Here is a 56,160-nt window from a genome sequence, read left to right on the forward strand (position 1 = left end):
GATCACCAACACCTCGGCCAGCAGCGGCTGACGCCCCGCGGCCGCCCCGTCCCGGACCCGGTGGGCCCGGGACGGGGCGGATGGTGGCAGTCTTGGCCCCATCGCAACAACCGACGTACACCGAAGCCGAGGAGCGCGACGTGGAATGGCGTGAGTTCGCCCTGAACATGGCGTCCATGGCGCGCGAACTGCTGGCACAGGAGTCCGTGGACGCGACGCTGCACAAGATCACCACCTGGTCCGTCGACCAGGTCGAGGGCTGCGACGCGGCGGGCATCCTCGTCCTGCGCAAGGGGCAGGTCGAGACACTGGCCGCCACGAGCAAGCTCGTCGAGGACAGCGACCGGCTCCAGGGGGAGGTCCGTGAGGGGCCGTGCTTCGACGCGGCGCGCACCGGGCACCCCGTGTTCCGCATCAAGGACCTCTCGACCGAGACGACGCGCTGGCGCTCGTACGCCCCGCGCGCCCACGAGCTCGGCATCGGCAGCATGATGGGCTTCCTGCTCTACACCGAGGAGGAGGGCGACCTCGGCGCCCTCAACCTCTACTCCGCCCAGCCCGGCGCGTTCACGGAGGCCAGCGAGACCGCCGGCTGGCTCCTCGCCTCCCATGCCGCCGTCGCCTTCTCCAGCGCCCGCGACCACGCGTCCCTGCACCGCGCCGTGGAGACCCGCCATGTCATCGGCGAGGCGATGGGCATCCTGATGGCCGGGCACGATCTGAGCGAGGCGGACGCGTTCGCCGTGCTGCGCCGCTACTCCCAGGAGCACAACATCAAGCTCCGGGAGGTGGCCCGCCTGGTGAGCGAACGGGGCGGCCTGTGAGTCTCCAGCGTCCGCCCCGTCGCACCCTCGCTCTCAGTGCTGGATCGCCTTGACCTCCAGGAACTCCTCCAGGCCGAGGCTGCCGTACTCGCGGCCGATGCCGGACTGCTTGTAGCCGCCGAACGGCGCGTTCGGGTTGAACGAGCCGTCGTTGACCTGGACCTGGCCCGACCGGATGCGGCGTGCGAACGCGCGGGCGCGCTCGGGGTCCGCCGACCAGACGCCGCCGGCGAGGCCGTAGGGCGTGTCGTTGGCGATACGGGCGGCGTCGTCCTCGTCCTCGTACGGCTCGATGGACAGGACCGGGCCGAAGATCTCCTCCTTGTGGATCACCATGTCGGTGGTGACGTCGGAGAAGACCGTGGGCTGCACGTAGTACCCGGTGGCCAGGCCCGGCACCGGGTCGCTTCCGCCGGTCACCAGGCGGGCGCCCTCGGCGACGCCCCGGTCGATGTAGCCGCGCACGCGCTCCAGCTGGGTCGCTGAGACGAGCGGGCCGAGGACGGTCTTCTCGTCGCCGGGAGCGCCGACCGTGATCGATTCGACGATCGTACGGGCCAGCTCCTCGGCCTCCGTGAGGCGCTCGCGCGGCACCAGGAGGCGGGTGAGGGCGGAGCACGTCTGACCGGAGTTGATCATCGCGGCCTGGACGGCCTGGGGGAGCGCGGCCCCGAAGTCCGTGTCCGGCAGCAGCACATTGGGGCTCTTGCCGCCCAGCTCCAGGGCCACCTTCTTGACCGTGTCGGCGGCGAGCTGCGCCACGCGCTTGCCCGCGCGCGTCGAGCCGGTGAAGGAGACGACGTCGATGCCGGGATGCGCGGCGATGGCCTCGCCGACGACCGGGCCTGTGCCGCTGACCAGGTTGAAGACACCGGGCGGCAGCCCCGCTGAGTCGATGATCTCGGCGAGCACCCAGGCGTTGAGCGGCGCGACCTCGCTGGGCTTGACGACGACGGTGTTGCCGGCGGCGAGCGCGTAGGCGACCTTCGCGGCGATCTGGTGCAGCGGATAGTTCCACGGGGTGATCGCGCCGACGACGCCGTACGGCTCGCGCACGATCGTCGTGGAGCCCTCCTCGCGCTCGAACGCGAAGGTGCGGGCGACCGCCGCGGCCTGCGTGAAACTGTTCACCGGCAGCGGCACCTGGATCGCCTTGGCGAAGGACAGCGGCGCGCCCATCTCCGAGGAGATCAGCGCGGCCAGCTCGTCGGCGCGCGCCAGCAGTCCGCCCGCGATCTCCTCCAGATACTTCGCCCGCTGCTCGACCGGCGTGTCCCACCAGCCGGGGAACGCCTCGCGGGCCGCCTCGACCGCCCGGTCCACGTCGGCGGGCACGCCGTCAGGGACGGCGCCGACGACCTCCTCGGTGCTGGAGCTGATGACGTCGATGCTTCCCGGTCCTGCCGAGGCGACCCAACGGCCGCCGATGTAGAGCTTGCTGGTGTCGGGCATCTGCGGGTTCCTCAGGGGTGAGCGGTACGCGGATGGGGAGCGGGCGGGCCGAGAGCGGCCCGCCCGCATCGGTGATGTGGCGGCTCAGTAGTCGGCGTCGGTGTAGCGGACCACGCCGCGCAGGTTCTTGCCGTCCCGCATGTCCTGGTAGCCCTGGTTGATCTCCTCCAGGCGGTAGGTGCGCGTGGTGAGCTCGTCCAGCTTGAGCCGCCCTGCGCGGTACTGCTCGAGCAGGCGCGGGATCTGGGTGCGCGGGCTGATGCCGCCGAAGATGGCGCCCTGGATCCGCTTCTGCATCAGCGTCAGGTCGAACAGGCTGACCTTGGCGTCGATCTGCTGCATGTCCGCGAGGGCCGTCGCGATGACCTGGCCGCCCTTGGCGGTCATCGCGAGCGCCGGGGCCAGCTGGTCGCCCTGGAGTTCACCGACGGTCAGGATGACGGTGTGTGCCTTCGCACCCCAGGTCAGCTCCGTGACCGGCCCCTCGGCCTCCTCCATGGAGGCGAAGGTGTGCGTGGCGCCGAACTCCCGTGCCTTGTCCCGCTTGAACTCGACCGGGTCCACCGCGATCACGAAGCGCGCGCCGGCCGCCGCCGCGCCCTGCACCGCGTTGATGCCGATGCCGCCGACACCGACGACCACGACGGTGTCTCCCGGCCGTGTGTCGCCGATGGAGACGGCGGAGCCCCAGCCCGTGGAGACGCCGCAGCCGAGCAGTGCGGCCGTCTCCAGCGGCACATCCTTCTCGATCTTGATGACGGAGGACTGGTTCACGGTCACGTACGGAGCGAACGTGCCCAGCAGACACATCGGTGTGACCGGGTCGCCGCCGGCGGTGAGCGTGCGGTAGGTGTTGTCGGCGATGGACTGCCCGGTCAGCAGGTTGGCACCCTGGTCGCACAGGTTCTGCAGGCCCTGCGAACAGGGGCGGCACACACCGCAGGCCGGGATGAAGCCGAGGATCGCGTGGTCGCCCTCCTCGACGCCGGTGACGCCGGGGCCGACCTTCGTCACCACGCCCGCCCCCTCGTGCCCGCCGAGCAGCGGGTAGGTGGCGGCGAGGCTGGCGCCGACGCGGAAGTGTTCGTCCGAGTGGCACAGGCCCGAAGCGGCCAGGCGCAGCTGCACCTCGCCCGCGACCGGGTCGCCGACCTCGATCGGCTCGACCGTCCAGTCCTCGCCGGGCTTGTGGAGCAGGGCTCCCTTGGTCTGCATGCGCGTCCTCCCAGCTTCGGCAACACGGCCGCGCCCGACCGCGCCCTCGTCACCGAACCGGACGGCCGGACGGGGCCGGACACACTTGCCTCAAGCTAGGGCGGCCCACCGGCGTGCCTCCATGACCAAAGCGGACAACGCCGGGACAGATTCGGACACGCAGCCGGGTTGTGGCCGCCGGGAGCCCGTGCTGTCATGAACTCCCCTGACGGATGCGGGCGTTGGCAGCGTGACGGCCGGAACGTGACGGCGGGAAACGGAGGGCCGGTCATGACCGTGTCGATGGACACGGCTGCCGCGCAGCCGGAGGTCATCGCCGAGGGCTTCACCGACTGGGACTTCCCGCGTGCCGCATCGGGCGTCGTCCTGCTGCTCGACTTCGCCGCGGAACGCGGGCTCGGCGCGGCGGACTGCCTCGCGGGCTCGGGCATCGACGCCGCGGCGCTCGGTGACCCGCACCACCTCGTCGAGGCCTCGCAGGAGATCGCCGTCGTCCGCAATCTGTTGCGCGGGCTCGGCGACCGCCCGGGGCTCGGCATCGAGGTCGGGGCGCGCTACCACGTCACCACGTTCGGCCTGTTCGGCTACGCGCTGCTCAGCGCGCCGACGATGCGCGAGGTGTTCCGGTGCGGGCTTCGGTACTCGGCGCTCACCTTCGGCTTCGCCCGGCACAGCGCGGTGGTCGACGCGGCGGGGGACGTCCTGCACCGCATGGACGGCGGCCGGATCCCCGCCGACGTACGGCGCTTCCTCGTCGAACGGGACTGCGCGGCCAATATCGTCCTCGGCCGCCAGGTGTTCGCGGGTGGGCCCGCCGTCCCGCTGCGCCGCGTCGACCTCGCCCTCCCCGAGCCGCCGGGCGCCCCGCCGGCCACCGTCCTGGGTGCTCCGGTGCGCTACGGCGCCGGGACTACGGCCCTCGTCTACGACCACGACTTCCTGGACAGCCCGCTGCCGCACGGCAATCCGCACACCGCGCAGATCTGCCAGGAGCTGTGCGAGCGCCTCGTGGCGCAGCGGGCGAGCGGCAGCGGCGCGGCCCGCACGGTGCGCCGGCACCTGCTGGCGGGCGGCGGCCCCGACCCCGGCATCGAGCACATCGCGCGCCGCATGAACATCACCTCGCGGACCCTGCGCCGCAAGCTCGCCGCCGAGGGCACCACCTACCGCCGCCTGCTCGACGACGTACGGCTCACCCTCGTCCAGGACGGTCTGCGGCACGAGCGGCTGTCCGCCGCGGAGCTGGCGCACCGGCTCGGTTACTCGGAGCCGTCGAGCTTCATGCGGGCCTTCCGCCGCTGGACTGCGGCTGATTCCCAGCGCGCCGACGGGAGTTGAACCGGCAGTTGAATCGGCACACCCGCCCTGAACGAACGATCAATTCATCGCGTCGTACGTCTTGCTGCCGCCGCGCGGGGTGACTTAGAAAGAGTCCACGGCCACCGGCGTCCACGTCCATGCGAAAGGCGTCCCGTGTATCCAGGTGCCCATGCCCAGAACGATCCGCAGCGGCCCGCCGTCGTCATGGCGTCGACCGGCGAACGGCTGACGTACGGGGAGCTGGACGAACGCTCCGTCCGGCTCGCCCACGTGTTCCGGGAGGCGGGCCTGCGCCGCGGCGACGTGGTCGCCCTCCTCACCGACAACTCGATCCACACCTACGAGGTCTACTGGGCGGCGGTCCGCTCCGGCTTCTACATCACCCTCGTCAACCACCATCTGTCCGCGGCCGAGATCGCGTACATCGTGAGCGACTCCGGCGCCGCCGCGCTGGTCGTCTCTGCCGCCCTCGCCGACCTGGCGCGGGACGTCGCCGCGCAGATCCCCGCGACCGCGCGCGTCCGGCTCGCCTACGGCGGCAGCGTCGACGGCTTCGACGACTACGCGGCCGCGCTCGCCGGGGCGTCCGCCGAGCCGCCCGCCGACCAGCCGCGCGGCGCCGACCTGCTCTACTCCTCCGGCACCACGGGCCGCCCCAAGGGCATCCGCCCCGAGCTGCCCGACCGCCAGGTCGGCGAGCCCGGCGACACACTCGTCGAACTCCTGCGCCTGTTCTACGGCTTCGACGAGCACGCCGTGTACCTGTCGCCCGCGCCCGTCTACCACGCGGCGCCGCTGCGCTACGGCGCCTCCGTGCACGCGCTCGGCGGCACCGTCGTCATGATGGAGCGCTTCGACCCCGAGGACGCGCTGCGCGCCATCGAGCGCTACCGCATCACGCACAGCCAGTGGGTGCCGACGCACTTCATCCGCCTGCTGCGGCTGCCGGAGAAGGTCCGTACCGCCTACGACCTCTCCAGCCACAAGGTCGTCGTGCACGCCGCCGCGCCCTGCCCGCCGGACGTCAAGCGCGCGATGATCGACTGGTGGGGGCCGAAGCTGTACGAGTACTACTCCGCGACCGAGGGCATCGGCATGACGCTGATCACCTCGGAGGAGTGGCTCACGAAACCGGGCTCGGTCGGCCGGCCCATCCTCGGGCAGCCGAGGATCTGCGACGACGAGGGGCGCGTGCTGCCCGCGGGGGAGACCGGCACGGTCTACTTCGCGCGGGAGGGCGACGGCAGCTTCGAGTACCTCGGCGACCCCGACAAGACCAAGGGCGCGCAGCACCCGGAGCACGCGGACTGGGTGACGCTCGGCGACGTCGGCCACCTCGACGAGGACGGCTACCTGTTCCTCACCGACCGCCGCACCTTCATGATCATCTCTGGTGGGGTGAACATCTACCCGCAGGAGATCGAGAACATCCTCGCCCTCCACCCCGACATCACCGACGTCGCGGTGATCGGCGTCCCCGACCCGGAGATGGGCGAGGCCGTCAAGGCGGTGGCGCAGCCCGCGCCGGGCGTGACACCGGGCCCCGACCTGGAGGAGCGCCTGATCGCCTACGTACGCGAGCGCATCGCCCACTACAAGGCGCCCCGCAGCGTCGACTTCGTGGACGAACTGCCGCGCACGCCAACCGGCAAGCTGGTCAAGGGAAAGCTCAAGGCCCGCTACGCCCAGCCGGGACCGGCATGACGACCGGCGTCGGACCCGCGGTCGACGCCTGGCTCGCCGCACACGTGCCCGGCATCGCCCCACCGCTCACCTTCGACCTGGTCTCCGGCGGCCGCTCGAACCTCACCTACCGGGTGACCGACGCGAGCGGCACCGTCCGGGCGCTGCGCAGGCCGCCCACCGGCGGAGTCCTCAGCACGGCACACGACATGAGCCGCGAATGGCGCTTCCTGACGGCCCTCGCGCCCACCGAGGTACCGGTGCCCGAACCGCTCGCCTACTGCGCCGACACCACGGTGAGCGGGGCGGAGTTCTACGTCATGGACTTCGTCGAGGGCACCGTGGGCGCGGACCGGGACGCCGTAGCGGACTGGCCGCAGGACGCCCGGCGCCGGGCGGGCACGAGCCTGGTGGAGGTCCTCGCCGCCCTGCACCGCCTCGACCCGGTGGAGGTCGGACTCGGCGACATGGCGCGCCCCCGCGGCTACGTCGAACGCCAACTGCACCGCTGGCAGCGCCAGGTGCACCGCTCCGGCGCCCCCGACCTGGCGCTCCTCGACACGGTCCACGACGCGCTGCTCGACCGCGTACCCCCGCAGTCGACGGGCATCGTCCACGGCGACTTCCGCCCGGGCAACCTCTCCTTCGCCCCCGACGGCACGGTGGTCGCCGTCTTCGACTGGGAACTGGCCACCCTGGGCGACCCCTTGGCGGACCTCGGCTGGCTCGTCTCCACCTGGGAACAACCGGGCGACACGGTCCCACCCACGACGGCGGGCCCGAGCGCGGCCCCCGGCTTCTGCACCCGCACCGAACTGATCGACGCCTACGCGAAGGCCTCCGGCCTCGACGTCTCGCGCCTGCCGTACTACGTGGCGTTCTCCCGCTGGCGATCGGCGTGCATCGGCGCCGGCGTCGCGGCCCGCTTCGCGGCCGGCGTGATGGGCGAGAACGAACTCCCGGTCGAGGAACTGCGGCGGCAGGTGCTGCGGCAGAGCGAGGCCGCGCACGAAGCGGTGCGCGACCTCGACACGATCTGACTCCCGACGGCCTCGACACGGCTGATACCGGGACGACGACCTCGACACGATCTGACCCCGACGACCTCTAGAAGATCGAGTACCCGCCGTCCACGACGATCGTGTCTCCGGTCTGGAAGCCGCCGGCCCCGCCCGCCAGATACACGGCGAGGCGGGCGAAGTCGGACGGGTCGCCCCAGCGGCGTTGCGGCATCCGCTTCATGACGTTGCGCTCGAACGTCTCGTTGTGGAGCGTGGCCGAGGCCAACGGCGTCTCCGTCCAGCCCACTTGCAGGGAATGGGCGTTGATGCCGTGGCGGGCGAACTCCACGGCGCAGCCCTGCAGGAGCGAGGTGAGCGCCGCCTTGCTCGCCGCGTACGCCTCGTTGCGCGGGCTGCCCTGCACCGACGACAGGCTGGAGGTGCCGACGAGGACGCCGCCGCCCCCGCGCTCCACCATGTGCGCGGCGGCGGCCCGCAGCGTGAGGAACGCGCCCTCCAGGTTCACCCGCATCACCCGCCGGAAGTCCGCGAGGCTCAGCTCCGTGAACGGGGTGATCGTGCCGTTGATCCCCGCGTTGGCGAAGCACGAGTCGACCCGGCCGAACCGCTCCAGGGTCTCGGCGAAGGCGGCGGTGACCGCGTCCTCGTCGCCCACGTCGCAGCGGATCGCGGCCACCCGCGTCCCGTGCTTGCCGAGTTCGTCCGCGGCGGCCGCGTTGCGCTCGGCGTTCGTGCCCCAGACGCACACGTCCGCGCCCGCCTCGGCGAGGCCGTGGGCCATGCCGAGGCCGATGCCGGAGTTTCCGCCGGTGACGAGGGCGACATGTCCGGTGAGGTCGAACATGCCGCGCGCCGCGCTCATCGGACGTCCTGCGGCGGCTCGGGCCACGACGGGAGGGTGTCCTCGTGATCGGCGAGGGTCGCCGGGAACTTCGCCGGGCGCTTCTCCAGGAAGGACATGACGCCCTCGGCGGCGTCCGGGCCCTGGCCGAGCTTGTAGATGGCTGCAGAGTCGAGGCGGTGGGCGTCCCACGGCGAGGCGGCGCCGAGCATCGACCACATCAGGCGGCGCGAGTGCGCGACCGAGACGGCCGAGGTGTTCTCCGCGATCTCGGAAGCCAGCGCGTACGCGGTCGGCAGGAGGTCCTCGTCCGGGACCACGCGGGTGACCAGGCGTCCGGCGAGGGCCTCCGCCGCGTCGAAGACCCGGCCGGTCGCCACCCACTCCATCGCCTGCGAGATCCCCACGACCCGCGGCAGGAACCAGCTCGACGCCGCTTCCGGCACCAGGCCGCGGCGCGCGAAGACGAACCCGAAGCGGGCCGACTCGGCCGCGATCCGGATGTCGGCGGGCAGCGTCATCGTCGAACCGACGCCCACCGCCGGGCCGTTGACCGCCACGATGACCGGCTTGACGCTGGCGGCGATGCGCAGCGCCACGCACCCGCCGCCGTCGCGCGGCACCCCGTCGATGGTGCCGAAGTCCGTGCGCCCGCCGGCCCGGCCGACGGCCTCGTGGTCGAAGGTGGCGGCGCCGCCCGCCAGGTCCGCGCCCGCGCAGAAGCCGCGCCCCGAGCCGGTCAGGACCACGGCCCGCACGTCGTCGTCCGCGTCGGTCAGGTCGAACGCGGCGATGAGTTCGGCGGCCATGGTGTGCGTGAAGGCGTTCAGGCGCTCGGGCCGGTGCAGGGTGATGGTGGCGATGTGGTCGGCGACCCCGAAGCGGATCTCCGTGAAGTCGGTGTCCGTGGCGGCCTGTTGGGCGTCGGTCATGCGTGGGTCCTCAAGCTCTCTGTAGCTCTCTGTGCCGTACGGGAGTTGTCAGATGTCGGTGAAGCGCGGCGCCCGTTTCCCGAAGCGGGCCGCCACCGCCTCGACCTGGTTCGGGCTGCCGATCAGCGCGCCGATCTCCTTCTGCTCCTCGGCGAAGCCGGTCGCGAGATCGGTGCGGCCCGCGAGGTCGAGGAGCCGCTTGGACGCGCGGACGGCGTGCGGGCTCTGCGCCGCGATCCGGGCGGCCGTCTCCAGGGCGGCGGCCAGCGGATCGTCCGCCGTGTACGTGGCGAGGCCGATGCGCGCGGCCTCCTCGCCGCCCACGATCCGGGCGGTGAAGGTCAGTTCCTTCGCCACGTCGCGGCCCACGAGCTCGGGCAGCAGCTGCGTGCCGGTCATGTCGGGGACGAGCCCCCACGCCACCTCGAACACGCTGAGGCGGGCATCCGGAGCCACGATGCGGATGTCGGCGCCGAGCGCGACCTGGAGCCCGCCGCCGAGCGCGTTGCCGCGCAGCGCCGCGATCACCGGCACCGGCAGCTCGGCCCAGACGTACGCGGCGCGCTGCCCGGCCGCCTGCGCGGGCCCGTCCGACGGCGGCAGCGCGGCGAGCCCGGACAGCCGCTGCCCGTCCCGCATCGCCTGGAAGGAGGTGAAGTCGAGCCCGGCGCAGAAGTCGGGTCCCTCGCCGGACAGTACGACGGCCCGTACGCCCTCCTCGGTCTTCAACCGCTCGCCCGTCGCGACGAGCGCCTCGAACATGGCCGGGTCCAGCGCGTTGCGCTTGTCGGGCCGGTTGAGCCGGACGTCGGCGACGCCGTCGGTCACGGTGACCGTCACCCGCTGCTGCGTCTCGTCGGCGGCCTCTGTGCTGGTCATGCCTGTGCTCCCTCGGTTCTCGTTCCTACGGGTTCGGGGTGGCGGTCACCGTGCCGGCTGCGCCGCGTACGCCGGGTTGGCGACGGCCAGCCTGTCGGTGACACCGCCTCGTACGGCTTCGAGGACCGCGGAATCGTCCACCGACACCGTTCCGTCGTGGATTGCCCGGGCGAGGGCACGGTCGTCGGCGAGGCCGAGCGCGGCCAGGCGGCGGGCGTGGGCGTCGGCCTGGGCGGGTGCGAGCAGTGCCTCGCGGCGGGCGACGGCCACCGCGTTCGCCGCCACCTTCGACAGGAAGCGCAGCCGGGGATCGCCCGCCGTCTCCTCGGTGAGGAAGGTCTGCACGGAGCGCAGCAGCGCGTCGGCGCCGGGGCGGTCGTGCGGGGGAGCGGCGGCGGTGTCGTCGCGGCCGGCCAGGACGTCGGGCACGGCGCCGGGCTCGGTGACGCCGAGCGCGAGCAGCAGGTCGTACTCCTGCTCGCAGACCTTGCGGCCCAACACGGCGTACTCGACGGACTGTTCGGCGCCGGACAGGAACCGCTCGGCCTGCATGCGGCACAGCACCGCCCAGCGGAGCGTGCCGTACACCTCCCACCAGTGCAGTTCGTCCTCGCTCGGGCGGGTCCCGGCGATCTCGGCGTACCCGGCGAGGAGCTCCTCGCGCGGGCCGAAGCCGCCCACCGACTCGGCCGAGCCGAACCGCCAGGCCTTCACGCACAGCCAGCCCAGGTCCTCGACCGGATCGCCGAGGTGGGCGAGCTCCCAGTCGAGGACGGCGCGCACCCCGGTCTCGTCGACCATGAGGTTGCCGTTGCGGAAGTCGCCGTGCACGACGCGGGCCGGGCCCGTGGTCGGCGGGCGGTGCTCGGCGAGCCAGCGCAGGCCCAGTTCGACGGCCGGACGAGGGTCGTCGAACTGGTAGTAGAGGTCGGCCAGTTGGTGCAGGGGGTCGGTCTCGGGCAGGTCCGGGACGGACGCGGCCGGGATCGTGTGGATGCGTGCGAGGATCCGGCCGAGCTCGCGCGCCAGCTTCGGACGCACGGCCGCGAACCGCTCGTCGCGCAGCAGGCGGCGCGGGATCGTCTCGCCCTCGACGCGCTCCATGACCAGGCAGGCGCGCCCGAGGAGCGTGCCCTGGTCGACGAGCCGAGGCACGGGCACCCCCGCGTCGGCCGCTGCCGCGAGGGCCGCGGCCTCCCGCGCCATCACCTCGGGGTTCGGCCTGAACGGCGGGTCGCAGCGCAGGATCATCGGGTGCGGGGTGCCGTCGGGCGCCGTGGCGTCGAGGGTGAAGGTGTCCCGGCTGGCGCCACCGGAAAGCCTCCGCCAGCCCTCGACGGTCGCGGGCCCGCCCCACAACTCGCCCAGTCGATCCCGCAGTTCCTCCCGCAGTGGATCGCTCACGCGGGCAGCCCCGCCCACGGCGCCTTGGTCACGTCGCCGAGCAGCTTGCGCGCGACGACCATGCGGTGCACCTCGTCGGGCCCGTCGTAGATGCGGGCGTAGCGGGCGCGCCGGTACATGGCCTCCAGCGGGGTGTCGGCGGTGACACCGAGCGCGCCGTGCACCTGGATGGCGCGGTCGACGACGTTGTGCAGCACCTGTGCGCCCCAGAACTTCACCATGCTGATCTCCAGGCGGGCCTGCCCGTCCTGGTCGTAGCGACGCGCCGCGTCCAGGGTCATCAGGCGGGCGGCCTGGATCTCGGCGGCCGACTCCGCGATGTAGCGCCGGATCTCGCCCTTCTCGGCGAGCAACGACCCGTGCGCGTACCGGGTGTTGGCGCGCTCGACCATCAACTCGAAGGCCCGTTGCGCCTGCCCGAGCCAGCGCATGCAGTGGAAGATACGGCCGGGACCGAGGCGGCGCTGCGCGATGGTGAAGCCCTCGCCGCGCTCGCCGAGCAGATGGTCGGCCGGGACCCGGACGTCGGTCAGGCGCAGTTCGCAGTGGTCGCCCTCGGTGTCGCCCATCGTCTCCAGGACGCGGGAGATCTCCAGGCCCGGGGTGCCGGCCGGCACGATGATCGCGGACACGGCGGCGTGCGGGCTCGCGGCGTCCTCGTCGGTACGGGCGAAGACCGTGGTGAACGCGGCCCGGCTGGCCCCGGTGGTGAACCACTTGTGGCCGTTGATCACCCACTCGTCGCCGTCGAGCACGGCCGTCGTCGCGATCCGGGTCGGGTCGGAGCCGGCCACCTCCGGCTCGGTGAGCCCGACGCTCGGGCTGATCTCGGCGTTGACGAGCGGCTTGAGCCAGCGCTCGCGCTGCGCACGGGAGGCGTACAGATCGAGCATGATCGAGTCCTGCATGGTGTACGTGCCGACGGCCAGCTGGCCGTACTCGGAACGCCCGATGATCTCGTTGACCAGCGCGAAGTCGTACAACGGCAGGCCCTTGCCGCCGAGTTCGGCCGGGTGCCCGAGGATCCACAGGTCCAGCTTCTTCGCCCGCTCCTGCAGCGCGGCGAGCGTGGCGCGGGCCTCGGGGGTGCGGCCGCCGAGGACCTTCTCGGCGGGGATCACCTCGTCGTTGATGAACGCGGCCATCCGGGCGCGCAGTTCCGTCAGGTCTTCATGTGTCGCGTCAGACATGCGGATCCGTCCAGTCGGGGGGGCGTCGGGGAGTCCTGTCAGTCGCGGGCGGCCTCGCGCAGCCGCACCTTGAGGACCTTCCCGGCGGCGTTGCGCGGGAGCGCCTCGATGACGACGACCGAGGTCGGCTTCTTGTACGAGGCGAGCAGTTCGCGGCAGTGCTCGGTGATGTCCGCCTCGGTGGGCGGATCGGCGGGATCCTTCGGCACGACGTACGCGCGCGGGGTCTCCACCCACTCGGGGTGCGGCACGCCCACGACGGCCACCTCGGCGACCTTGGGGTGCTGGTCGATGACGGCCTCGACCTCGGCGGAGTAGATGTTCTCGCCACCCGAGATGATCATGTCCTTCTTGCGGTCGACGACGTAGATGTAGCCCTCGTCGTCCATCCGGCACAGGTCTCCGGAGTGGAACCAGCCGCCTTCGAAGGCCGCGGCGGTGGCCTCGGGGTTGTTCCAGTAGCCCAGCATGAGATTGCCGCCGCGGTAGACGATCTCGCCGACCTCGCCCACGGGCACGTCCCGCATCTCCTCGTCCACGATCCGCGCGTCGACGTGCCGCACCGGCTTGCCGACGGAGCCGAGCTTGCGCACCGCGTCCTCGCCGTCGAGGTAACACGTCACCGACGCCATCTCCGTCTGCCCGAAGGCGCTTCTGATGACGACGCCGGGGAACGTGTCGTTCATCGCCTCCAGGACGGAGGGCGGCGCGGCGGAGGCGCCCCAACTCAGGCTGTTCAGGACGAGCTTGCGGTCCCGGATGCCCGGCACCTCGCAGATCGCCTTCCACTGGCTGGGCACCAGGAAGCAGCCGGTGATCCGCTCCCGCTCCAGCAGGTCGACCGTCTCCGCAGCGTCGAAGCCGACGGTGGCGCCGATGACGGTGCAGGTGCCGTAGAGCATGGAGGCGACGATCGAGTCGACGCCCGCGATGTGGAACATCGGGATGTTCAGCAGGCCCCGGTCGGTGGGCTTCGGTGTCTGCACCTCCACCATGTGCAGCGTGTTCACGACCAGGTTGAGGTGGCTGAGCACGGCGCCCTTGGAACGGCCCGTGGTTCCCGAGGTGTACATCAGGAACGCCGGGTCGTTCTCGTCGACGTCGGCCTCGACGGGCCCGTCGTCGTACGCGTCGCGCACCGCGGTGAGACTTTCGGTGCCGTCGGGTGCCTCGCCGTCGCCGAGGTGCAGCACCCGGCAGTCGGAGCCGGCGAGGCGCCGTGCCTCCAGGCCAAGCTGGGCCAGCGGTTCGTCGACCACGAACACGGTCGGGGTGCAGTCGCCGAGGACATGGGCCACTTCGGCGGGCACCAGACGGAAGTTGATCGGCACGGCGATCGCGCCGAGCCGCAGCGCGGCGAACCAGACCTCCACCGTCTCCATCCGGTTCGTGGTCAGCGCGGCGACCCGGTCGCCGGGTCCGACACCGCGCGCGGCGTAGGCGCGCGCGAGCCGGTTCACGCGGGCGTCGAGGACGGCGTACGTGATCTCCCGGTCCCGGTGGCGCAGGGCCGGGGCCGTCGGCGTACGCCGGGCCTGGCGCGCCAGTTGGTGGGCGAGGGAGAGGCGGCGACCGGCCCGCAGGGACGCGTCGGGCGAGGGTGCGGGCGGTGCGGTGGGACCGGATGCGTCAGTTGCGTCGGGCACGAAGGACACGGGGCTCCCGTCGACGGCTGCCGGACGGCCCGGGTCACCCCGGCCGTGGCGGCCTGTGCGGGGACCCGATCCAGGACTGATCGAACGTTAAGAGGCCCGCGGTCCCACGACAACCCCCGCGGCGTGAAACGGGGTTGTTCCGGCCGGGTTCGCCGTTGCCGCGGGGAGATGCTGATCGGTCGTTAAGGCGTCGGGGGCGGCGTCGCGGTGCGCCGCAGGACCAGGAGGGTCGCGTCGTCGGAGCGGTGCGGCCCGTCGAGCTCGCCGACGACGCGCTCGGCGTACTCGTTGAGCGCCTCGTGCCCCGCACCGGGGCCGTCGCCGCGCAGGCAGCGCTTCGCCGCGTCGAGAAAGCGCTGCGTGTCGAGGTCGGGGTCGCTGTCGCGGCGCTCGGTGAGGCCGTCGGAGTACATCAGGACGATGTCGCCCACGCGCAGCGCCGTCTCCGCCGCCGTGTACGGCACCCCCGACAGGACGCCGAGCGGGAGCCCCGGTCCGCCCTCGGGGTCCGGCAGTTGACCGGCCGCGCCGTCCCGTACGAGGACGGGGCACGGGTGGCCCGCGCAGGTCCAGCGCAGCAGCCCCACCTCCGGGTGGTAGCGGGCGATGATCGCGGTCGCGGTCGACTCGATGCCGTCGGCGCAGGCCAACTCGTTGAGCCATTCCGTGAGTTGCTCGACGCGCTGCTCGGTGTAGGCGAGGCCGGCCAGCGCGTAGCGGAGCTTCGCCATGAGGGTGACCGCGGCCAGGCCGTGCCCGCGGGCGTCGCCGAGCGCCACGAGGAGACGGTCGCCGGGGAGCCTGCGCGCCTTGTACCAGTCGCCGCCGACCCCGGCCTCCCGGGCGTCGGGCCGGTACACGGCGGTGGCCTCGAGTCCGTAGGCGGCCAGTTCGTCCTGGAAGTGGGGGAGGACCGCCTCGCGCAGCACACCGGCGACCTCGGCGACGGCCTCGGCCCGGCCGCGCTGGCGCCGCGCCTCGCGTTCCGCGCGCTCGGCCGTCGCGCGGCGGCGCCGTTCGGCGGTCACGTCGGTGAGCACGGCCCGCAGCGCCCACACCAGGCCGCCGGGGGCGATGCGCACGGGTTCGGCGGTCATCCGGACGACCCGGGAACCGGCCCCGTTCAGGCGCAGCTCGCAGATGCCCGTGCGTTTGCGCAGGATGACGTCGTACAGCGTCCGGTACAGCTCGGGCAGGCTCTCCGGGGTCACGGTCGCCGCCAGCTCGGACAGGGTGGGGATGTCCGCGTCGCCGTCGAGACCCAGCACCTGGCGGAAACCGCGCGAGGGGTCGACCCCGCCGTCGGCCAGGTTCCACTCCGCCCAGCAGGTGCGCACCAGCTGCTGGGCGGCGGCCGCCATGTGCAGGCGGTGGCCGCGCTCCCAGGTGATCAGGAGGTGCTCGCCGCACGGGGCGACCCGGACCTGGTCGTTGATCCGCACCGGGCCGCGCGTCGTGGTCACGACCCATTCGATCAGCGTGGGCCCCTGCGCGGCGCGCTCACCCAGCGCGGCGGCCAGCATGTCGGGCAGCGGCGTCCTGGTCAGGGACGGGAATCGCTCGAACAGCGACACGGGTCCCACCCAGCGCGGCAGGCTGCCGTGCGGGAGGCGCTCGGCGGCGTAGCTGCGGGCCGCCGCGTTCTGGGCGACGTAGAGGGCGTCCTGGATGCGGCCGTCGTCGTCCAGGAGCGGGGCGACCAGCAGCGCGGGCGCGGGCATGGCGTCCAGGACCTCCCGGCCCGAGGGTGCGGGCGGCAGCGGCGAGGACGAGACCGTGGCGGGCAGTGCGCCCCTGTCTCGGCCGGGGTCCTGGTACGACTCGGCGTACTGCCTGATCCGACGCCGCTGGGCCGCGAGCAGCTCCCTGATCGACCGGAGCGCCAGGTGGGTGCGGGCGTCGGGCACCGCTGAGGTGGCGTCCATACGGGGGGAGTGCCTCCTGTGCGCGACGTGGCCGGTGCCCATCAGCCTCGGTGGCCGGGCCGGTGCGGGCCAGTCCGCCTACGCCACACGGTGCCGCGCCCCCCCCGTGGGCGGGCGGCTCAGGCCGCGACCGTCAGCGGGCGCTCGACCACGGAGTCCAGGAAGAGCAGCACCGTGAGCAGGGCGCCGCTGGCCGCCGGGCAGATGCCGTAGTGGGCCATCTCCTCGTCCAGCTCGGACAGCAGCCGGCCGCCCTCGGCGGTGCCGGAGCCGCCCGCTGCCAGGACCGCGGCGGCGTCCTGCCGGATCAGGCGGACGGCCAGCGGGCCCTTGTCCTGCGCCACCCGGATGTCGTCGACGGACGCGATCAGCGTGAGGAGCGCGTCGAGCTGCGCGGTCTCCTCGGGGACGCCGCGCGTCCGCGCCGAGCGCAGCCCCGGCAGGGCGGCGAGCGCGGCGGTCAGCTGACGCCGCTTCTCCTCGGCGGGCAGCGCGCGGTAGCCGTCGCGGAAGTCCCCGGTGGGCTCGACCCGCGCGTCGAGTTCCAGGGCGCGGCCGCAGGCGTCGTCGGCGCTCTCCGCGCCCTGCGCCCAGGCCGCCGACAGCAGGCACAGCGAGCGGGCGGCGACGTCGAGGCCGTTGAGGGAGGCGACGTACGGCACCTGGCGCTGCGCGTCGGCGCAGGCCCCCGCGAGCCGCTCCAGGTCGCCTCCGGCGCACGCGGCGTCGCGGAACGAGCCGTGCAGTCCGACACCGGCGTCGACGAGCGAGGAGAACACGGTGTTGGCGGGCGTCTGCGCGGTCCGGCAGTCCGGAAGCCCCGGCTTCGGCGTCAGGAACACCTCGCGGGTGAAGGCGGCGACGGCGAGATCGGCGAGTCGGTCGGCGGAGACGTTCGGATTGCTGGTGAGCATGCTGGGTCGCTTCCACTGGACGGCTGGACACCGGTCGTCCTCCCCGGCCCGAAACGGGCGAACCGGGACCAAGGTCCTGGGTTCGGAAGGTCGTGCGGCCCTGAATACCGGCCCGTGCGGCGGGAGCGAGAGGAGCGACGCTACGTCGCCTGCCCCGTCCCGAAGTCGAAGTCCTCCACGAAGTAGCTGTCGTGCCGGACGCGGAACTCCTTGAGCTCCTCGGGGCCGCGCTGCGACATCTCGGCGACGCGCTCGAAGTACTCCTCGCGCGGGGCGCCGGGGGCGAAGAGCATGAGCATCGACACCGGGTCGTCGGTCACGTTCTTGAAGGCGTGCAGACCGCCGGCCGGCACGTACAGGAAGTCGCCCTCGCGGCCCGTCACCCACTTCTCGCCGTCGTAGAGCTCGAGTTCGCCGGACAGGACGTAGAACGACTCCGACATCGCCCGGTGGAAGTGCTCCTTCGCCCCGGCCGAGCGTGGCCCCAGCACGCCCTTGTAGAGCCCGAATTCGCCGCCGGTCGACTCCTGCGTGGCGAGGTAGCTGGTGGACCCGCCGGGCGAGGACACCTCCGCAGGGGTGTCGGCCGACCGGAAGGACGCGCTCACCTCGCCCTTGTCGCCGTGGTAGCGGGGCTCCGGGTACCGCATGTTCTCGAAGTACGACATCGTGCGCTCCTTGTCGGCGGGTGGACCACAAGACTGACCGGTGCGGCCGCGTGCGGCATCGGGCCCGTGAATGATTGACGGGGGACGACCGGAGGAGGTCCGAGGACCTAGGCGCATTTCGTTCGTCATTGGTGGGCCGCGATATCAAGGGTCACCTTGGACAGCGGACAACCGACGCATGCCAGTACCTGTCCCTCCGCCTTCTGCGTGCGGGTGAGGCAGGTGTGTTCGGGTTGCGTGACCTCGCCGCTGCGCACGCGCACCCTGCACTCGCCGCAGCTGCCGACCGTGCAGGAGTACGGCATGGGCAGTCCTGCGGCGAGACCGGCATCGAGCAGGCTCTGTCCGGGTTCGACCACGGTCGTTCCGACGGGGCTCCCGTCCTTCTCGACTCTCATCTCCTGGGGTGCCCGGGTGGTTGGGGTGGTGACGCCACCACTGAAGCGCTCTTGGTGCGTGTGCTCGTCCGGCACGCCGAGTTGTTGCAGGACGTCCTGCACGGTGTCCATGAGCGCTTCGGGGCCGCAGACGAAGTGATGTGCGGTGTCCGTCGGCGGGAGGCCGGTCACCCACCGGCGGATGCCTTCCGTGTCGAGCCGACCGTCGCGACTGGTGAGGACATGGGTGACCGTCAGCCGGTCCGGGTGGTCCTTTTCCATGCGCGTCAACGCATCGATGAAAATGACCTCTTCGCGGCTCCGGCTGCTGTACAGCAGGTCGATCCTTCCGGCCGATGCCGGATCGGACAGGCGGGTGCGAATCATGCTCATCATGGGCGTGATGCCGCTGCCGGCCGCGATGAGTACCAGCTGTTCGGTGGCCTGCGGCGGGGCGTGGAAGGTACCGGAGGGGCCCCGTACCGCGAGCTGGTCCCCGCATTGCAGGTGACGGTGGGCGTGCGTGGAGAACTGCCCGCCCTCAACGTGCTTGACGGTGAGTTCCAGCCGGGTCGCGCCCGGCGCCGAGGAGGCCGAGTAGGCACGCCGTACGGACCGGCCCGCGATGTCCGTGACCAGGGTGAAGAACTGCCCGGGGTGGAAGTCGAACGGCTTTGCCTCGTCGGCTGCGTCCTCGAGAACCAGGGTGCGGGCGGACGGCGTCTCCTGCCGTATTTCGCAGACACGCACGGGTCGCAGCGGGCCCTCCGCCACCTCACCGTGATGCGCATCGCCACGGCGAGCAGAGGAAGGGGTGCGGACATCGTCGTAGCCCTCTTTGCGCAGCCCGGACACGTAGGCACGGTCGATCGCTTTCCGCATGAGCCGGCTCATGCCAGGGATGGCGGTGATGACCTTGATCAGCCGTGCCGAGCCGCGTCCGGACTCGGCTGCGCCGGCAGCCAGGTGGGCGCTGCCCAGGGCCATCATGTCGGGTGCCGCATCCCGGCCGGATCGCACGTCAGGGTTCCACAGGCGGGCACGGGAAACTGCATCGTTGCTGCGGACCTCCGCGTACTCCACGTCGATGAGGAGGGCGAGGTGCGGCGGCACGCCGCGCAAGGCCAAGGACTTCAGCAGCGCGGCGTCGTCGGTGATCGCGGCGCGCCCGTGGATGTGCAGGACACCGCTGCGGCCGGGGACGAGGGCGGCCAGGGCGATCCGGTCGTCGCGGAGCAGGTTGTGCAGGGTGTCCGCGCGTTTGTTGCCCTTGCGGTCGGCCAGAACCAGGGTGCGGCCGTTCAGGATTCGGGCCACCGTCTGCTGTTCCCCGCGCGGGCTGGTGTCACTGCCGCCTTCCGCGTCCCAGGTGGACAACGCCAGAAAGGGGGAGGCGGACAGGAAGTCGCTGACACCCGGGCCGGCCAACGGCCCCTGGTCCACCATCGGCTCCGCGGCGGGGGATGCGGAGGATGGTTCCCACAGGCCGGAGCGGATGACGGCCTGCGCGCAGTGCACGTACGCCTCGGCGATGTCCACGGCCGTCTCCCCACCCTTGAGGGCGGATGCTGTGCCGTTCACACGCAGCACCTCACCCACACCGGGCAGCAGAAAGAACAACGAGACCGGGCCGGATGCGACGCTCGCCCCTGCAACAGGGAAGGAGAACCGCTGCGGGGAGTGGACACGCGCGAATCCGGGCGTGCCACCGACGAACGTGGTGCGGACGGCGCCGTCGCAGTCCTGGTGACCGAAGGCCGCGACCGGGCTGTGTGCGAGGACCTCGCGGCACCCTGCGTCCAGGACGCCGATCTGCTTCTGAACGATCATCGCGGCCGGGCGGCCGACGACCGCCTCGACCTCGTCCACGGAGGACAGCCGGTGCATCGAGTCCGGCTCGAAGGTGTACTGCCGCATGAGGATTCCTTTCAGCCGGTGGCGGACCGGCCCATGGGAGGAAGAGGCGGACAGCCTGGTCGGCGCCTGCCGGAACGAGGTGTCAGACCTTCTTGTTTCCGCAGGTCATGGCAGTATTCTGAGTAAAAGCTCAGCTATTTGCTACTCGCTTTTCACCGGCCAGGAGGAACAACGGATGACACCCGCCGACCGCCGCCTCGCCCCACGTCGCAAGCCCCAGCAGGTGCGCGCCGAACTCACCCGCGAGCGGATCCTCACCGCAGCTGCTCACGTTTTCGCCGAGTACGGGTACGCGGCCGGCACCACCAACCGGATCGCCGAACGGGCCCGGATGTCCATCGGCTCGCTGTACCAGTACTTCCCCAACAAGGACGCCATCCTCGCCGAGCTGCTGGTCCGGCACATCGACCGCGGCGCCTGGACAGGAGCCGATGAGCTGGACGTGACCCCCGGCAGCCTGAAAGACGCCATCCGGTCCTTGGTGCGCGACGCGATCGACCACCACCGCGACGACCCGCAGCTCCTGCGGATCATGATCGAGGAAGCGCCGGTCTCCAGTGACCTGGTGGAAGCGATCGACCGGCACGGCAAAGCCCGGGTGAGCCAGGTGCGCGAGGTGTTCGCCCGCCATCCCGACGTCCAGGTAACAGACCTCGACATGGCTGCGGAACTCGTCGTGGGAACCGTAGAGATGAACACCCACAAACTCATGGCAACCCCACACCCCGCCCAGGTTGAAAGGCTGGAAACGGAGCTGGTCGCCATGATCACTCGATACCTGCGCGGCGACCAGTAACCACGAGCCCCCGGCAACGCGGATTGACGGCGTCTTTATGTGGGGGACTTTCGACCTGTGGTTTAACCCTCAACGAACCTCCACGATGGATTTGTCCGGAATTCCACCCGTTCCGCGCCTTCACCGGAGGAGACGAGACGTGAAACAGGTCCTGCCAGGGCTCGCGGCTCTCGAACGCCGCCTGCAGCCGACCACGGCTCTGGCACCGCTGCTGATGCTGGCGGGGGCCGCGGTCGTCGAGCTGTGGGCGCCCGTCTGGTGCACCGGGACGCCGCTGGCGCTGATGGCCGCTCTCACCGCCGCCGCCGTGTCGAGCCTGCGGGCGACGCTCGCGATCGCCCTCACCTGGCTGGCCGTCTCCGTGGCCGTGGTCACCGTCCGGCACGACACCGTGGAGTACGAGCTGATGCGGGTGACCACGGCGGCGACCGGCGTGGTCCTGGCCTTCCTCGTCGCCCGCGTGCTGCAGAGCGAACGCGAGCACGTCGACTCCGCCCGCTCCGTCGTGGGCCGCCTCCAGCAGGCCATCCTGCCCGAACTGCCGCGCAGCGTCGGCGGGTTCACGCTCGCCAGCCGCTACGAACCGGCCGACACGGAGGCCGCGGTGGGCGGGGACTTCTACGCCCTCGTGCACACCCGGCACGGGCTGCGCGTCATGATCGGCGATGTGCGCGGCAAGGGTGTGTCCGCCGTGCGGGCCGTCGCCGTCGTCGTGGGCGCCTTCCACGAGCGGGCCGACAGCGAACCGGACCTCGCCCGGCTGGCCGCGGACCTCGACCGCTCCGTCGCCCGCGCGGCGCTGTCGGGGACGGGGTCCGAGGATGCGGCGACGGAGGGGTTCGCCACCGCCCTCCTGCTCGAATTCGCCGCCGACGGGCAGGTCACCGTGCTCAACTGCGGCCACCCGGCGCCCTACGCCGTCGCGGACGGGCTCGTACGGGAGGTTCCACTGCCGGACGCGGAGCTGCCGCTGGGCATGTTCCACCTGTCGTCCCAGCGCGGCAGGCCCCACACCATCGACTCGGCGCCGCCCGTGCTCCTCTGCGTGACGGACGGCATCACCGAGACCCGCGCCCCCGAAGGAACGTTCTTCGACCCGGCCCGGCACTGGTCGCCCCCGCCGCGCGCGAACGCCGCGCAGGCCGTCGACCACCTCACCGCCGCGGCCCGGGCCTGGGGCGGCCGACCGAGGAACGACGACGTGGCGGTGGTGGCCGTGGAAACGTCGTCCGCCTGAGTCGGACGGCTGCCTCCCGCCACGCCGCCCGGCGCGCACCGGGCGATGAGTTCGGGAGGCGGCTCGGGTCTCCCTTGGTATGACCACTGTGAAAGTCAATGACGTCGTCCTCGGCACCGAGTCGTTCGGTGCCGAGGACGCGCCCCTGATCCTGCTCGTGGGCGGGACGACGATGCTGTCCTGGCCCGACGCGCTGTGCGAGCGCCTCGCCGCGGGCGGGCGCCGGGTGGTGCGCTACGACCTGCGCGACAGCGGGGAGTCCACGGCCGGGGACCCGGAGGCACCCACCTACACGCTGCGCGACCTGGCCGCCGACGCGGCGGCCCTGGTCGAGGCGCTCGGCGGCGGTCCCGCGCACCTCGCGGGGATCGGTGTCGGCGGGATGGTCGCGCAGGTCGCCGCGCTCGACCACCCGGGGGCGTTCTCGGCGCTCACCCTGGTCGGCACCCGCGCGGTCGCGCCCGGCCCGGTCGACGACGACCTCCCCGATCACGACCGGGCGACGATGGGGAGGCTGTTCTCCCGTCCGATGCCCGACTGGACCGACCGCGAGGCGGTCGCGGAGTTCGCGGCGGCCGGCGCCGAGGTCATGGGCAACGACCCCGCCACCGCGCGCTCGGTCGCGGCGCGGATCTGGGACCGCACGCCCGGCACCGACCCCCAGGTCCAGATGGCCAACCAGCTCGGGATGGTGTTCTCGCGGCTCGACTGCACCCCTCGCTGGCGTGAGCGGTTGCCCGGGATCGATGTCCCCACGCTCGTGGTGCACGGCCGCCGCGACCTGTTCTTCCCCGTGGGCAACGGCGAGGCGATCGCCCGGGACGTCCCCGGGGCGCGGCTGCTGGTCCTCGAGGAGGCCGCCACGGCGATCCGCGACGCGGACGTCGGTGAGATCGCCGAGGCGATGCTGGCGCTGGGATAGCGGCGGCGATCCCCCGACCCGTCCGAAAAGCAGCAACACCCGCTCCCCTCCAGCGGGTGCTGCCACGTCCGTGGACCGCCGGGTGATCCCGCGGTCCTCGCCATGGTAGGAGAAGCATCAAGTGCCGCACAGATCCGGCCAGTTGTCGCGACGGTGACGCGGCCGAGGGTGTAGAGGGCGGCCGGAGCGCGGTCCTCCACGGTGAACGGGCCGCACGCTGGGCGAGAACCACCCGCTGCGTGGGCACCGACGAGCACGTCATCGGTTCCATGAGTGACCCGAACCGGCGGTTTCAATCCACGAGTTGGTCGTGTCGCACTGCCGACCACGCGCCGGGTCTCACGGCTTCCGCGGCGCCCGCAGCTCCACCGCGTCGAGCAGCAGCCCGAGCACCGTCTCGAACTGGTCGTCCTCGTCCGCCGCGGCCAAGTGCGGGGCGACGGAGGCGAGATGCGGATAGGCGGTCGGCGACACGGCCAGGTACTCGCGCCGCCAGGCCAGCCGGTCGCCCTCGCGTGCCGCGCCGTCCAGCGCGGCGACGGCGGCCTCCTGCGCGCCCATGGCGAGGGCGGTGTCGGCGAGCGCACGGTAGTAGCGGGCGGCCTCCCTGTCACCGAAACCGGCCTGCCGCAGCGCGCCGATCACCAGGTCCGCGCCCCGGAACTCGGCGTCGCGGCGCGAGACCCGCCCGGCCACGATCGCGGCGACCCGCGGGTGGGTGAGGCAGGCGCTGCGGACGCGGCGGGCCAGGCCTGCCAGGGTCTCGCGCCAGGAGTCGGTCGGCTCGTAGCCCGTGACCGCCTCCTCGATGAGCTGCTCGGCGAGTCCGAGGAGGATGTCCTCCTTGCCGGAGAAGTGGCGCAGCACGGCGGTGTGGTTCGAGCCGAGTTCGGCGCCGAGGCGGCGCAGGGTGAGGGCGTCGGGTCCCTCGCGTTCGACGAGGGCGCGGGCGGCGTCCAGGATCCGGTCCCGGTTGAGGGCGGTGGACGGCGGCCGGCCGCGCCGGGCGGCTGGGGCGGCCGGCGCCGGGGTGCTGCCGCCGTGGTCTGTCATGGCGCCAATCCTATGCACCGGCCCGCCCCCTCACTCCGCGTCGGCCAGGTGGGTGACCAGGGCCGAGAGCGCCGCCACGGTCTCGGCGTCGCGGTCCGGGTCCTCGGCCGAAGGCCAGGCGCTCGTCTTCACCACGACGACGTCCGCGACCGGGTCGACCCACAGGAACTGCCCGTAGATGCCGAGACCCGTGAACGCGCGGTGCTCGCCGCCGAGCGTCCACCACTGGTTCGCGTAGCCGTAGTGCGCGGGGTACAGCTCGCTCAGTGCTCCCGGCCGCAGGAACTCCTTCCCGCTGCCGCGTCCGCGCTCGACCCACGCCTCGGGCACGACCTGCTCCCCGTCGACGGCGCCGCCGCGCGCCATGAGCAGCCCCACGCGAGCCATGTCCCGCACCGTCGCGTTGAACGATCCGCCACCGACGGCGGTCCGCGGCCGGCCGCGCGTGAGCCCGTAGTACGCGGCCGTCTCCGCGCCGATCCGGCTCCACAGCCGCTCGGCGGCGTACCGCGCCAGGGGCAGGCCGGTGGCGCCCTCGAGGACCCAGCCGAGGGCCTGCGTGTCGAGCGTCGAGTAGTTGAAGAACGTGCCGGGGTCCGCGCCCGGGTCGACGGAGCGGACCACGTCGAGCACCGAGCCGCGGCCGGTCACGGCACGCATCAGACGGTTGACCGGGGCCTGCGGGTCCTCGTAGTCCTCGACACCGCCGGCGCCGCTCGTCATGTCGAGCAGGTCCGCGACGGTCGGCCCGTCGTAGGCCGACCCGGCCAGCTCGGGGCAGTACGCCACCACCTTGTCGTCGAGCGAGCCGAGCGCGCCCTCCGCCAGGGCGATGCCGAGCAGCACCGACGTCACCGACTTGGTGAGCGAGAAGAGTTGGAAGCGGCGGGCGGGCCCGCCGAACCGGCCCGGGTAGCTCTCGTGCACGAGCCGCCCGCGGTGCACGACGGCGAACCCCGTGGTGTGCGTGCGCGTGTGCAGCTGCTCCAGGGTGCGGCGCGTGCCGCCGAACTCGTAGGTGAATCCGGGCGGCAGTTCGCCCTGGGGCAGCGGGCGCACCCGCGCGGCGGCGGGCACGGGCGCCACCGGCAGCACTGCCGACATGTGCGTGAACGTCCACTCGTTCACCGGCCGCCGGAACGCGATCTCCTCCTGGTGCCGCCACAACCAGGCCGTCCCCGCCCCGGCGGCCGCGACCGCCGCTCCGCCTGCCATCCATCGCGCCGTGCGTGCCATGCGTGTGCTCCCGAGGGCTCTCCACCGATTTATGAACCAATGGTGACACCGGTGGTTCATGGAGGGCAATGCCCTAGTCGACGGTGAGGCCGCGCAGGAAGTTGGTGAGGATCCGGGTGAGCCGGGGCTCGAGTTCGACGATCGCGTGTCCCAGCCGCGGGTCGCTGCGGTAGAGCTCGGCCAGTTCCGGGCCGGGCGAGGACATCTGCCACATCGCGCCCGCCAGCGAGGTGGCGGTGGCGATCAGGTCGACGGCGTCGAGCTCGGTGAGCCCGGGCAGGAGGCGGCGCACGGCCGCGACGATGGCGTCGACCTCGGCGTGTGCGCCGAGCTTGAAGGCGCGGACGGACTCGATCGAGACATTGCGCTCGAGGTTCAGGGGTGCCTGGGCGAGCAGGTCGCAGAAGGGTCCGCGCGCGGCGAGCGTGCGGGCGAAGGCGCCGGCGACGGCGGCCGGGGTGGCATCGGCGGTGAGCCGGCCGAGCTCCGCGCGCAGCGCCGCGGACCACTCCCGCCATCCCTCGCCGGTCAGGCGCAGAAAGATCTGTTCGCGCGTCTCGAAGTAGCGCAACAGCGCGGACTTGTGCATCCCGACCGCCTGGGCGATGTCGGTCAGCGTGACGCGCCGGATGCCGCCTTCGGCGCCCAGTCTCCGGGCGGCGTCGAGGATCGCCGCCTCGCGGGCCTGCTTCGCCGCGCTGCTGCGGGCGCGCTGGAACTCGGGAGTGCTCATGGCGGCAGCTTAGCGCAACGCGGTTGCGTAATTAAGAGAACGGTGTTGTACTAACTTTCATGACACAGACATGGCTCATCACCGGATCGTCACGCGGCCTCGGCCGCGCCCTTGTCACCGCTGCCCTCGAAGCCGGGGACAACGTGGTCGCCACGGCGCGCCGCCCCGAGCAGCTCACCGACCTCGTCGACGCCTACGGCGACCGCGTGCTGCCCGTCGCGCTCGATGTCACCGACCCGGCTGCCGCGCAGGAGGCGCTGGCAGCCGCCGCGCGGCGCTTCGGTCGCGTCGACGTGATCGTGAACAACGCCGGGTACGCCAACGTCGCCCCGATCGAGACCGGGGACGACGCCGACTTCCGCGCACAGTTCGAGACCAACTTCTGGGGCGCCTACCACGTCTCGAAGGCGGCCGTCCCGGTGCTGCGCGCCCAGGGCGGCGGGCTCATCGTCCAGATCTCCTCGGTGGGCGGCCGGGTGGGCGGCTCGGGCGGCATCGCCTCGTACCAGGCCGCGAAGTTCGCCCTCGACGGATTCAGCCGGGTCCTGCGGGCCGAGACCGCTCCCTTCGGCATCAAGGTCCTCGTCGTCGAGCCCAGCGGATTCCGCACGGACTGGGCGGGCTCCTCCATGGCCGTCCACGAGGTCCCGGAGGGATACGAGGAGACGGTCGGCCGGATGGCGAAGCTGCGCGACGCGGGGGTGCCGGCCGGTGACCCGCGGCGCGCCGCCGAGATCCTGGTCCAGGTCGCCGGACGCCAGGACATTCCCGAGCACCTGCCACTCGGCGTCCACGCGGCCGAGGCGTCGATCGACCTCGACCGACGCCTCCTCGCCGAGGACGAGAAGTGGCGCGCGGTGTCGCGGTCGGCCGACTTCGTCGAGGCCTACCCGGTGGCGCTGCCCGTCGACGCCTGACGTGGTCGTCGACGGGCGCCTCGCCGCCCGCGGCACCGCAGGGGCTCGTCGCTCGCCGTGCGCCGCCCGGCGGACCGGGTCAGGCTTGAACCGGGCCGCGCGGGCGGCCGATGACGGTGCCGGGAACGACAGGGAGCGCGCGCATGGCAGGCCATGTACTGGTCGGGGCCGACGGGTCCGATTCGAGCCTGGAGGCCGTGGCGATCGCGGCCCGGGAGGCGCGGGAGCGCGGCCTCGGGCTGCGCATCGTGCACGCCTTCGTCTGGCCGATGATGCGCGCCGCCGGATTCGCGGCGGCCGCGGAGGCGCTGCGCGGGCAGGCCGACACCCTGGTCGCCTCGGCCGTCGAGCACGCCCGCGCCGCGGAGCCGGACCTCGCGGACATCGAGGGCGAGGTCGTCACGGGCGAGCCGCTGACGATCCTGACGGTCCGCTCGGCGGAGGCGGACCTGGTCGTCGTCGGCAGCCGTGGCCTGGGCGCCTTCACCGGGCTCCTGATCGGCTCCGTCGCGGTGTATCTGGCCGCGCACGCCAAGTGTCCCGTGCTCGTCGTCAGGGGCCGGACCGACCCGGGCGGCCTCGTCGCCGTCGCCATCGATTCCTCGGGCGACGCGCAGGCCGCGGTCGAGACCGCGTTCGGCGAGGCCGAGCGCCGCGGCACCGGACTGCTCGCCCTGCACGTCTGGAACACCTGGTCCGCCGAGGGCCCCGAACGTCACGGCGCGCTGACCCCGCTCGTCTCCAACATCAGCGAGCTGCGCAAGGAGGCCGGGCAGACCCTCACCGACGCGCTCGCCCCCGGCCTCGCCGCCCACCCGCACATCTCGGTGGAGCGGCGGCTGCTGGAGGGCCGGGTGCGCCCCACCCTCATCGAGGTGTCCAAGGAGGCCCGGATGATCGTCGTGGGCGCCCGCGGCCGGGGCGGCTTCAAGGGGCTCATCATGGGCTCGGTCAGCCAGGCCCTCCTCCTCCACGCGCACTGCCCGGTCCTCGTCGTCCGCGACGGCAGCGAGGACGACGCGTGAGCGGTCCGCGGCCGGAGCTGCTGACCTTCCTCGGCGGCGTCGGCACGGTCACCGGCAGCAAGTACCTCGTCGAGAGCGACCACAGCCGCATCCTGAGCGACTGCGGTCTCTTCCAGGGCGTACGCGAACTGCGCCGCCGCAAGTGGCGCCCGCTGCCCGCCGACACCGCCGCCGCGCGCGCCGTCGTCCTCACCCACGCCCACCTCGACCACTGCGGCCATCTGCCACGCCTGGTGAAGGAGGGCTTCGACGGGAAGATCGTCTGCACCCCCGACACCGCCGCGCTCGCCGAGATCGTGCTGCGCGACAGCGCCCGCCTCCAGGTCGAACAGGCCGAGCACGCCAACCGCCGCGGCTGGTCCCGGCACCGCCCGGCGCTGCCGCTGTACGACGAGAACGACGTCGAGCGGACCCTGCGGCTGCTGCGCCCCGTGGCCCTCGGCAAGGACACGCGCCTCGCCGACGGCACGAGCGTGCGCCTGCACCACGCGGGACACATCCTCGGCTCCGCCTGGGCGCACCTCACCCTGGAGAGCGGCCACACCCTCGCCGCCAGCGGCGACCTCGGCAGGCCCGGACACCCGCTGCTGCGCCCGCCCGACCCGTTCACCGGCGCGGACGTGCTCCTGATGGAGTCCACGTACGGCGACCGCGACCACGAGGACGCCGCCGACGCCCGCGACCGCTTCGGACAGGTACTCACCGAGACGTTCCGGCGCGGCGGCACCGTCGTCGTCCCGGCCTTCGCCATCGACCGCACCGAGGTAGTCCTGAGCGAACTCGCCGAGCTGCGCCGCACCGGCGTCCTGCCGGCCGGTGTGCCGGTGTTCGTCGACAGCCCGATGGCCCTGTCGGCGCTCGACGTCTACCGGCGTGCGGTGGACCGCGCCGACCCCCAACTCCTGCCGGACGCGGGCGAGTCGGCCCTCGACGCGTCCTGCTTCACGGCCGCGCGCACCGTGTCGGAATCCATCGCCATCAACGACGTGCCGGGCCCCGCCGTCATCGTCTCCTCGTCCGGCATGGCCACGGGCGGCCGGGTCCTGCACCACCTCAGGCGGCTGCTGCCCGACCACCGGAACACGGTCGTCCTCGTCGGCTTCGCCGCGCAGGGCACGCGCGCCCGCGACCTGGCCGAGGGCGCGGACGTCCTGAAGATGTTCGGCGAGTACGTCAAGGTCCGCGCCCGGATCGAACACGTGCCGTTCTTCTCCGCCCACGCGGACGCCGGGCAGATCGTCGACTGGCTCCGCGGCGCCCCCGCGCCCCACACCACGTACCTCGTGCACGGCGAACAGACCGCGGCCGAGACGCTGCGTGACCGCATCGGGGCCGAACTCGGCTGGCACGCGGTCGTGCCCCGCTCCGGCGAGCACGTCCTGGTGCGCTGAGCGGGCCGCGCCGACACCGAGTTTGCGGAGGTCAACCGGGCACTGTGGGGCAGGATTTGGCGCGCTGCGCTCACTGTCCGTGACGTCGCGGTTGGACACTGCCCCGGAGCGTCTGGCAAGGTCGCCGGTCCGATCCCGTGAAGACCCGATGGGAGGGGCGCGATGACCGAAGTGAACACCATCAGCGTCGAGGAAGCGACAGCCGTCGCGCGGCTGCGCATGAACACCACGACGCTCGACATCCCCAAGGACTTCGACCGCTGGTCGCCCGACGAGATGTCGGACTGGCTCGAACAGACCGAGGACGACCCGAACGTCTCCGACGAGGACTTCTACGAGGCCCGCACGACGGTGAACCGGGTGCTGGGCGTCGAGGACGCCTGACCTCAGCCGCGCTCGCCGTACGCCGCCGCGATCTCCTGCGGCGACGCCCACCGGCTGTACGTCGGTGACTTGGGCCAACCCGCGGGGGAGTCCTGCCACTCCTCCTGCCGGCCGTACGGCAGCAGGTCGACCAGGCCGAACAGATAGCTCAGCTGCTCGGTGCCGCGGCCGTCGGTGTGCCAGGTGCGGTACACCGTGTCGCCGTCGCGCAGGAACACATTGACCGCGAAGCCGGCGTCCGGCGGCGCGCCGACATCGGCGCCGAAGGAGCTGTTCGCGGTGGAGTACCAGGTCATCGTGTTGCCGACCTTGCGCCGGTACGCGAGCGCCTCGTCGATCGGCCCCTGCGTCACGATCACGAAGCGGGCGTCGAACTTCTCGAGCCCCGCGAGCCGGGTGAACTGCGACGTGAAGCCGGTGCAGCCACCGCACTGCCACTCCGCGCCCTCGTGCCACATGTGGTGGTAGACGATCAACTGCGGGTGCTCACCGAAGACTTCGGCGAGCCGCACGGGGCCCTCCTCGCCCTCCAGCACGTAGTCGGGCATCTCGACCATCGGCAGCCGGCGCCGCTGCGCGGCGATGGCGTCGAGCTCCCGGGTGGCGGCCTTCTCGCGGACCCGCAGCGCCGCCAGTTCCTTCTCCCACGTGGCGCGGTCGACGACGGGCGGCAGGGCGTTGCCGGTGGTGGACATGGGGCCTCCGGACGATGGGGTGCCGTGCGCGTACGGCACGTTCTTCCTTACGTGGGTGGGGACTCTCCGGGACGTGGAAAGTCATCGGTGGCGGCCGCGACTCCCGGACCGTCGCGGCCCGCGGGATCTCACCCGTTCGGCCCAGTCCCGATGGTCCGGGCCCCCGCGCGGCCAGAGGCTGGGGCATCAGGGCCCGTGGCGGTGGGACCCGCGCAAGGGGCGGGACCGTGGCCGGTGCGGAGCCCCGGTACCTGAGGAGGGACCCGATGCCCGCGCACGATCTGCCCCCGGACGACGGAAGCGACGCGGCGGACGCCGACAGGGGGTTCGTGGCGGCCCTGGAACCCGGTGTCGTCGAGAACGCCGACGGCGCGACCGTCTGGAACAGCGACGCCTTCGCGTACCTGAGGGAGAGCCCGGAGCCCGCGGACACCGTCGACCCGAGCCTGTGGCGGCAGGCCGCCCTCTGCGCGCGCCAGGGGCTCTACGAGGTCACCGACGGGGTGTACCAGGTGCGCGGCCTCGACCTGTCGAACATGTCGCTCATCGAGGGCGAGCGCGGCGTCGTCGTCGTGGACCCGCTGGTCTCCGCCGAGACGGCCGCCGCGGCCCTCGGCCTGTACCGCGCGCACCGCGGCGAGCGGCCGGTGACCGCGGTGATCTACACCCACCCGCACTTCGACCACTTCGGCGGCGTGATGGGCGTGATCAGCCCGGACTCCGACGTGCCGGTCGTGGCGCCCGAGCACTTCATGGAGCACGCGGTCTCCGAGAACGTCTACGCGGGCACCGCGATGATCCGGCGCGGCATGTACTTCTCCGCCTTCGGCACCCCGGTCGGACCCACCGGACAGGTCACCATGGGGCTCGGCATGGCCACATCCTCGGGCTCGGTCGGGCTGATCCCGCCGAGCGTGACCATCACCAGGACCGGCCAGGAAGAGGTCCTGGACGGCGTGAAGTTCGTCTTCCAGATGACACCGGGCACCGAGGCCCCGGCCGAGATGAACTTCTACCTGCCCGAGCGGCGCGCCCTGTGCATGGCGGAGAACGCCTGCCACACTCTCCACAACCTGCTCACCCTGCGCGGTGCCCAGGTCCGCGACGCCCGCATGTGGTCGCGTTATCTGAACGAGGCCCTCGAACTCTTCGGCCACGAGGCCGAGGTCGTCTACGCCTCCCACCACTGGCCGACCTGGGGCACGAACCGCATCGCGCGGTTCCTGGGCCAACAGCGCGACCTGTACGGCTACTTGCACGACCAGACGCTGCGCCTGATGAACTCCGGACACACCGGCATCGAGATCGCCGAGGAGATGCAGCTCCCGCCCGACCTGGAGAACGCCTGGCACGCGCGCGGCTACTACGGCTCCGTCTCGCACGACGTGCGGGCCATCTACCAGCGCTACATGGGCTGGTTCGACGGCAACCCGGCCCATCTGTGGCAGCACCCGCCGCAGGCCCAGGGCGAGCGGTACGTGCGCGCGCTCGGCGGCGCCGACCGGGCCGTCGCGACCGCCCGCTCCTTCGCCGACGAGGGCGACCTGCGCTTCGCCGCCGAACTCGCCTCCCACGTCGTCTTCGGCGCCCCCGACCACGCCGGCGCCAAGGAGTTGCTCGCCGACGTGCTGACCCGGCTCGGGTACGGCGCCGAGTGCGCGACCTGGCGCAACTTCTTCCTCGAAGGGGCGCACGAGCTGACGGAGGGCGCCCCGAAGACCCCGATCGCGCTCGCGTCGAGCATGGCCTCCGCCCTCTCGGTGACACAGATCTTCGACTCGCTCGCCATCCGCATCAACGGCCCGCGCGCCTGGGACGTGCGCCTCAGCATCGTGTGGAAGGTGATCGACCTCGCGGAGACGCACCGCATGGAGCTCTCCAACGGCGCGCTCGTCCACTTCCCCGATCCCCGGGACACCGAGGCCGACCTGACCGTGACACTCACCAAGGCCCAACTCCTCGGCATCCTGGCGGGCCACGGCCTCGACGGCATCGGCCAGCAGGGCGACGCGACGGCCCTGGCCCGCCTCTTCGGCCTCCTGGACGACCCGGACCCGAACTTCGCCATCGTGACGCCCTGAGGCGGTACAGCGAGACCCGCGCATGAAGGGGAGGCGCATGAAAGCGGAGCGGCGGCGCAGCGGTCCGAAGCAGTGGCTGCGCGGCCTCGGCCGCCCCAGCTCGGCGGACGCGGCCAGCGGCGCGGTGACCGGGCTGTTCTCCATCCCGGAAGGCATGGCGTACGCGGCCATCGCCGGGTTCAACCCGGTGGCGGGGCTGTACGCGGGCGTCGTGCCCGCGATCGTCGGCTCGCTTACCTCCCGTACGGTCCTCATGGTCACGACGCTCACCAGTGCCATCGCCCTGACCTCGCAGAGCGTGCTGTCCGACGCCGGGCTCGACCCGAGGAGCGCGGGCAACATCGCGATGCTGACCGTGCTCGTCGGCGTGGTCATGCTGCTGATGGGCGTGCTGCGGCTCGGCGTCGTGATGAGCTTCGTGTCGAACGCCGTGATGACCGGCTTCGCCACCGGGATCGCCCTGCAGATCATCGTCGGCGTCCTCAAGGACGCCACCGGCTACACCCCGCAGGGCCACAACAAGCTCTACCAGGTGGGGGACTGGCTGGCGCACGTCGGTGACTGGCAGGGCGCGGCGACCCTCGTCGCGGCCGTCACGGTCGTGGTGTGGGCGGCGGCGCGCGCGGTGCGGTGCCTGGAGTCGGTGGCGCTGCTGGTGGCGATGGTCGTCGTCAGCGTCGGGGTGGCCGTGGCGGGCACGGACGTCGAACTGGTGCGGGACATCGCGCACATCCCCGGGGCCCTGCCGGCCTTCTCCGCCCCCGACCTGTCGGCGCTCCCTGACCTGCTCACCGGTGCCTGCTCCGTCGCCCTGGTCGCCCTCGCGCAGGCCGCGGGCATCTCCCCGTCCATGCCCAACCCCGACGGCTCCCGCTCCGACGTCAACGCGGACTTCCGCTCCCAGGGGTACGCCAACGTCCTCGGCGGCCTCTTCCAGGCGCTGCCCAGCGGCGGTTCGATGTCGCGGACCGGCGTCGCGGTGAGCGCGGGCGCCCGCACCCGCTGGGCCGGCGTGATCTCCGGCGTCTTCCTCGCCCTGGTCGTCCTGGTCTGCGGATCGCTCGCCGAACGCATCCCCATGCCGGTCATCGGCGGCCTGATCCTGGTGGTCGGCGGCGAACTGATCTGGGGCAAGCGCCGCGACATCGCGCTCGTGCTGCGCACCTCGTGGATGTCGTCGGCCGCGATGATCCTGACCTTCCTGGCCACCACCCAACTCCCGCTCCAGCAGGCCATCGTCATCGGAGCGGTCCTTTCCCTGCTCCTGTACTGCGCCCAGGCCGCCCGCCAGGCGAAACTGATCGCCCTGATCCGCGCCCCGGACGGATCCTGGCGCACCGGAACACCCCCGAAGCGGCTGCCCGCGGGCGAGATCACGGTCCTCGACTACGCGGGCACGTCCTTCTTCGCCGAACTCCCGCAGATCGAGAGCGAGTTGCCGTCCGTCGACGAGGCCCGCGACGCGGTCCTGGTCCTCGTCGTCCGCACCCTCCCCGACGTCCCGTCCTCCGCCGTCATCAAACTCCTCGACCGCTACGCCCGCTCCCTCGACGAGGCCGGCGGCCGCCTGATCCTCGCGGGCGCACAGCCCTCCCTCGTCCGCGTTCTGAAGTCGACGGGCCTGAGCGAACGCCTCGGCATCGTCCCGTCCGCCCCCGAACTCCTCGGCCCGCTGGCCGCGGCGGAGACGGAGGGGCGGGAGTGGATCGCGGGGCGGCGCGAGCAGGGGCCCGCCCCGGTCACGGAGTGACGACCGGGAAGTCCGGATCGAAGTCGTCGAGCAGCCCCGCGAGCCGCTCCAGTTCCGCCGCGTCACCGTCCAGGGAGACCTTCCCCGCCCGGGCCAACTCCTGCGCACTCGTGGGCTTGAGCAGTACGCCGACGAGAGCCGCCTTGGGGCCGGTGACCGTGAGCCGGGCGTTGGGGGAGGTGCCGCGCCGGGCGTGCAGCACGCCGCGGCGGACCCACATGTTCCATGTCTCGCCGGAGTCGGGATCGGAGCCGGTCCCCGTGAAGTGGAGGTCCAGACGGAGGTCGGCCGTGGCCGCCCTGTCACCGTTCACATGGACGGCCACGAAGTCGAAGAGGATGTCGATCGGCATGGCCAGGATCGTGTCGGGGCTCGCGGTGGCGAACACCGCCTTCTGCACACCGTCGCGCAGTTCCTTGGCGGCCGTGAGGAAGATGCCCCGCCACTGCGGCCCCTCGGCCTGGTAGCCCATCTGCTCGTAGGCGTCGGCCTGGAGACGCCGGGCCTCCTCGTTGTCCGGCTCGGCGAACACGAGGGCGTGCAGGATCTGCGCCGCCCACCGGTAGTCTCCCTCGTCGATCGCCCGGCGCCCCTCCGCCAGGATGCCTGCGGCGCCGACCAGGGCGGTGAGCCGGCGGGCGGTCTCCACCGGCGGGTGCGGGTGGAGGGTGACCGGGTCGCCGTCCCACATGCCGAGTTCCTTGGTGAACACCGCGCGGACGTCGTGGTGGAACGTGCCGTGGTAACCGCGGTTGAACCACCTGCGCCCCAACTCCTCCGGCAGCTCCAGGACTTCGGCGGCCTCCAGCGGCGTGTATCCCTTGTTGGCCAGGCGCAGCGCCTGGTCGTGGATGTACTTGTAGGTGTCGCGTTGCGACTCCAGGAACGAGGTCACCTCGCCGTTGCCCCACACCGGCCAGGTGTGCGGCCCGTAGTGCACCTCGGCCTCGTCGCCCCAGCGCTCCAGGGTCTCGTCCAGGTAGCGGGCGAAGTTGCGGGCGTCGCGGGTGCGGGCGCCGCGCAGCGTCTGGATGTTGTGCAGCGAGTGGTTGGCGTTCTCCGCGCAGGTCAGCGCCTTCAGCTGCGGGATCCAGATGTGCATCTCCTCGGGCGCCTCGGTGTCCGGTGCGTAGAGGAACTCGAACTCCAGGCCGCCGAGCTCACGCCTCGCGCCCGTCTCGGTGATCGGGTCGGTCGGCGAGATGTACGAGACGGTGACACCCGGCACGGTCGTGATGCCGATGCCGCAGGTGACACAGCCGGTGTCGGACAGGTCGAGCAGACTGCCGAAGGCGTACGAGGCGCGGCGCGACATGGCATTGCCCGCGATCACGTTCTCGCCGATGGCGTGCTTGTCGAAGGAGGCGATGGTGCCCGGCGCGATGATCGGCACCCGCCCCGACGCCACGTCCTCGGCGCTCACCACACCCTTGACGCCGCCGTAGTGGTCGATGTGGGTGTGCGTGTAGATCACGGCGGCGACGGGCTTGTCGCTGACGTGCTCGCGGATCATCGCCATGCTCTGGCTTGCGGCCTCGACCGAGGCCATGCAGTCGACGACGACGAGGCCCGTGTCGCCCTCGACGACGGTCAGGTTGGCGATGTCGTTGTTGCGCACCTGATAGACACCGTCGACGACCTTGTACAGACCGCCCCGGCGCAGCAGCTGGGACTGCCGCCACAGGCTGGGATTCACCGTGTCCGGCGCGGGCACGTCGTCACCGAGGTAGCCGAAGCGGCTCGCGTCGAAGATGACACGGCCGTCGCTCCCGTACAGCTTGTCCGGGAACGGGGCGAGGAACCCCCGGTCCGCGTCGGTGAAGTCCTGCCGGTCACCCATCGCGTACCGGGAAGCCGCTTCTTTGTTCGTGCGAGCGGTGGCCTGGGAGGCGTGCTGAGGCTCGTGTGTCACGGCGTACTCCGTCCCGTATAGGCGATATACGAGGAATACGCTAATTGTGTGGCGGAGGTCGCGCCATTTGGCCCAGGCCGTCCTCGCCGTCCTCCCCGTGCGGGCCGGCAGAACCCGGCGCGGTGTCACGGAAGGTGTCTCGTAGGGTGCCTTCGTGGCCCCGTCCGCCAACGGGGCCGTGACGGGCGAGTACGGGGGAGTGGCAATGCGGCGAGTGCGCGGACAGGGCCGGCACTTCGGGGTGCGGGCGGCGGCGCTGGTGACAGGGGCGCTGCTGGCCGTGAGCGGGGCGGCGGCCCCGGCCCTCGCGCGGGGAGAGGTCAGGCTCACGCTCGATGTCCCCGAGGCGTCCGGACTCTACGACCCCGACGAGGGCGCCGGGGCGCGCGTCGATGCCCCCAGGCTGCTGGTGCAGCCGCACGGGGGCGTGGCCCGCAACGTCGAGATCACCGTGGACGCCGGGGAGTTGAAGGGCGTCGGGACCATGACTCCCGGGCACCGGTGCACCGGGGACGACGCCGTGTTCCGCTGCCGCTTCGACCCGCGCTCGCTGCGCTACGCCACCCACTTCACCCCGTTCCACCTGCGTGGCAAGGAGGGCGTGACCCCCGGCGACGGCGGGACCGTGCACCTCACCGCACGCGCCGACAACGCCGCGGACGTGCGCGCGGACCTGCGGATGGAGATCCAGCCGCCCGACCTGACACCGTCCGGGGCGGAGCGGGTACCCGGCCTGGTCGAGGCGGACGAGCCGGTCGAGCTGCGGCCGGGCCTCGCCAACGAGAGTGACTGGCCGGTCGAGAGGTTCGCGCTGCGGATGTCCTCCTACGGCCGGCATCTGACGGTGGAGGACAAGTACCGCAACTGCTGGTATCCCGACACCGAGGACGACGCCTCGGACGAGGGGATGGCGGGGACCGAACTCGCCTGGTGCGAGTTCGGCACACCACTTCCCCCGCACACCGCCTGGCGGATCGGCCGGCCGATGATCGGGCACCTGGACGCGGACATGCCCGCGGAGAGCGTCCGCCATCAACCCCTGTACGGGGCACGGGACAAGGCCGCCTACCCGCACCGGGGAAGCGGTCCTGAGCTGACACTCGAACGCGTTCCCACCGGTGACTTCAAGGAGAGCCGCGACACCTGGGGCTCACTGATCGTGCGCGGCACCGCGCAGGTCGACTACGCCCCCGTCGTCGAGGGGCCCGTCCGCGGCAAGGTCGGACAGACCGTGACGGTGCGCATCGGCGCGCGCAACGTCAACGGCGGCAAGCTGCCCGGCATCAACCCGGACCGCTTCGAGATCGTCCCGCCGGAGGGCACCACGATCACCGGCACGCCCTACACGGTGGACGGCGACCCGATGGACAACGCGTGCAAGCGCCCGGCGAAGGGCTCCCGCGCGTGGCGGTGCGGCCTGGGCAGCGAGGCGTTCGAGCAGATCGACGGCCGCGAGGGCGCGAGCACCTCGGTGACCGTGCGGGTCCGCATCGACGACAAGGTGCCAGGTGCGCGCGGCACGGTCCGCGTCGTCGGCAAGTACGACCGCACCCATGACAACGACAGCGCGGAGCTGGCGACCGACATCAGCGGTCGCGAGCGGACCTCTCCGGCGGCGACCATCGGGTGGGCCGCGGGGGCTGTCGTGGTCGTGGCGGGAGGTGCGGTGCTGGCCCGCCGGTACCTCAGGAACCGGCGGGGCTGAGGGTGTCGGCGCCGCTCAGTGCTTGATGCCGACGCCCGCGAGGAGGCTGATCTCGGCGTCCGCGATCTCCGTCCCGTCCTCGGGGTTGTCGCGGCGCCAGCGGTGGCAGCAGATGATGCCGGGCTCGATCAGGTCGAGTCCGTCGAAGAAGCGGCGCACGTCGCTGTGCGAGCGGAACTGCACCGGCGTCCCGGAGTTGGTGTACGCCTCCGCCACCCCGTTCCACGTCTCCGGGTCGAAGTCCGGTGTGCAGTGGTTCATGGCGAGGGCGCTGCCCGGCGGGAGCGGCTCGAGCAGGCGGCGCACGATCGCGTACGGGTCGTGCGGGTCGGTGACGAAGTGCATCAGCGCGTTGAGGGAGAGCGCGATGGGCTTGGTGAAGTCCAGGACCTCGGCGTCCTGCACGGCGTCGAGCAGCGACTCCGGGTCGGTGACCGTGGCCTCGATGTAGGCCGTGCGCCCCTGGGTCGTGCTGCGCATGAGGCGCTCGGCGTACTTGAGGACCAGCGGGTCGTTGTCCGCGTACACCACGCGGGCCTCGGGCACGAGGGACTGGGCGACCTGGTGCAGGTTCGGCTCGGTGGGGATGCCGGTGCCGATGTCGAGCCACTGGCGGATGCCGTGCTCCTGGGCGAGCACGCGGGTGGCACGGTGCATGAACGCGCGGTTCTCGCGGGCGGTGACAGGCAGGCCGGGGTGGGCCTTGGCGGCGACCATGGCCGCCTCCTTGTCGACCTCGAAGTGGTCCTTGCCACCGAGGAAGTAGTCGTACATCCGGGCCGAGTGGGCCTTGCTCGTGTCGAGGTCCCGGCCGGACTGCCTGGTGGTCATGTGCTCCCCTTCATCGGTGTGACTGTCGGTCCACAGGCCGGGAACGCTAGCGGTGTCGGCGCCCCTCCCGCAGGCCGCCGGCTCATCCGGCGGCCAAGTGATCGGCCATGCCCTGCTTCACGCCACGCACGAACGCGGCGATCTCCTCCGGTGTGTAGATCAGCGCGGGACCGGCCGGGTCGGTCGACTGCCGTACGGCCACGCGGCCGTCGGCCAGCAGCTTCGTCTCGACGCACTGCCCGCCGTTGGGCCCGCTCCAGGGGCGCTCCCAGCCCTGCTCCCCGAGGTTGCGGGCCGGCATCCCGTTGTAGACGCCCTCTTCGACTTCGACGACCGTCATGTTGAGTACTCCTTGCGCATACGGTTCAAGAGCGCCCTGCTGTCATCCGAGGACGTCAGCAGCGCCATACGCGAATGCGCCTCAAGATGGGCGACCACGTCCGCGCGCTGGTCCAAATAGACGGATGCGGACAGGAGTTCGCTGTAGACGATGTCGGGCAGCTCGGGTTCTTCGAACCGGAAGTACGTGAACGGGGCGCACGCCCCGACATGCGCGCCCGCGGAGAACGGCACGATGTCCAGGCTGATGTGCGGTAGCTCGGACACGTCCAGGAGGCGCTCGATCTGCTCCCGCATCACGTCGGGGCTGCCCACCTCCTTGTGCAGGACCGCCTCCTCCATGACCACCCACAGGGTGGGGGCGTCCTCCTTCTCCAGGAGGCCCTGGCGGCGCAGCCGCAGCGCCACGCGGCGCTCGAGGTCCTCCTCGCTGCCGTTCGGCAGCCCGCCGCGCAGGACCGCGCGCGCGTAGTCGGGGGTCTGCAAGAGGCCCGTGACGTACTGGGGTTCGTAGGTACGCAGGGTCTTGGCGTCGGTCTCCAGGCTGACGTAGGCGGTGAACCAGCTGGGGACGGCGTCCCGGTAGGAGTGCCACCAGCCCGGCTCGTTGGCCTGCTCGGCGAGGTCGACGAACTCGTCTATCTCCTGCCGGCCCGCGCCGAAGGTCTCCAGGAGCTTCTCCACATAGAGAGGCTTCAGCGCCACTTCGGCCTTTTCCAGCCGCCGGATCGTCAGGGTCTTCACGCGCAGTGCCTTCGCCGCGTCCTCCAGCGAGGCACCGGCAGCCAGACGCATGTCCTGCAGCCGACGGCCGAGGATCATGCGCAGCACTGTCGGCGCGCTGGTAGCAGAACGGGCCTCACTCACGCCCAACCTCCTGAGGATTCATCAACAAGAGCATTCTTGCAGTGACTTGATGATGACGCCAGGGTGATACCCCGCTTGCTGAAATTATCAGGGAGTCGGTTGCAGCGTGAGCACGATCACGCGCATAGTTGCACTGTGAGCGGTCACGTCACGGCTCTGACGCGGCATCAGGCCCCCTGGGGGTCCGTGATGCCCGACTTGGCCCGTGCCTCTCACGGCTCGAGCAGTAGCCCGCACCCCCACTCCGCGCCCGCCCCGCGGAAGGCACTGGAAGGCGACATTCGTGACTCTCCCCACGCCCCTGGCCCCGGCTGCGTCCTCCGCCTTAGCCACCACCGCGCCCGGCCGGGAGTTCTGGTTCGGACTGCCCGCGCTGCGCACGAGCGCGAGATCCGCCCGCGACACCGTGCGCGAGCGGCTCCGATCCTGGGAAGTGCCGGGCGACACCTGTTGCGACGCGGTGCTGCTGGTGTCCGAGCTGACCACGAACGCACTGCTGCACACGGAGAGCGATCAGGTCCTGTGCGGCCTCACGCTGACCGACGACGAGCGCAGCCTGCGCATCGAGCTCCACGACGAGGGGCTCACTCCGGTGCGGCCGCCCGAGCACCGTGCGGGGCCGGGCGAGGAGGGCGGGCGCGGCCTCTTCCTCGTCCAGCAGCTCGCCGACCGCTGGGGCTCCGCGCGCTCGACGCGGGCCGAAGGAAAGGTCGTCTGGGCCGAGTTGACGGCCTTCTCCTGAGCCCACGGAGATCGACCGGCACCGCTCTTCACCCTTCGCGCGGCGAGGAATCCATTCTCCTCGATCCAACTATCAGGAGGCGCCCATGACCCCCCACTGCGAGTCCGCTTCACCGGCCGTGCTGTACGTATGCGCCGACCGGGCCCCGGACGCGACCGGGCCGGCCACGCAGTGCGCGCAGACCGAAGGCCGCGCGTTCGCCCAGGAGCGCGGGCTGACGATCGCCGAGGTCGTCACCGACACCTATGGCGAGCCCGACCCCGCCCGGCGCACGGGCTGGCGGCGGGTGCGGCAGCTCGTGCAGACCGGCGACGTCACCGCGGTCCTCGTCCGCTGGCCCTGCGCGATCGCCCCGGAGTCCGCGCACGAACTGCGGCACAGAGAGACCAGCTGGCTGCGGGACCACGGCGTGCGCGTCCGCTACACCTGGGCTCCCCTCACGAGTCCAGGCCCCCTCGCTTGACGAGCTGAGCCGCGATCACGTTCCGCTGGATCTCGTTCGTGCCCTCACCGACGATCATCAGTGGCGCGTCGCGGAAGTAGCGTTCCACGTCGTACTCGGTGGAGTAGCCGTAACCGCCGTGGATGCGCACGGCGTTGAGCGCGATCTCCATCGCCGTCTCGGACGCGTACAGCTTCGCCATCCCCGCCTCCATGTCGACCCGCCGGCCCGCGTCGTACTCCCGGGCCGCGTGCAGGGTCAGCTGGCGGGCCGCGGTGAGCTTGGTCGCCATGTCGGCCAGGTAGTGGCCGATCGCCTGGTGCTGCCAGATCGGCTTGCCGAACGACTCCCGCTCCTGCGCGTACGCCAGTGAGTCCTCCAGGGCGGCCCGGCCGACGCCGAGGGCGCGCGAGGCGACCTGCAGACGGCCGGTCTCCAGGCCCTTCATCATCTGCCCGAACCCCTTGCCCTCCGCCCCGCCGAGGACATTGCCGGCGGCGGCGACGTACCCGTCGAAGGACAGCTCGCAGCTCTCGACCCCCTTGTAGCCCAGCTTGGGCAGATCGCGGGAGACGGTGAGGCCGGGGCCGTGCTCGACGAGCAGGATCGAGATGCCCCGGTGGGTGGGCGTCGCGTCCGGATCGGTCTTGCACAGCAGTGCGATGAGCCCGGAGCGCCGTGAGTTGGTGATCCACGTCTTGGAGCCGTTGACGACATACGTGCCGTCGTCCTGGCGGCGGGCCGAGGTGCGCATCGCCTGCAGGTCGCTGCCGCCGCCCGGCTCGGTCAGGGCCATCGTCGCGCGCAGCTCGCCGGTCGCCATCCGGGGCAGATACGCCGCCTTCTGCTCCTCGGTCCCGTAGAGGGTGAGCAGCTTGGCGACGACGGTGTGGCCGCCCATGGCGCCCGCGAGGCTCATCCAGCCGCGCGCGAGTTCCTCGGTGATCAGGACGTACGCGGGCATCGAGACCGGGGTGCCGCCGAACTCCTCCGGGACGGCGAGCCCGTAGATGCCCATCTCCTTCATCTGTTCGATGAGGGCTTCCGGGTAGGTGTTGGAGTGCTCCAACTCCTGTGCGACCGGCTTGACGTGCTTGTCGACGAAGTCGTGCACGGTCTCGACGACGAACCGCTCGTCGCTGTCCAGGGCGTCCAGGGTGCTCACGGGGGTCTTCTCCTCTGCTTGCTGTCTTGTCGTGGTGTCCGGGGGAGGGGTGCGCGGGGTGGGGAGTATCAGATCGCGCCCGCCGCACGCAGGTCCGCGATCTGTTCGGCGGTGCGTCCGCGCTCCTCCAGGAGTCGTTCGGTGTGCTCGCCGAGGGCGGGCACCGGGTCCATCCGGGGCTCGATTCCGGCCAGGTCGGCCGGGGGTCGCAGCGCCTGGACGGGGCCGCCGGGCGTGCCGACCTCGTGCCAGCGCCCGCGGCCCGCGAGCACCGGGTGGTCGAGGAACTCGGCGACGTCGTTGACGCCCGCGTTCGCGATGCCCGCCGCGTCGAGGGCCTTGGCGGCGTCGGCTCCGTCGCAGGCCAGGAAGTGCTCGGCGATGACGACGTTCAGCTCGTCGCGGTGGGCGACGCGGGCGGAGCCGGTGGCGAAGCGCGGGTCCGAGGCCAACTCGGGCCGTTCGAGGAACTGTTCGCACAGCGCGCGCCACTCGCGTTCGTTCTGCACGGAGATCAGGATCTGCTTGCCGTCGCGGGCGGTGTAGGCGCCGTACGGGGCGATGGTGGCGTGCTGGGTGCCGATGCGCGGCGGCTGGGTCCCGCCGTAGCGGGTGTAGTTGGCGGGCTGGCCCATCCACTCGGCCAGCGCCTCGAACAGCGAGACTTCCACGGCGTGCGCGACGCCGGTGGTGGCGCGGGTGAACAGGGCGGTGAGGATGCCGCTGTAGGCATACATCCCGGCGGCGATGTCGGCGATCGACACACCCGCCCGCGCGGACTCCTCGGCCGTGCCGGTGAGCGAGACCAGGCCGGTCTGGCACTGCACCAGCATGTCGTACGCCTTGCGGTCCGCCCACGGCCCGTCGGTGCCGTAGCCGGAGACGGTGCACGGGATCAGGCGCGGATGCTTCGCGGACAGTGTCGCGGCGTCCAGGCCCAGGCGGGCGGCGGCGCCCGGCCCGAGGTTCTGCACGAACACATCGGCGTCCGCGAGGAGTTCGTCGAGGAGCTCGCGGCCGGCCGGTGACTTCACATCCAGGGTCAACGACTCCTTGCCGCGGTTCAGCCAGACGAAATAGCTCGACTCGCCGTGCACGGTGGTGTCGTAGCGCCGGGCGAAGTCTCCGCCGTCCGGCCGCTCCACCTTGATGACGCGGGCGCCGAGGTCGGCCAGCTGGCGGGTGGCGTACGGCGCGGCCACCGCCTGTTCGAGGCTGACGACGGTGATCCCGGACAGCGGGTGCTTCGGCGGCGCGGCGGCACGGTCGGTCGTCCCGGTCATGCGGTGACCTCCAGGAGCAGGGGGTGGTCGTGTGGGTGCGCGGGGCGGCCTGCGGGCGGCCTCCCCGTGACGACTAACATCATGGGTCTTCATGGCAATGCCCGTGAAATAGCAAATCGTGATGCCGCCATGCGCGGCGCGGATGGCGGGGCGAGGGGCGGGGCGCGATGGACATCAAACAGCTCAAGGCGCTGGTGACGGTGGCCGAGGTGGGCAGTGTGACGCGGGCCGCGACGGTCCTGCACCTGGTGCAGCCCGCCGTCACTCGCCAGATCCGCACCCTGGAGGAGGAGCTGGGCGTCCCGCTCTTCGAGCGGACCCGGCAGGGCATGCGGCCCACCGAGGCCGGGGCGGCCGTGGTCGAGCGGGCCCGGCGGGCGCTGCACGAGCTGGAGCGGGCCCGCGCGGAGGTGCGGCCCACGCCCGGTGAGGTGTCCGGCATCGTAACCGTCGGCCTGCTGGAGAGCACCCTCGAACTGCTCGCGGAGCCCCTGGTGACGGCCATGCGCGAGGCCCACCCGGGCGTACAGCTGCGGGTGATGACCGCCTACTCGGGCCATCTGCAGCAGTGGCTCGACGACGGCGACCTCGATCTGTCGCTGCTCTACAACCTCGGCAGCGCGCCCTCCTTGAACGTGCGCCCCTTGGTGCGCGAGCGGCTGTGGGTGGCGGCGCCGCCGGAGGCCGGGCTGCGCGCCGACAGGCCCGTCCCGTTCGCCGAGGCGGCGGCGCGCCCCCTGGTGATGCCGACGTCCGGGCACGCGCTGCGCGCGCTCATCGAGTCGGCGGCGGCCCGCGCAGGCGCCCGCATCGAGGTGGCGGCGCAGACCAACTCGATGCCCGTGCAGAAGCAGCTCGCACGAGCGGGACACGGCTGGACCGTCCTGCCCGGCGTGGGACTCGCCGAGGACGTCGCCGCGGGCTCGCTCAGCGCCGCGCCCCTGTGCGAGCCCGCCGCCTGGCGCTCCATTGTCCTGGGTGCCCCCCGCACTGGCCGCACCCCGCCCGCGGTGAACGTCGTCGCACAGGCACTTGTGCGCCAGGTGAACGCCGCGGTGGCGAGCGGCAGATGGCCCTCGGCGCGGCTCCCCGAGGCGGAGGAAGAGGGCGGAACGGATGAGTGAGAAGAAGATCCAAGGGATGATCGAGAACGTGTACACCGAAAAAGGCACCACCACGGCCCCCGACGGCACCACCCTCGCCTACCAGACCCGCGGCACCGGACACCCCCTCGTCCTGCTCGCCGGGCAGGCCAACAACCACCACTGGTGGGACACGGTGCGCGACGACTTCCACACGGCCCGCCGCACCATCACCGTCGACTACCGGGGCACCGGCGACAGTGGGAAGCCTGAGGCCCAGGAGGGCTATTCGACCTGGCAGTTCGCGGACGACGTGATCGCCGTGCTCGACGCGCTGGGCATCGAACGAGCCGACCTGTACGGCACTTCCATGGGCGGGCGGGTCGCCCAGTGGGTCGCCGCGCGCCACCCCGAGCGGATCCGCCGGCTCGTCCTCGGCTGCACCTCACCCGGCGGCCGGTACGCCGTGGAGCGCGACGCGGAGGTGCGTCACGCCCTGGCCCGCACCGAACCGGGCGCCGCCCAGGAGGCGCTGACCGACCTGATGTACACCCCGGCCTGGCGCGCCGCCCACCCCGGCCCGTACGGCACCCTCGGCGACCCCGACATGCCGCCGCACGCCCGCCGCGGCCACCTGCGCGCCAGCAGCGGGCACGACGCCTGGGACGCGCTGCCGTACATCATGGCGCCCACGCTCATCCTCCACGGCGACCAGGACCGGCTCACCCCGCCCGACAATCTGCCGCTGCTCGCCTCCCGCATCCCCGACGCCATGACGCTGACGTTCCCCGGCGCGCGCCACGCCTACTTCGAGGAGTGCCGGGCCGAGGCAGGGACGGCGGTCGTCCGGTTCCTCAAGGGGGCGCCGCTGTAGGGCGAGCCGCGGGGGACGGGCCTGCGGCCGCCATGCCCGCGACGCATGGACGCATCACGGATTTCTATTGTTCCGCATCCCACATCAGCGCTCATGATGAGTGGCGTTTTGAGCCGCCCGACCCACGCCGCCCGAGCACTGAGTACGGAGACGCCACGGATGCCACGGATGAGCAAGACACCCGCCACCAGCCCACCCTCCCGCGTCACCGCGAACGTCGTGCGCGGCTGCCTGGGCAACCTCATCGAGTGGTACGACTGGTTCGCCTACGCCACCTTCAGCGTCTACTTCGCCCCGGTGTTCTTCCCGGAGGGCAGCCAGACCGCCCAACTCCTGTCCACCGCCGTGGTGTTCGCGGTCGGCTTCCTGATGCGCCCGCTCGGCGGCTGGCTGCTCGGCGCCTACGCCGACCGGTTCGGCCGCAGGCAGGCGCTGACCCTCTCCGTCCTCCTGATGAGCGCCGGATCGCTCGTCATCGCCCTGTCGCCTGGGCATGACGTCATCGGCCTGTGGGCGCCCGCCCTCCTGGTCGTGGCGCGCCTGGCCCAGGGCCTGTCGGTGGGCGGCGAGTTCGGCTCCAGCGCCTCCTACCTCTCCGAGGTGGCACCGCCCGGACGGCGCGGCTTCTACTCCAGCTTCCAGTACGTGTCCATCGTGCTCGGCCAGCTCTCCGCGCTGCTCGTCGCGATCGTCCTGCAGAACGTGCTCACCGAGGCCCAGCTCGCGAGCTGGGGCTGGCGCATCCCGTTCGTCGTCGGGGCCGTGGCCGGTCTCACCGTCATGTACCTGCGGCGCACCATGGAGGAGTCCGAGCACTTCCAGAAGGAGCGGGCCCGCGCCACCGAGGGCGAACGCAAGGGGCTCGTCGCCCTGTTCAAGGAGTACCCGCGCCAGCTCCTCGCCGTGTTCGGCCTCGCCATCGGCGGCACCGTCGCCTTCTACACGTACACGACCTACCTGCAGAAGTACCTCGTGAACACCGCGGGCATCCCCAAGTCGACCGTCACGGTCATCGGGTTCGCCGCCCTCTTCGTGTACATGCTGCTGCAGCCGCTGGTCGGCGCGCTGTCCGACCGGGTGGGCCGCCGCCCCGTCATGTTCGGCTTCTCCATCGGCTGCATGGTGCTCACGGTCCCGGTGATGACCTTCCTGGGACACACCAGCAACCCGTGGGTGGCCTTCCTCCTGATGACCCTCGCCCTCGCGTTCGTCACCGGGTACTCGGCCCTCGCCGCCATCGTCAAGGCCGAGATGTTCCCCACGAAGGTGCGCGCCCTGGGCGTCGGCCTCCCGCACGCCCTCGTCACCGCCACCTTCGGCGGACTGACCGAACCGGTCGCCCTCGCCCTCAAGCAGAACGGGCACGAGACCGTGTTCTTCTGGTACGTGACCGGTTGCGTCGGCCTCACGCTGCTGGCCACCCTCCTCGTGCGCGAGCCCTCCCGCGACTCCCAGCTGGAGACCGAACCGGGCGCCGTGGCCGTCCCCGCCAGGCCCGACGCCACGACCCCCGCGTGACACCCGCCCCCCGACGGAAGGCAAGCACCCCCATGGCATCCGCCGCCTCCACCCCGTCCCTCGCCTCCTACGTGGAGTCCTGGGCGCCCTCCGCGACCACCGACGAGGACGCCCTGCCGCCGGGCCCCGCCGCCGCCCTCTCCGCCGTCCTCGACCTGCCCGAACCGGCCGCGCAGGCGGGCGACCCGCTGCCCCCGCTGTGGCAGTGGCTGTACTTCCTGGAGTGGCCCGCCCAGAGCGAACTCGGCCCCGACGGACACCTTGCCGACGCCCGCTTCCTGCCCCCGATCCCCGACCGGCAGCGCATGTTCGCCGGCGGCCGCGTGCACGTCGAGGAGCCGCTGCGCCTCGGTGAACCCGCCGAACGGGTCTGCAGCCTCGCCTCCGTCACCCCCAAGAGCGGCCGCAGCGGCGAACTCCTCTTCGTCACCGAACGCCGCGAGTTCCGCCAGGCGGGCCGCACCTGCCTCGTCGAGGAACAGGACATCGTCTACCGCTCGGGACGCAGCGCGGCGGCGGCCCACCCCGCCACGGTCGACACCGCGGCCCTCCCGCACGCCGAGGCCACCTGGCAGCTGCGGGCCCAGGCCGACGAGCGACTGCTTTTCCGGGTCAGCGCGCTGACCGCCAATGCCCACCGCATCCACTACGACGCCCCGTACTGCCGCGACGTCGAGGGCTACCCCGCACTGGTGGTCCACGGCCCGCTGCTCGCCCTGCTGATGCTCGACCTCGTACGCCGCAACTCGCCCGAACGGCAGGTGGGTTCGCTGTCCTACCGGCTGCACCGGCCCGCCTTCGCCGGGGAACACCTGCTGGCCACCGGGACACCGGCGGACGAGGGGCGGGGCGCCCGGCTCGGTGTCGCCACCCACCGTGAGGCGCGGCACGCCTCCGCGGAGGTGACGTTCGCATGACCGACGCATCCGACGCTCCCGACGCTCCCGAGCGGATCGCCGCCGCGCGCAGCCTCCTCTTCGTGCCCGGCGACCGTCCCGACCGCTATGCCAAGGCCCACGCATCCGGCGCCGACCTCGTCATCATCGACCTGGAGGACGCCGTCGCCCCGGCCGGCAAGGACGAGGCACGGACGCACGTCGCTGCCTGGCTGGCCGCGGGGCATCGGCCGGTCGTGCGGATCAACGCCCCCGGCACCCCCTGGGCCGAGGCCGACCTGGCGGTGGCGGCGGAACACGGCTGCCCGGTCATGGTCCCCAAGTCCGAGGGCCCGGAGGCCCTTTCGGAACTCGCGTCGCGAACGGCCGGGCGCTGCCCGCTCATCGCCCTGATCGAGACGGCGCGCGGGGTGCTGCGCGCCCACGAAGTGGCCGGTGTGCCGGGCGTGGTGCGCCTCGCCTTCGGCAACGTGGACCTCGCGGCCGACCTCGGGGTCGCGCACGACGACCACCTCGCGCTGACCCACGCCCGCTCCCAGGTGGTGCTCGCCTCGGCGGCCGCGGGCCTGTGCTTTCCGCTCGACGGTGTCACCACCGCCGTACGGGACGCGGAGGCCCTCGACGCCGATGTCACACACGGGCGCCGCCTCGGTTTCGCGGGCAAGCTGTGCATCCACCCGACCCAACTCGCGGCCGTGGCAGCGGGCTTCGCGCCCAGCGAGTCCGAACTGGCCTGGGCGCGCTCCGTGCTCGCCGCGGGCGACGCGGTCACGACGGTCGACGGCCAGATGGTCGACAAGCCGGTCCTCGACCGCGCCCGGCGCCTCCTGTCCCAGGCGGGCCGGGCGGGCTGAGTCACGGCAGTTTGTGGGCCTGCTTGATGTGCTCGACGCCGTAGTAGGTGGCGATGCACGAAGCGGGCCACTTCGCCTTGCCGCCGTGGCGGAACGGCTCGGTCATCTTGCTCTGCGGGAGCCGCTTGTACGGCAGCGTCTGCGCGCCGGCCGCCGCCTGCGCGCTCATCCAGCGGTCCTGGCGGTCCCAGTCACGGGCGTGCGCCTGCATCGTGGATCCCAGGCCCGTGAGCGAAGCCGTCAGGGCGACGCACACCAGGGCGTACAGCACCCCGCCGGCGGCCAGGACCGGTGCCGGGCGCCGCACACGAACCCGTGCGGCGTTCCCGGCGAGCGCGCCGACGAAGACGAGGAGCAGCAGGTACAGCAGCAGGTAGTCGTTCCACAGCCGGGTGGACGACACCACATGGTGCTTGAAGACGGGGTATGTGATGACCGTGCACACGTAGCCCGAGACGAGCAGCGCGCCGACACCCGCCAGGAGCACCGGAACGTACCGCTGCGCGAGGGAGGCACGGCCCCGAGGACCGGGACACACCACGCCCAGGATCACACCCGCCACGACGGCCCCCAGGTACCACCACGTGGTGAGCACCGTGGCGGCGATCTCCACGAATCCGTGCAGGGCGCCGAGCAGCGAGTCGGGGGTGAACATCGTCGACGCGTTCTTGCGCTCGCGCCGGCGTGTGGCGCCGGGGGATGTGTACAGGATCAGCGTGCCGAGCACGAGACTCGCGATGCCCGCTGTGCAGCACAGCCGCAGGAACCGCCGCCGCGCCGCCGGGAAGGCCCGGCCGCTGATCAGCAGCGCGAACGCCAGGACGGTCGCCGCGACGACGGTCGTCTCCTCCGAGAGCAGCCCCAGCGACACCCCCGCGAGGACGACGGTGCCCAGCGCGAGGAGCCTGCCCCGCCGCGACGCCGCCCACAGCACGGGGACGGCCGCCGCGCAGGCGAACACCGGGGGCAGCGTGTGCGAGACGGAGGCGGCCGGCCAGTAGAACGTCTTGTAGGTGTTCGGCGACCCGAAGAGGAACAGAGCCGACACCATCGACGCCACCAGCAGCGGCACACCCCGGGGCACCCGCAGCCGCGCGGCGTTCAGCACCGCGACGGCGAACGCCCACAGCAGCGCGAGGACGAGCACACCGGACACCGGCGCGAACCACTGCTGGCCCGCCTCCCCGAACCGCGCATACGCCCACACCGCAACGGCGTTGACGATCCGTCCGTTGTCGTGGAGGTAGAACTTCCCCACCATCGCGGACAGTCCGCCGTCATGGACCACCGGCAGGAAGCACCAGTCGTCGCCGCCCGGACGCACGAGGCGGGCGTTCCACGCGGCGTAGCCGAGCACGGCGAGCGGCAGGAGTGAGAGCAGCCCCAGGGGTGCGGCCGTCCGCCACCATGTCCTCCGCGGTTCCGGAGCGACACCGGTGCGCTGGTCTCGAACAGCCTTCTCCGGTGCGTGCACCACAGGCCGCCCCCTTCTCGATCGGTGCCGCCGGGAAGGAATTCCCCGCGACACGAAAATACGGTTTGCAGTGTGCCGACGTTCGGTTCCGCTGGTCAGCCTGATCGAAAGATAACGCGGCGAGGGTGGCTTCCGGCGCGTTCGGCCCAGCCTTCTTACCGTCGTCTTGACCTGATGCGTCATGGTGGTGGCCGTAGTCGGAAATCCAGGACTCACACCTGCTGGGGTAACGAATGGAAGCGTGTCAGATCTCAGTTGTTGTGCCGTGCTTCAACGAGGAAGAAGTGATCAACACATTTCACTGTGCGTTGATGGAAGTCCTGGAGGACACGGGGCGCTCCTTCGAGATCTGTTACGTCGACGACGGCAGCCGCGACACCACCCGGGCCCAGTTGCGCGATCTGGCCGCCGCGGACGAGCGGGTCCGCTACACGTCCTTCAGTCGCAACTTCGGCAAGGAAGCGGCCATGCTCGCGGGGCTGCGGATGTCGCGCGGCGCGGCCGTGGCCCTCATGGACGCCGACCTGCAGCACCCGCCGGGACTGCTGCACCGGATGCTGGAACTGCGCCGGCACGGCTACGACCAGGTCGTCGCCCGCCGGGACCGCTCCGGCGAAGGGCTGCTGCGCAGGACCGTCAGCTCGGCGTACTACCAGGCCATGGGTCGCTGCATGGACGTCGACGTCGTCGACGGAGAGGGGGACTTCCGGCTGCTGTCGCGCCGCGCCGTCGACGCGGTGCTCGCACTGCCGGAGGCCAACCGGTTCTCGAAGGGAATCTTCTCCTGGATCGGCTTCGACACCGTCAGTTTCACCTATCACAATGTCAATCGGGCGGCGGGCCGTTCGAAATGGGGCGGCAGGCACCTCCTCAACTACGGTATTGACGGGCTGATCTCCTTCAACAGCCGCCCGCTGCGCCTGGTCATCTACGCGGGCCTCGGTCTCGCGTTCGCGGCATTCGCGTATGCGCTGTGGATCGCCGCCAATGTCGTCATCCACGGAGTGGACGTTCCCGGATTCGCCACGCTGCTGATCGCCATTGCGGCCCTGGGCGGAATCCAGCTCGCCACGCTCGGTGTCATCGGTGAATACGTCGGCCGGATCTACGGGGAGACCAAACGCCGGCCGCCATATGTGGTGCGCGAGACCGAGGCGAGCGCACAGCGGGGTGCTTCCGTGCCCGCGCCCGGAAGGGAGCCCGCGTTCACCGTGGACGCGATCGTGCGGCCCCAGGACCCGGTTCACGGAAAGAGCGGGCTGCGCACCTTCCGGCAGTTCGTCGTCTTCGGGCTGATCGGCATCGTGAACACGGCGGTGTACATGTCCGTGTACGTGTCGCTCAACCGGTGGATCCCGTATCTGATCGCGCATGTCATCGGGTTCTCGGTCAGCGTCGTCGGCTCGTTCCTGCTGAACAGCTACATCACCTGCCGCACACGGCCGACCTGGCGGGGCTTCTTCCGCTTCCCGCTGTCGAGCCTCGTGAACATGGTGTTCAGCGGCGCGCTCCTCTTCCTCGGCGTGCACTCCCTGGGGATGGGCAAGGACATCACGGCGCTGATCGCGGGAGTCCTCGCCACGCCCCTCTCGTTCGTGATCGCCCGCTGGGCCATCACGTCCGGCACCGAGCACACCCGGCCGCAGGAGCCCAACTGGGCGCCGGTGTCCGAGAGTTCGGCGGACGTACTGAGGCAGAAAGAGCGCCAGAGCCTGTGAGACACGCGCCGGCTCAGTCCGGCGCCGCCTCGCGGGCCGTGAAGCCGATGACCGCGCCGCCGCCGTCCCGGCGTGTCGCGAACGGGACGCCGCCGTGGGCCGCCGCCACCTCGCGGACGATGGAGAGGCCGAGCCCCGAGCCGGGTCTGCTGCGGGCGGCCGGTGCCCGGTAGAAGCGGTCGAAGATGCGCTCGGTGTCGACCTCGTCGAGGCCGGGGCCCCGGTCGAGGACCTCGAGGCGGACCCCGGAGCCCGGGATGCGGGTGACGGTGATCTCGATCGGGGCGGTGCCTTCGGCGTCGAACTTGGCGGCGTTCTCGACCAGGTTGGTCAGGGCGCGCTGCAACTGCGTGGGCAGGCCCGTGATCGTCGTGTCCGGGTCCGAGCTGACCGTGATTGTGCGGCTGGTGCGGCGGCGGGCCAGGACGGCGACGTCCTCCGCGATCTCGGCGAGCGTCACGTCGACGGGCGTCTCGTCGTCCTGGTGGCCCGCCGCGAGGTTCACCAACTCGTTGACCAGATCGGTCAGTTCGCGGGACTCGTCGCTGAGGTCGGCCACCAGCTCGGCCCGGGACGCGGGTGGCAGCTCGTCGATCCGGCGCAGGAGGGAGATGTTCGTGCGCAGTGAGGTGAGCGGCGTGCGCAGTTCGTGGCCCGCGTCCTGGGCCAGGCGGCGCTGGTCGTCCTTGGACCGGGCGAGCCGGCCCAGCATCCGGTCGAAGGAGCGGCCCAGGCTGCCCACCTCGTCGCGGCCGGTGACCGGCACCGCGACATCGAGCCGCCCGGTCGACGCCACGCGTTCGGCGGTCTCGGCGAGCCGGACCAGGCGCGAGGTGATGCGGCGCGCCAGCCACCAGCCGAACAGGCCCGCCGCGAGGACGACCGCGGCCGCGAACAGCAGCGTGCGCTTCTGCAGCTCCCGCAGCAGGTCCTCGGTGTCGCTGAACTCCTGCGCGACCTGGACCGCGCCGCGCCCGTCGCCGAGGGCGACCGTGGCCATCCGGTACTCGTCGCCGCCGACCGGTACGTCGTGGTCCTCGTCGACGGTGCCCGCGGTGTCCGCGTCGGCGATGCGGCGGGCGTCGGCGTCGACCGGGAGCGGAGGATTGCCCTTGTCGACCATCGCACCGCCGGGGCCGAGGACCTGGACGTCGGTGCCGACCGGACGGGTCAGGTCGTCGCGCGGGCCGTCGTGGTCCGGGTCGGCGGAGGTGAAGTCGTCGGGCGCCAGCATCTGTTGGCGCACCTGGGAGCGGAGATCGTGCACGACCTCGTCGAACACGGCCTCCTGGTCGACGCGGACGAGCCGGGCGGCCGAGTCGTAGGACAGGACGCCCACCAGCGCGGTGACCCCGGCCGCGACGAGCGCGAACGCTATGGCGAGCGTCGTGCGCAGGCTGCGGGCCCGCCACCGCTTGGGGCGCCTGCCGTCGGGCACGGCTCGCTCCCCGGCACCTCGGTGATCCCGCATCTCACGTGTCCCGCAGGACGTAACCGACGCCCCGGACGGTGTGGATGAGCGGCGGGCCCTCGGGCTCGTCGACCTTGCGGCGCAGATAGCCCACGTACACCGCGAGGTTCTTGGAGCCGGGGCCGAAGTCGTAGCCCCAGATGCGGTCGTAGATGGTGGTGTGGTCGAGGACGATGCCGCTGTTGCGGGCGAGGAGTTCGAGGAGGTCGAACTCGGTGCGGGTCAGTTCGAGCTCGCGGGTGCCGCGCCAGGCCCGCCGGGCGGCGGGGTCGATGCGCAGGTCGCCGGCGGTGATCCGGTGGTCGTCGGGCTCGTCGGTGGGCGGCGCGGTGCGGCGCAGCAGGGCGCGCAGGCGGGCGAAGACCTCCTCGACGTCGAAGGGCTTCGCGACGTAGTCGTCGGCGCCCGCGTCGAGGCCCGCGATCCGGTCGGGGGTCTCCACCAGGGCCGTGAGCATGAGGATCGGGGTGCGGTCGCCCTCGGCGCGCAGGACACGGCAGACCTGCAGGCCGTCGATGCCCGGCATCATCACGTCCAGGACGAGGATGTCGGGCCGGTGCCGGTGCGCGGCGGCCAGCGCCTCGACACCGTCGGCGACCGCCGTGACGGTGTAGCCCTCCAGCGTCAGGGCGCGCTCCAGCGCGTGCCGGATCGCCCGGTCGTCCTCCGCGAGCAGCACGGTGGGCGCGGGCGTCTCGGGCGGTCGGGCGGCTGGTGAAACGGCTTGTTGCGACACATGACCCAGTCTGCCCCCGTGGCCTGCCCGGATCGACCGCTCGACCGCCGACCGGAGGCCTTCTTACCCGCCTCTCACCGGCGGACGACGGGTCCCTTACCCCCGGCCCGCACGCTGTCGGCAACGGTACGGGCCCGCGCCGTGCGCCCGCCGAGGAAGGCACTGCACATGAAGATCGCGTTCCTGCTGCACAACGCGTACGCCATAGGCGGAACGGTGCGCACCACGCTCAACCTCGCCGCCGCGCTCGTCGAGCACGGCGGCCACGAGGTGGAGATCGTCTCGATGTCCCGGCACCGGGCGAACCCCCGCTTCGCCGTCGACCCGCGGATCACCCTCGTACCGCTGGTGGACACGCGGGCGGACAGCGAGGACACCCGTCTGGCCGCGTTCGCCGAGCCGGCGCGGGACTTCCCGGCCGCCGAGAAGCGCCACAAGCAGTACACGCTCCTGCACGACCAGCGGGCACGGGAGTACCTGGAGGAGCACTGCGACGCGGACGTCGTGATCGGCACCCGGCCGGGCATCAACGTGTACCTGTCCCTGTGGGGCCCGAAGCGGGCTCTGCGGATCGCGCAGGAACACCTGCGCCACGACGCGCACAGCAAGAAGCTGCGGGCCGTGCTGCGCCGTCACTACCGCGCGCTCGACGCGGTGGTGACGATGACGGAGGCGGACGCGCGGGTGTACCGGGAGCGGATGCCGCTGCCCGGTGTCGTCGTGCGGTGCGTGCCGAACATCGTGCCCGCGGTGCCCGTGCCCGCCTCGGACGGCACGTCGAAGGTGATCGCGGCGGCGGGCAGGCTCGCGCCGGGCAAGCGCTACGACCTGCTGCTGGAGGCGTTCGCCGAGGTGGTGGGGCAGGCGCCGGGCTGGGAGCTGCGGATCTACGGTGCCGGGGGAGAGGAGCAGCGACTGCGCGAGCTGGTCGCGGCCCTCGGGCTCGGCGGCCGGGCCCGCCTGATGGGCGCGGTCGCGCCGATAGAGCCCGAGTTCGCCCGGGCCTCGCTGGTGGTGAGCGCCTCGGACGCGGAGTCGTTCGGGATGACGCTGGTGGAGGCCATGCGCTGCGGCGTCCCGGTCGTGAGCACGGACGCGCCGCTCGGGCCCGCCGAGATCATCACGGACGGCGTGGACGGGCGGCTCGTGCCCGTCGGGAACGCGCGGGCGCTCGCCACCGCGATGCTCGACCTGATCGGGGACGAGGCGGGCCGCAAGGAGATGAGCGCGGCCGCCCTCCGGTCGGCGCACCGCTACGACCCTGAGCCGGTCGTGGCCCGCTACGACACCCTCTTCGAGGACCTGCGGGCCTCGCGGCGCGCCCGCGCCTGGCAGCGCTTCAGCGACCGGGCGGCCAACTGGGCGCGCAGGAAGACCCGTTCGGTACGTGGTGTCTCCTCCGGCGACGACGGCACACCCGGCGGACGCCACCCCACAGGCGCCCCGCGGCCCCGCCTGCCCTAGCCCTGCTCCGAGCCGCTCGCGCCACCGTGCCCGCCCTCCCCCGCGTGCCGGTGGCGCGAGCTCCCGCGGGGCGGGCGGCGGTCCGACTTGTCGGTGGCGGTCCGCCGCCCGCCCCGCATCCGTGTCCGCGTCAGTGCCCCCGCGTGGCCGCCTGCGCGGAGCCGTGCGGTTTCGGGCGGGGTGTGGTGTCCTGCGGGAACGTCAGCTGCCCGCCCATCCACTCCATCGCCGGGCCGATCTCCCGCCGCCAGGTCGTGAAGTGGTGGCTGCCGCGCGGCAGGACGATGCGCGCCGATGTCATGGGCGGCCGGACGGCCTTGAGGAACCTCATTGTCGGCCCGTAGTCCGG

50 protein-coding genes (2 of these 50 cut by a window edge) are annotated in these 56,160 nt (G+C 72.0%); 24 read left to right on the plus strand and 26 right to left on the minus strand.

Features of this window, described 5'->3' with window-relative positions:
* Both ACZ7L4_RS02900 and ACZ7L4_RS02905 read left to right on the plus strand, forming a co-directional pair.
* Positions 1–31, plus strand: partial view of an acyl carrier protein gene (locus ACZ7L4_RS02900; protein WP_472099156.1) — the 3' end only. Its footprint begins 782 nt before the window's first position; only the last 31 of its 813 coding nucleotides appear in the window; the start codon falls outside the window, past its left edge; the stop codon is at positions 29–31.
* Positions 32–140: 109 nt separating this feature from the next.
* Positions 141–824, plus strand: a complete 684-nt coding sequence (locus tag ACZ7L4_RS02905) for a GAF and ANTAR domain-containing protein (RefSeq protein WP_472099158.1) — start codon at positions 141–143, stop codon at positions 822–824.
* Positions 825–857: 33 nt separating this feature from the next.
* On the opposite strand, the gene ACZ7L4_RS02910 is transcribed toward ACZ7L4_RS02905, so the two are convergent.
* Together ACZ7L4_RS02910 and ACZ7L4_RS02915 are read right to left on the minus strand one after the other, a co-directional pair.
* Positions 858–2,276, minus strand: a complete 1,419-nt coding sequence (locus ACZ7L4_RS02910) for an aldehyde dehydrogenase family protein (RefSeq protein WP_472099160.1) — start codon at positions 2,274–2,276, stop codon at positions 858–860.
* 84 nt (positions 2,277–2,360) lie between these two features.
* A complete protein-coding gene (locus tag ACZ7L4_RS02915) occupies positions 2,361–3,491 on the minus strand; it encodes an NDMA-dependent alcohol dehydrogenase (protein ID WP_385755364.1) in 1,131 nt (376 codons plus the stop codon).
* A 270-nt stretch (positions 3,492–3,761) separates the two neighbouring features.
* Here ACZ7L4_RS02915 and ACZ7L4_RS02920 point away from each other — a divergent pair, with 270 nt between their 5' ends.
* The 3 genes from ACZ7L4_RS02920 to ACZ7L4_RS02930 all read left to right on the plus strand — a co-directional run bounded on the left by ACZ7L4_RS02920 (position 3,762) and on the right by ACZ7L4_RS02930 (position 7,534).
* Positions 3,762–4,829, plus strand: a complete 1,068-nt coding sequence (locus tag ACZ7L4_RS02920; protein WP_472099162.1) for an AraC family transcriptional regulator — start codon at positions 3,762–3,764, stop codon at positions 4,827–4,829.
* Positions 4,830–4,964: 135 nt separating this feature from the next.
* Positions 4,965–6,515 (plus strand): acyl-CoA synthetase, encoded by a 1,551-nt coding sequence (locus ACZ7L4_RS02925; RefSeq protein ID WP_472099164.1) that lies wholly within the window; start codon positions 4,965–4,967, stop codon positions 6,513–6,515.
* Complete coding sequence (locus ACZ7L4_RS02930; protein WP_472099166.1) at positions 6,512–7,534, plus strand: phosphotransferase family protein; 1,023 nt, start codon at positions 6,512–6,514, stop codon at positions 7,532–7,534. The genes ACZ7L4_RS02925 and ACZ7L4_RS02930 overlap by 4 nt, the downstream gene beginning before the upstream one ends.
* Positions 7,535–7,601: 67 nt before the next feature.
* Here the strand turns inward: ACZ7L4_RS02930 and ACZ7L4_RS02935 are convergent, their stop codons facing one another.
* From ACZ7L4_RS02935 to ACZ7L4_RS02980, 10 genes are all read right to left on the minus strand, one after another.
* Positions 7,602–8,378, minus strand: coding sequence for an SDR family NAD(P)-dependent oxidoreductase (locus tag ACZ7L4_RS02935; protein WP_472099168.1), 777 nt, complete (start codon positions 8,376–8,378; stop codon positions 7,602–7,604).
* Positions 8,375–9,289: an enoyl-CoA hydratase-related protein gene (locus ACZ7L4_RS02940; protein WP_472099169.1), complete on the minus strand. Its 915-nt coding sequence runs from the start codon at positions 9,287–9,289 to the stop codon at positions 8,375–8,377. The genes ACZ7L4_RS02935 and ACZ7L4_RS02940 overlap by 4 nt, the downstream gene beginning before the upstream one ends.
* 48 nt (positions 9,290–9,337) lie before the next feature.
* Entirely contained in the window at positions 9,338–10,168 is an 831-nt protein-coding gene (locus ACZ7L4_RS02945; protein ID WP_472099171.1) for a crotonase/enoyl-CoA hydratase family protein, read from the minus strand.
* 45 nt (positions 10,169–10,213) lie between these two features.
* Positions 10,214–11,572, minus strand: coding sequence for a phosphotransferase family protein (locus tag ACZ7L4_RS02950; protein ID WP_472099173.1), 1,359 nt, complete (start codon positions 11,570–11,572; stop codon positions 10,214–10,216).
* Entirely contained in the window at positions 11,569–12,762 is a 1,194-nt protein-coding gene (locus tag ACZ7L4_RS02955) for an acyl-CoA dehydrogenase family protein (RefSeq protein WP_472099174.1), read from the minus strand. Before ACZ7L4_RS02955 ends, ACZ7L4_RS02950 begins: the two co-directional genes overlap by 4 nt.
* A 38-nt stretch (positions 12,763–12,800) precedes the next feature.
* Complete coding sequence (locus ACZ7L4_RS02960; RefSeq protein ID WP_472099175.1) at positions 12,801–14,408, minus strand: AMP-binding protein; 1,608 nt, start codon at positions 14,406–14,408, stop codon at positions 12,801–12,803.
* Positions 14,409–14,599: 191 nt separating this feature from the next.
* Positions 14,600–16,342, minus strand: a complete 1,743-nt coding sequence (locus ACZ7L4_RS02965) for a PP2C family protein-serine/threonine phosphatase (protein ID WP_472099176.1) — start codon at positions 16,340–16,342, stop codon at positions 14,600–14,602.
* A gap of 119 nt (positions 16,343–16,461) precedes the next feature.
* Positions 16,462–17,256 carry a triphosphoribosyl-dephospho-CoA synthase gene (locus ACZ7L4_RS02970; protein WP_472099177.1) on the minus strand — a complete coding sequence of 265 codons (795 nt, stop codon included), beginning with the start codon at positions 17,254–17,256 and terminating at the stop codon, positions 16,462–16,464.
* 140 nt (positions 17,257–17,396) lie between these two features.
* Entirely contained in the window at positions 17,397–17,924 is a 528-nt protein-coding gene (locus ACZ7L4_RS02975) for a cupin domain-containing protein (RefSeq protein ID WP_472099179.1), read from the minus strand.
* 125 nt (positions 17,925–18,049) lie between these two features.
* Complete coding sequence (locus ACZ7L4_RS02980) at positions 18,050–20,218, minus strand: 2Fe-2S iron-sulfur cluster-binding protein (RefSeq protein WP_472099180.1); 2,169 nt, start codon at positions 20,216–20,218, stop codon at positions 18,050–18,052.
* 175 nt (positions 20,219–20,393) lie between these two features.
* Here ACZ7L4_RS02980 and ACZ7L4_RS02985 point away from each other — a divergent pair, with 175 nt between their 5' ends.
* The 3 genes from ACZ7L4_RS02985 to ACZ7L4_RS02995 all read left to right on the plus strand — a co-directional run bounded on the left by ACZ7L4_RS02985 (position 20,394) and on the right by ACZ7L4_RS02995 (position 23,173).
* Positions 20,394–21,014 (plus strand): TetR/AcrR family transcriptional regulator, encoded by a 621-nt coding sequence (locus tag ACZ7L4_RS02985; RefSeq protein WP_472100369.1) that lies wholly within the window; start codon positions 20,394–20,396, stop codon positions 21,012–21,014.
* Between the two features lie 139 nt (positions 21,015–21,153).
* Positions 21,154–22,251, plus strand: a complete 1,098-nt coding sequence (locus tag ACZ7L4_RS02990; RefSeq protein ID WP_472099181.1) for a PP2C family protein-serine/threonine phosphatase — start codon at positions 21,154–21,156, stop codon at positions 22,249–22,251.
* A 79-nt stretch (positions 22,252–22,330) separates the two neighbouring features.
* A complete protein-coding gene (locus tag ACZ7L4_RS02995; protein ID WP_472099182.1) occupies positions 22,331–23,173 on the plus strand; it encodes an alpha/beta fold hydrolase in 843 nt (280 codons plus the stop codon).
* A 339-nt stretch (positions 23,174–23,512) separates the two neighbouring features.
* Here ACZ7L4_RS02995 and ACZ7L4_RS03000 read toward each other — a convergent pair whose 3' ends face one another.
* The 3 genes from ACZ7L4_RS03000 to ACZ7L4_RS03010 all read right to left on the minus strand — a co-directional run bounded on the left by ACZ7L4_RS03000 (position 23,513) and on the right by ACZ7L4_RS03010 (position 26,195).
* Positions 23,513–24,226 (minus strand): TetR/AcrR family transcriptional regulator, encoded by a 714-nt coding sequence (locus ACZ7L4_RS03000; RefSeq protein ID WP_450810157.1) that lies wholly within the window; start codon positions 24,224–24,226, stop codon positions 23,513–23,515.
* Between the two features lie 30 nt (positions 24,227–24,256).
* Positions 24,257–25,462 carry a serine hydrolase domain-containing protein gene (locus ACZ7L4_RS03005; RefSeq protein WP_472099184.1) on the minus strand — a complete coding sequence of 402 codons (1,206 nt, stop codon included), beginning with the start codon at positions 25,460–25,462 and terminating at the stop codon, positions 24,257–24,259.
* A 73-nt stretch (positions 25,463–25,535) separates the two neighbouring features.
* Positions 25,536–26,195 (minus strand): TetR/AcrR family transcriptional regulator, encoded by a 660-nt coding sequence (locus tag ACZ7L4_RS03010; RefSeq protein ID WP_472099185.1) that lies wholly within the window; start codon positions 26,193–26,195, stop codon positions 25,536–25,538.
* A gap of 59 nt (positions 26,196–26,254) precedes the next feature.
* On the opposite strand from ACZ7L4_RS03010, the gene ACZ7L4_RS03015 reads away from it, so the two are divergent.
* From ACZ7L4_RS03015 to ACZ7L4_RS03030, 4 genes are all read left to right on the plus strand, one after another.
* Entirely contained in the window at positions 26,255–27,112 is an 858-nt protein-coding gene (locus ACZ7L4_RS03015) for an SDR family NAD(P)-dependent oxidoreductase (RefSeq protein WP_472099186.1), read from the plus strand.
* A gap of 143 nt (positions 27,113–27,255) precedes the next feature.
* A complete protein-coding gene (locus tag ACZ7L4_RS03020; RefSeq protein ID WP_472099187.1) occupies positions 27,256–28,137 on the plus strand; it encodes a universal stress protein in 882 nt (293 codons plus the stop codon).
* Positions 28,134–29,528: an MBL fold metallo-hydrolase RNA specificity domain-containing protein gene (locus ACZ7L4_RS03025; protein WP_472099189.1), complete on the plus strand. Its 1,395-nt coding sequence runs from the start codon at positions 28,134–28,136 to the stop codon at positions 29,526–29,528. The genes ACZ7L4_RS03020 and ACZ7L4_RS03025 overlap by 4 nt, the downstream gene beginning before the upstream one ends.
* 162 nt (positions 29,529–29,690) lie before the next feature.
* On the plus strand, positions 29,691–29,912 hold the full coding sequence (locus ACZ7L4_RS03030; RefSeq protein WP_422429018.1) for a hypothetical protein: 222 nt from the start codon (positions 29,691–29,693) through the stop codon (positions 29,910–29,912).
* A gap of 2 nt (positions 29,913–29,914) precedes the next feature.
* On the opposite strand, the gene ACZ7L4_RS03035 is transcribed toward ACZ7L4_RS03030, so the two are convergent.
* Entirely contained in the window at positions 29,915–30,607 is a 693-nt protein-coding gene (locus ACZ7L4_RS03035) for a DUF899 domain-containing protein (protein WP_472099191.1), read from the minus strand.
* 266 nt (positions 30,608–30,873) lie between these two features.
* Between ACZ7L4_RS03035 and ACZ7L4_RS03040 the strand changes: the two genes are divergently transcribed.
* A complete protein-coding gene (locus ACZ7L4_RS03040; RefSeq protein WP_472099193.1) occupies positions 30,874–32,688 on the plus strand; it encodes an alkyl/aryl-sulfatase in 1,815 nt (604 codons plus the stop codon).
* A gap of 37 nt (positions 32,689–32,725) precedes the next feature.
* The gene (locus ACZ7L4_RS03045; protein ID WP_472099195.1) at positions 32,726–34,438 is read left to right on the plus strand and encodes a SulP family inorganic anion transporter; all 1,713 of its coding nucleotides are present in this window, start codon (positions 32,726–32,728) and stop codon (positions 34,436–34,438) included.
* Here ACZ7L4_RS03045 and ACZ7L4_RS03050 read toward each other — a convergent pair.
* Complete coding sequence (locus tag ACZ7L4_RS03050; RefSeq protein ID WP_472099197.1) at positions 34,428–36,350, minus strand: alkyl/aryl-sulfatase; 1,923 nt, start codon at positions 36,348–36,350, stop codon at positions 34,428–34,430. The genes ACZ7L4_RS03045 and ACZ7L4_RS03050 overlap by 11 nt on opposite strands.
* A 205-nt stretch (positions 36,351–36,555) precedes the next feature.
* Between ACZ7L4_RS03050 and ACZ7L4_RS03055 the strand changes: the two genes are divergently transcribed.
* Positions 36,556–38,055, plus strand: coding sequence for a hypothetical protein (locus tag ACZ7L4_RS03055; RefSeq protein ID WP_472099198.1), 1,500 nt, complete (start codon positions 36,556–36,558; stop codon positions 38,053–38,055).
* Positions 38,056–38,070: 15 nt separating this feature from the next.
* Here the strand turns inward: ACZ7L4_RS03055 and ACZ7L4_RS03060 are convergent, their stop codons facing one another.
* The 3 genes from ACZ7L4_RS03060 to ACZ7L4_RS03070 all read right to left on the minus strand — a co-directional run bounded on the left by ACZ7L4_RS03060 (position 38,071) and on the right by ACZ7L4_RS03070 (position 40,092).
* Positions 38,071–38,886 (minus strand): SAM-dependent methyltransferase, encoded by an 816-nt coding sequence (locus ACZ7L4_RS03060; RefSeq protein ID WP_422429014.1) that lies wholly within the window; start codon positions 38,884–38,886, stop codon positions 38,071–38,073.
* Between the two features lie 82 nt (positions 38,887–38,968).
* A complete protein-coding gene (locus ACZ7L4_RS03065) occupies positions 38,969–39,226 on the minus strand; it encodes a DUF397 domain-containing protein (RefSeq protein WP_385755314.1) in 258 nt (85 codons plus the stop codon).
* Entirely contained in the window at positions 39,223–40,092 is an 870-nt protein-coding gene (locus tag ACZ7L4_RS03070) for a helix-turn-helix domain-containing protein (protein ID WP_450810138.1), read from the minus strand. The genes ACZ7L4_RS03065 and ACZ7L4_RS03070 overlap by 4 nt, the downstream gene beginning before the upstream one ends.
* Positions 40,093–40,465: 373 nt before the next feature.
* On the opposite strand from ACZ7L4_RS03070, the gene ACZ7L4_RS03075 reads away from it, so the two are divergent.
* Positions 40,466–40,834, plus strand: a complete 369-nt coding sequence (locus ACZ7L4_RS03075; RefSeq protein ID WP_472100370.1) for an ATP-binding protein — start codon at positions 40,466–40,468, stop codon at positions 40,832–40,834.
* Between the two features lie 85 nt (positions 40,835–40,919).
* The gene (locus ACZ7L4_RS03080; RefSeq protein WP_472099201.1) at positions 40,920–41,297 is read left to right on the plus strand and encodes a recombinase family protein; all 378 of its coding nucleotides are present in this window, start codon (positions 40,920–40,922) and stop codon (positions 41,295–41,297) included.
* On the opposite strand, the gene ACZ7L4_RS03085 is transcribed toward ACZ7L4_RS03080, so the two are convergent.
* Entirely contained in the window at positions 41,272–42,441 is a 1,170-nt protein-coding gene (locus tag ACZ7L4_RS03085) for an acyl-CoA dehydrogenase family protein (protein WP_472099203.1), read from the minus strand. The two genes, ACZ7L4_RS03080 and ACZ7L4_RS03085, sit on opposite strands and share 26 nt — an antisense overlap.
* Positions 42,442–42,509: 68 nt before the next feature.
* Complete coding sequence (locus ACZ7L4_RS03090) at positions 42,510–43,724, minus strand: CaiB/BaiF CoA transferase family protein (protein WP_472099204.1); 1,215 nt, start codon at positions 43,722–43,724, stop codon at positions 42,510–42,512.
* Positions 43,725–43,891: 167 nt separating this feature from the next.
* Between ACZ7L4_RS03090 and ACZ7L4_RS03095 the strand changes: the two genes are divergently transcribed.
* From ACZ7L4_RS03095 to ACZ7L4_RS03115, 5 genes are all read left to right on the plus strand, one after another.
* Positions 43,892–44,848, plus strand: coding sequence for a LysR family transcriptional regulator (locus tag ACZ7L4_RS03095; protein WP_472099205.1), 957 nt, complete (start codon positions 43,892–43,894; stop codon positions 44,846–44,848).
* On the plus strand, positions 44,841–45,680 hold the full coding sequence (locus ACZ7L4_RS03100) for an alpha/beta fold hydrolase (protein WP_472099206.1): 840 nt from the start codon (positions 44,841–44,843) through the stop codon (positions 45,678–45,680). Before ACZ7L4_RS03095 ends, ACZ7L4_RS03100 begins: the two co-directional genes overlap by 8 nt.
* 168 nt (positions 45,681–45,848) lie before the next feature.
* Positions 45,849–47,198, plus strand: coding sequence for an MFS transporter (locus ACZ7L4_RS03105; protein ID WP_472099208.1), 1,350 nt, complete (start codon positions 45,849–45,851; stop codon positions 47,196–47,198).
* A 32-nt stretch (positions 47,199–47,230) separates the two neighbouring features.
* A complete protein-coding gene (locus tag ACZ7L4_RS03110; protein ID WP_472099209.1) occupies positions 47,231–48,115 on the plus strand; it encodes an HTD2 family dehydratase in 885 nt (294 codons plus the stop codon).
* Entirely contained in the window at positions 48,112–48,948 is an 837-nt protein-coding gene (locus tag ACZ7L4_RS03115; protein WP_472099210.1) for an HpcH/HpaI aldolase/citrate lyase family protein, read from the plus strand. The genes ACZ7L4_RS03110 and ACZ7L4_RS03115 overlap by 4 nt, the downstream gene beginning before the upstream one ends.
* 1 nt (position 48,949) lies before the next feature.
* On the opposite strand, the gene ACZ7L4_RS03120 is transcribed toward ACZ7L4_RS03115, so the two are convergent.
* Positions 48,950–50,425 carry a DUF6056 family protein gene (locus tag ACZ7L4_RS03120; protein WP_472099211.1) on the minus strand — a complete coding sequence of 492 codons (1,476 nt, stop codon included), beginning with the start codon at positions 50,423–50,425 and terminating at the stop codon, positions 48,950–48,952.
* Between the two features lie 230 nt (positions 50,426–50,655).
* Here ACZ7L4_RS03120 and ACZ7L4_RS03125 point away from each other — a divergent pair, with 230 nt between their 5' ends.
* Entirely contained in the window at positions 50,656–52,140 is a 1,485-nt protein-coding gene (locus ACZ7L4_RS03125; RefSeq protein WP_472099212.1) for a glycosyltransferase, read from the plus strand.
* Between the two features lie 13 nt (positions 52,141–52,153).
* Here ACZ7L4_RS03125 and ACZ7L4_RS03130 read toward each other — a convergent pair whose 3' ends face one another.
* Both ACZ7L4_RS03130 and ACZ7L4_RS03135 read right to left on the minus strand, forming a co-directional pair.
* A complete protein-coding gene (locus ACZ7L4_RS03130; protein ID WP_472099213.1) occupies positions 52,154–53,611 on the minus strand; it encodes a sensor histidine kinase in 1,458 nt (485 codons plus the stop codon).
* Between the two features lies 1 nt (position 53,612).
* Positions 53,613–54,290: a response regulator transcription factor gene (locus tag ACZ7L4_RS03135; protein WP_472100372.1), complete on the minus strand. Its 678-nt coding sequence runs from the start codon at positions 54,288–54,290 to the stop codon at positions 53,613–53,615.
* A gap of 225 nt (positions 54,291–54,515) precedes the next feature.
* On the opposite strand from ACZ7L4_RS03135, the gene ACZ7L4_RS03140 reads away from it, so the two are divergent.
* On the plus strand, positions 54,516–55,811 hold the full coding sequence (locus ACZ7L4_RS03140; RefSeq protein ID WP_472099215.1) for a glycosyltransferase family 4 protein: 1,296 nt from the start codon (positions 54,516–54,518) through the stop codon (positions 55,809–55,811).
* 130 nt (positions 55,812–55,941) lie between these two features.
* Here ACZ7L4_RS03140 and ACZ7L4_RS03145 read toward each other — a convergent pair whose 3' ends face one another.
* A protein-coding gene (locus tag ACZ7L4_RS03145; RefSeq protein WP_472099217.1) for an alpha/beta hydrolase crosses the window boundary here: on the minus strand, positions 55,942–56,160 show its final stretch. Its footprint extends 996 nt past the window's final position; only the last 219 of its 1,215 coding nucleotides appear in the window; the start codon falls outside the window, past its right edge; the stop codon is at positions 55,942–55,944.

This window comes from Streptomyces sp. NPDC107575 (assembly GCF_055657265.1).

What these genes read in the sequence shown, in the direction of transcription:
- ACZ7L4_RS02910 (WP_472099160.1), bottom strand. Translation starts at nt 2,276, where the DNA reads ATGCCCGACACCAGCAAGCTCTACATCGGCGGCCGTTGGGTCGCCTCG.
- ACZ7L4_RS02915 (WP_385755364.1), bottom strand. Translation starts at nt 3,491, where the DNA reads ATGCAGACCAAGGGAGCCCTGCTCCACAAGCCCGGCGAGGACTGGACG.
- ACZ7L4_RS02920 (WP_472099162.1), top strand. Translation starts at nt 3,762, where the DNA reads ATGACCGTGTCGATGGACACGGCTGCCGCGCAGCCGGAGGTCATCGCC.
- ACZ7L4_RS02930 (WP_472099166.1), top strand. Translation starts at nt 6,512, where the DNA reads ATGACGACCGGCGTCGGACCCGCGGTCGACGCCTGGCTCGCCGCACAC.
- ACZ7L4_RS02935 (WP_472099168.1), bottom strand. Translation starts at nt 8,378, where the DNA reads ATGAGCGCGGCGCGCGGCATGTTCGACCTCACCGGACATGTCGCCCTC.
- ACZ7L4_RS02940 (WP_472099169.1), bottom strand. Translation starts at nt 9,289, where the DNA reads ATGACCGACGCCCAACAGGCCGCCACGGACACCGACTTCACGGAGATC.
- ACZ7L4_RS02945 (WP_472099171.1), bottom strand. Translation starts at nt 10,168, where the DNA reads ATGACCAGCACAGAGGCCGCCGACGAGACGCAGCAGCGGGTGACGGTC.
- ACZ7L4_RS02955 (WP_472099174.1), bottom strand. Translation starts at nt 12,762, where the DNA reads ATGTCTGACGCGACACATGAAGACCTGACGGAACTGCGCGCCCGGATG.
- ACZ7L4_RS02965 (WP_472099176.1), bottom strand. Translation starts at nt 16,342, where the DNA reads ATGGACGCCACCTCAGCGGTGCCCGACGCCCGCACCCACCTGGCGCTC.
- ACZ7L4_RS02970 (WP_472099177.1), bottom strand. Translation starts at nt 17,256, where the DNA reads ATGCTCACCAGCAATCCGAACGTCTCCGCCGACCGACTCGCCGATCTC.
- ACZ7L4_RS02975 (WP_472099179.1), bottom strand. Translation starts at nt 17,924, where the DNA reads ATGTCGTACTTCGAGAACATGCGGTACCCGGAGCCCCGCTACCACGGC.
- ACZ7L4_RS02980 (WP_472099180.1), bottom strand. Translation starts at nt 20,218, where the DNA reads ATGCGGCAGTACACCTTCGAGCCGGACTCGATGCACCGGCTGTCCTCC.
- ACZ7L4_RS02985 (WP_472100369.1), top strand. Translation starts at nt 20,394, where the DNA reads ATGACACCCGCCGACCGCCGCCTCGCCCCACGTCGCAAGCCCCAGCAG.
- ACZ7L4_RS02995 (WP_472099182.1), top strand. Translation starts at nt 22,331, where the DNA reads ATGACCACTGTGAAAGTCAATGACGTCGTCCTCGGCACCGAGTCGTTC.
- ACZ7L4_RS03000 (WP_450810157.1), bottom strand. Translation starts at nt 24,226, where the DNA reads ATGACAGACCACGGCGGCAGCACCCCGGCGCCGGCCGCCCCAGCCGCC.
- ACZ7L4_RS03005 (WP_472099184.1), bottom strand. Translation starts at nt 25,462, where the DNA reads ATGGCACGCACGGCGCGATGGATGGCAGGCGGAGCGGCGGTCGCGGCC.
- ACZ7L4_RS03010 (WP_472099185.1), bottom strand. Translation starts at nt 26,195, where the DNA reads ATGAGCACTCCCGAGTTCCAGCGCGCCCGCAGCAGCGCGGCGAAGCAG.
- ACZ7L4_RS03015 (WP_472099186.1), top strand. Translation starts at nt 26,255, where the DNA reads ATGACACAGACATGGCTCATCACCGGATCGTCACGCGGCCTCGGCCGC.
- ACZ7L4_RS03020 (WP_472099187.1), top strand. Translation starts at nt 27,256, where the DNA reads ATGGCAGGCCATGTACTGGTCGGGGCCGACGGGTCCGATTCGAGCCTG.
- ACZ7L4_RS03030 (WP_422429018.1), top strand. Translation starts at nt 29,691, where the DNA reads ATGACCGAAGTGAACACCATCAGCGTCGAGGAAGCGACAGCCGTCGCG.
- ACZ7L4_RS03035 (WP_472099191.1), bottom strand. Translation starts at nt 30,607, where the DNA reads ATGTCCACCACCGGCAACGCCCTGCCGCCCGTCGTCGACCGCGCCACG.
- ACZ7L4_RS03040 (WP_472099193.1), top strand. Translation starts at nt 30,874, where the DNA reads ATGCCCGCGCACGATCTGCCCCCGGACGACGGAAGCGACGCGGCGGAC.
- ACZ7L4_RS03045 (WP_472099195.1), top strand. Translation starts at nt 32,726, where the DNA reads ATGAAAGCGGAGCGGCGGCGCAGCGGTCCGAAGCAGTGGCTGCGCGGC.
- ACZ7L4_RS03055 (WP_472099198.1), top strand. Translation starts at nt 36,556, where the DNA reads ATGCGGCGAGTGCGCGGACAGGGCCGGCACTTCGGGGTGCGGGCGGCG.
- ACZ7L4_RS03060 (WP_422429014.1), bottom strand. Translation starts at nt 38,886, where the DNA reads ATGACCACCAGGCAGTCCGGCCGGGACCTCGACACGAGCAAGGCCCAC.
- ACZ7L4_RS03065 (WP_385755314.1), bottom strand. Translation starts at nt 39,226, where the DNA reads ATGACGGTCGTCGAAGTCGAAGAGGGCGTCTACAACGGGATGCCGGCC.
- ACZ7L4_RS03080 (WP_472099201.1), top strand. Translation starts at nt 40,920, where the DNA reads ATGACCCCCCACTGCGAGTCCGCTTCACCGGCCGTGCTGTACGTATGC.
- ACZ7L4_RS03090 (WP_472099204.1), bottom strand. Translation starts at nt 43,724, where the DNA reads ATGACCGGGACGACCGACCGTGCCGCCGCGCCGCCGAAGCACCCGCTG.
- ACZ7L4_RS03095 (WP_472099205.1), top strand. Translation starts at nt 43,892, where the DNA reads ATGGACATCAAACAGCTCAAGGCGCTGGTGACGGTGGCCGAGGTGGGC.
- ACZ7L4_RS03100 (WP_472099206.1), top strand. Translation starts at nt 44,841, where the DNA reads ATGAGTGAGAAGAAGATCCAAGGGATGATCGAGAACGTGTACACCGAA.
- ACZ7L4_RS03105 (WP_472099208.1), top strand. Translation starts at nt 45,849, where the DNA reads ATGAGCAAGACACCCGCCACCAGCCCACCCTCCCGCGTCACCGCGAAC.
- ACZ7L4_RS03110 (WP_472099209.1), top strand. Translation starts at nt 47,231, where the DNA reads ATGGCATCCGCCGCCTCCACCCCGTCCCTCGCCTCCTACGTGGAGTCC.
- ACZ7L4_RS03115 (WP_472099210.1), top strand. Translation starts at nt 48,112, where the DNA reads ATGACCGACGCATCCGACGCTCCCGACGCTCCCGAGCGGATCGCCGCC.
- ACZ7L4_RS03125 (WP_472099212.1), top strand. Translation starts at nt 50,656, where the DNA reads ATGGAAGCGTGTCAGATCTCAGTTGTTGTGCCGTGCTTCAACGAGGAA.
- ACZ7L4_RS03130 (WP_472099213.1), bottom strand. Translation starts at nt 53,611, where the DNA reads ATGCGGGATCACCGAGGTGCCGGGGAGCGAGCCGTGCCCGACGGCAGG.
- ACZ7L4_RS03140 (WP_472099215.1), top strand. Translation starts at nt 54,516, where the DNA reads ATGAAGATCGCGTTCCTGCTGCACAACGCGTACGCCATAGGCGGAACG.